This is a genomic window from Lysinibacillus sp. KU-BSD001, assembly GCF_042920265.1.
GTDB lineage: Bacteria > Bacillota > Bacilli > Bacillales_A > Planococcaceae > Lysinibacillus_B.
Genome location: NZ_JBDQZI010000001.1, coordinates 288,357 through 346,027 on the forward strand (window position 1 = coordinate 288,357; position 57,671 = coordinate 346,027).

Here is a 57,671-nt window from a genome sequence, read left to right on the forward strand (position 1 = left end):
TAAAATTATGCCGAAAATTGAGGATGTTATGACAGGCAAAGTGTCAGTGAGTGATATGCAAGAGGTTAAAATTGAGGATTTACTTGGCCGAGAAGAAGTGAAACTTGATATGGTAGCTATCTTAAATCAATTAGCGAATAAGGTCATTCTTGTGACAGGTGCGGGTGGATCTATCGGTTCGGAAATTTGCAGGCAAGTAGCTCAATTTAAACCAAGCCGTGTGATTTTATTAGGTCATGGAGAAAATTCTATTTATACAATTTATACAGAGTTAGTGGAAAAGAAAGAACATACAGGCGTGGAATTTGTGCCAATTATTGCAGATATACAAGATCGAGAACGAATTTTTGAAGTAGTACAGCAGTTTCAACCAGATGTGATTTATCATGCTGCTGCACATAAACATGTACCGCTTATGGAATGTAATTCACTTGAGGCAGTAAAAAACAACATCTTTGGCACAAAAAATATGGCAGAAGCAGCACATACATGTGGTGTAGCCCACTTTGTGATGATTTCGACCGATAAGGCAGTAAACCCTCCGAATATAATGGGCGCAACAAAACGAATTGCGGAAATGATTATTCAAAATTTAGCAAGGCATAGTGATACGAATTTTGCTGCTGTCCGTTTTGGTAATGTACTCGGATCGCGTGGGAGTGTAGTGCCTAGATTTCAAGCGCAAATAGCAGCGGGTGGACCCGTAACTGTTACACATCCAGACATGACCCGCTACTTTATGACCATTCCAGAAGCATCCCGACTCGTACTGCAAGCAGGAACACTTGCACGAGGTGGCGAAGTGTTTGTGCTCGATATGGGTGAACCAATAAAAATAGTCGATTTAGCTAGAAATCTCATTCAATTATCTGGCTTTACAGAAGATGAAATTGGCATTGAATTTTCAGGCATACGCCCAGGTGAGAAGATGTATGAAGAACTACTCAATGCAGAAGAAATTCAAGAGGAATATATTTATCCGAAAATTCATGTAGGAAGAGCGCACTGTCCGGATGAAGACAAACTTATGACATTCCTTGAAGAGCTTGAAACCCTCGATTCGCTTGGAATAAAGCGAAGTGTTATAAACATGGCGAATGGTCAATGGGCAAATGGTGAAATATTGTTTCCTAAGACGATTGCTTGATTCTGATATAGAGATAAATTAGGGAAGATTATTAGGAGTGCTATAACAAAAATAAGGAGTGTAAAAGCCCTGTATATGATTGTAAAAAGGTGGATGGATATTGTAGTATCATTCATTGCATTCATTGTGTTATTGCCATTATTTTTAATTCTGATGACTATTATTAAAATTGACTCAAAGGGTCCAGTACTGTTTAAACAAAAAAGAGTAGGTATTCATAAAAAACATTTTAATATTTTAAAATTTCGCACAATGCAGGTTAACACTCCTAATGATATACCAACACATTTATTGGAAGAACCTGACCAATATTTAACAAGAACAGGTAAGCTTTTAAGAAAATTAAGCTTAGATGAATTACCACAAATTTGGAATATATTTGTTGGGCAAATGAGCATTATTGGACCAAGACCGGCGTTATGGAACCAGTATGACTTAATTGCTGAACGTGATAAATATGGTGCTAATGATGTGTTACCTGGATTAACAGGATGGGCTCAAGTAAACGGACGTGATGAATTGTCTATTGAAAGAAAGGCGGAGTTAGACGGCAAATACGTAAAGAACATTAGCCTTCGGATGGATATGAAATGTTTATTTTTCACAATAAAAAAAGTGGTTACTAGGGAGGGTGTAATGGAAGGACAAATAAAATCTGAAAACTAAAAACTTTAGAAAATAGTTTGATAGTAGAAGAATAGTTGATTAATAAATTTGGAGGCTACTCATGAGAATACTTGTTATTTGCCAATATTACTATCCAGAGCCATTTCGGATTTCAGATATATGTGAGGAACTTGTGAAAAATGGCTATGATGTAACTGTCATAACAGGTCTCCCAAATTATCCAGAGGGAAAAGTGCTGAGTGAATATCGTTATCGAAAAAAAAGGATCGAAATTATTAATGGTGTGAAAGTTGTTCGATGTTTTGAAATAGGTCGAGGAAGAAGAAAGTTCATGCTTTTCTTAAATTATTTTAGTTACGCACTATCTGCATCGATCAAGACATTATTTATGAAAGAAAAGTATGACGTTGTATTAGTCAATCAGCTTTCGCCTGTAATGATGGGCTTGCCTGCAATTATATATAAAAAGAAGCATAAAAAAAAGATATTACTCTACTGTCTTGATTTATGGCCAGCAAGCTTAACAGCAGGTGGAATAAATGAACATTCAGTTATTTATAAGCTATTTCACGCTATATCAAAGTGGATTTATCAATCTGCGGACTATGTTGCCGTTAGTTCAGTTATGTTTAGTGATTACCTAAAAAATACTTTAGGAATTAATCAAGAAACAATCTTTCATCTACCTCAGTATGCGGAAAGCTTATTTTTAGAAGAATCAGAAGTTAAACTAGACAACAAATTTAATTTTGTTTTTGCTGGGAATATTGGGGATATGCAAAGCGTTGACACAATAATAAGAACGGCGAATGAGCTACGTAATCATTTAAATATTATATTTCACATAGTTGGAGATGGCTCTAGATTAGAGGCATGTAAAGCGCTATGTAATGAATTGAATCTTCAGAATGTGTTTTTTTATGGGAGAAAACCTTTAAGTGAAATGCCGATGTATTACGGATTAGCAGATGCAATGTTAATTACATTAAAGGATGATCAAACGATTTCATCTACATTACCAGGAAAACTTCAATCTTATATGGCTGCAGGTAAGCCAATTATTGGCGCAATCAATGGTGAAGCTAAACAAGTCATTTACGAAGCACAATGTGGATTTTGTTGTGAGGCAGAAGACTATGAACAATTAGGTAAATTGATTTTAGCGTTTTGTAAAAGTAGTAAGAAAGAGCAAATGGCTAAAAATTCATATGACTATTATCGGAAGCACTTTAGTAAGGAAAAATTTATGTCGGTGTTAGAAGAAGCCCTAGTTAAAATGGAGGTCTGAAATGTTTCAGGATAAAGTGTTATTAATCACAGGTGGCACCGGTTCTTTCGGCAATGCTGTCATGGAAAGATTCTTAAATACGAATATAAAAGAAATTCGTATTTTTTCCCGAGATGAAAAGAAGCAGGACGATATGCGGAAAAAATATAATAATGATAAGCTGAAATTTTATCTTGGCGATGTACGGTATATTGATAGTTTAAAAAATGCGATGCATGATGTTGATTATATTTTTCATGCTGCTGCTTTAAAGCAAGTGCCTTCATGTGAATTTTTTCCTCTTGAAGCGGTCAAAACGAATGTATTAGGAACAGAAAATGTATTAAATGCTGCCATTGAATATCGGGTAAAAAAAGTGATCTGTTTGTCCACCGATAAAGCGGCTTACCCGATTAATGCAATGGGGATTTCAAAAGCGATGATGGAGAAGGTTTTTGTCGCCAAATCGAAGACGGTTTCTCCTGAAAAAACGCTCATATGTGGAACGAGATATGGCAATGTGATGGCATCAAGAGGATCGGTTATCCCTTTATTTATCGAACAAATTAAGAGTGGCAAACCTTTAACAATCACAAATCCACAAATGACAAGGTTTCTCATGAGTTTAGAGGAGGCGGTTGAGCTTGTATTATTTGCCTTCGAGCATGCCGAGGCAGGCGATATTATGGTGCAAAAATCACCTGCTAGTACGATTGGTGATTTAGCGCAAGCATTGAAAGAGCTTTTTAACGTGAACAATGAAATCAAAATCATTGGTACGCGACACGGTGAAAAACAATATGAAACACTACTTACAAGGGAAGAATTTATAGTATCAGAAGATTTAGGTGGATTTTTTAAAGTACCAGCTGACCAAAGAGACCTCAATTATAATAAATATTTTGCAGAAGGCAATCCAAAACTGACAACTGTAGAAGAATACAATTCGAATAATACAAAGCTATTAACAGTAGAAGAAATTAAAGAAACGTTGCTGCAATTAGACTATATTCAAGCAGAATTAAAAAAATGGAATCCACATTTTCATGTGATGAATTAAAGGATGGAGTGAGCAGATGAAAATTCTTGTAACAGGTGCAAAAGGATTTATCGGGAAAAACTTAATTGCAGCGTTACAAAATAGAGGATTTCATGACATTTTAGAATTTACAAAAGATAGCGATCCATTACTACTAGAAGAGTATGCAAAACAATGTGACTTTGTTTTCCATTTAGCAGGCGTTAATCGACCACATTATGAGCATGAATTTATAGAAGGAAATTATGAATTTACTGTTCGATTACTAGCATTACTAAAAAAGTATTGTAATCAGGCGCCCGTTCTGACTACTTCCTCTATCCAAGCAGAACGCGATAATCCATATGGAAAAAGTAAAAAGGCAATGGAAGACGCGCTATGGCTTCACGAAAAAGAAACAGGTGCAAAAGTATATATATATAGATTACCGAATGTATTTGGGAAGTGGAGTAAACCAAATTACAATTCTGTCGTAGCCACGTATTGCTATAACATTGCAAGAAACTTAAATATCGACATACACAACCCCGATACAGAGCTTACGCTTTGCTACATTGATGACATTTTAGAAGAGTTTTTACATGCACTAAATGGAACACCAACGATATCCCCCCCTTACTGTGTAGTACCTACAACCTATCAAATAACACTTAGTACATTAGCAAATGCAATAAAAAGCTTCAAAAGCAATAGAGACAATTTAAATATAGCCAATATGGATGACGCCTTAACGAAAAAGCTGTATAGCACGTACTTAAGCTTTTTGCCGGAAGACCAATTTGCGTATGATTTAAAGATGCACGTGGACGACAGAGGTTCGTTTACAGAATTTATTCGCACGCCTGATAGAGGGCAAGTGTCTATCAATATATCCAAACCAGGCATTACAAAAGGAAATCACTGGCATCATACGAAAAACGAGAAATTTTTAGTTGTAAGTGGTGAAGGACTGATTCGGTTTAGAAAGTTAGATAGCGATGAAATTATTGAATATCACGTAAGTGGAGAAAAATTACAAGTTGTCGACATTCCGATTGGCTATACACACGCTATTGTCAATATAGGAGATACAGACCTTGTGACGGTTATGTGGGTAAATGAGTGCTTTGATCCGAAAAATCCTGATACGTACAATATGGAGGTGTAAAAGTGGAGAAGTTAAAAGTGATGACGGTAGTAGGCACTAGACCTGAAATTATTCGATTATCTGCTGTGATCAATCGGTTAGAACAATCCAATGCCATTGAACATACGCTTGTGCATACAGGACAAAATTATGATTACGAATTAAATGAAGTATTTTTTAATGATTTTCATTTAAGGAAGCCAGATTATTTTTTGAATGCAGCGACGGGCACAGCGGCTGAAACGATTGGCAATATTTTAAGTAAGATTGATCCGATACTCGAAAAGGTAAGACCTCATACATTTTTAGTGTTAGGGGATACGAACAGTTGCTTGTGCGCGATTGCAGCAAAAAGAAGACATATTCCAATCTTCCATATGGAAGCAGGCAATCGCTGTTTCGATCAACGTGTACCGGAAGAAACGAACCGAAAAATTGTTGATCACATAGCGGATGTCAATTTAACATATAGTGATATTGCAAGAGAGTATTTACTGCGAGAAGGATTCCCAGCAGACCGCATTATTAAGACGGGAAGCCCGATGTTTGAAGTGCTTCATTCGAAAAAAGTAGATATTGAGAATTCAGATGTACTACAAAGACTAGGGCTTGAAGAAGGACAGTACTTTGTTGTTTCTGCACACCGAGAAGAAAACATCAATGCCGAAAGAAACTTTCTTGATTTAGTCGAAAGTTTAAATGCTGTAGCAACAAAATACCAGCTTCCCGTCATTGTTAGTACACATCCTAGGACACAAAAGATGATTGAAGCGGTCGGGGTTGAATTTAATCCGCTCATCAAAACAATGAAGCCACTAGGATTTAACGATTATATTAAGCTACAAATGAAAGCGAAAGCAGTGTTAAGTGATAGTGGCACAATTAGTGAGGAATCGTCTATTCTTGGATTTAAAGCACTCAATATTCGACAAGCCCATGAGCGGCCAGAAGCAATGGAAGAAGCATCAGTCATGATGGTTGGGCTAAAGAAAGAACGGATATTACTCGGATTAGAAATAGTAGAAACACAAGAAGTGGACACATTAAGGCTTGTGGAAGATTACCGGATGCCGAATGTGTCAGAAAAGGTATTAAGAATTATTTTATCGTATACGCATTATGTGAATCGGGTTGTATGGGGGATGTGATGTGTGAAGGTTTTACAAATAAATGCCGTTTGTGGGATAGGAAGCACTGGTAGAATAGCGACGAATATTCATCGTATTTTGACTGAAAAAGGACACAAAAGTTATATTGCATACGGAAGAGGCGTACCAAAAAACTGTGAAAGCTCCATCAGAATAGGAACGAAGTATGATAATTATTGGCATGTAGGCGTAACTAGGATATTTGATAAACATGGATTTGGTTCAGTAAAAGCAACAAAAGCATTTATTAAAATAGTGGAGGAAATGGATCCACATATTATTCATCTTCATAATATTCATGGGTATTTTATTAATATTGAACTATTATTTGATTATATAAAGAGAGCGAATAAAAAAGTGATTTGGACGCTACACGATTGTTGGGCTTTTACAGGGCACTGTTCTCATTTTGATTTTGTTGGTTGTAGTAAATGGAAATCAGGATGTAGTGAGTGTCCTGAAAAAAAAGAATATCCTAAGAGTCTATTTATAGATAATTCTCAAATGAACTATATAAAGAAAAAAGGGATTTTTACAGGGGTGAAGGATTTAACAATTATTACGCCTTCAAACTGGTTAGCGAATTTAGTGAAAGGCTCCTTTCTTAGTGAGTATCCTACGCAAGTAATTCATAACGGCATTGATTTGGACATTTTCAAACCGACAAAAGGAACATTTAGAGAAAAATATAATTTAGCAAACAAATTTATTATTTTAGGCGTAGCGAACGTTTGGAATCGAAAAAAAGGTTTAAATCAATTTATAGAACTTGCCAATTCTCTTGAGGAAGATGAGGTCATCGTTTTAGTTGGCTTAACGGAAAAGCAAGTGAAAGGGTTACCTAAAAAAATAATCGGTATAACGATAACGAATAATGCTAAACAATTAGCAGAAATTTATTCAACGGCTGATATTTTTATTAATCCTACGCTAGAGGATAATTTCCCAACAACAAATATTGAAGCATTAGCCTGTGGGACTCCTGTTTTTACATTTGATTCAGGTGGAAGTAGCGAGAGCATTGATGAAACATGTGGAGGCATAATCGACCCTAAAAATGTTGTTGGGCTACAAGACTGTTTAAAAAAATATCGAATGAATAAGAAGATAAATTCTTTACATTGCATCAGCCGAGCAAAGCAATATAATATGCTCAATCAATATAATGAATATTTAACACTCTATTGTGAATCCACAGAACGTATTATTTCTTTTTAGTGGGGCGTTAATGTGATGAAGAGGATTTTAGTAGTAGTGGATAATTTAAATAGTGGTGGGATCGCTTCCGTTGTTCTGAATATTTCCGAAGCAGTAAATAAGGAAAACTACATATTTGACTATATTGTTTATAAGCAGCCAAATCAGGAAGTATTACAACGAATAGAAAATAATAATGGGAAATATTTTATAGTGAAAAGAATTAGTGAAACATCTCCTTTGCAATATGTAAAAAAAATAAGAGCCATTATTCGGGAAAATGGTCCATATGATGCGATACATGCGCATACCTCTAGCTTTATATGGCTTGCCTGTTTAGCTGGGGAAAAAGAAAATATTCCTATAAGGATAGGGCATGCACATGGGAGTAAAAATGCGAAGCAATTTTTGTTTAGTGAAGCATTGTATGCTATTTTAAGATATTTTAATCGGAAATATTGTACAAAGATGATCAGTTGTGCAGACTTATCTGGCCAATATGTTTTTGGAAAAGGGTTCGAATTTATCCCTAATTTTATTGATCATACACAGTATTGTAAAATCGAGAAGGAACAATTAGACCAATTTACGTTACAACATCATATTCCTCGGGATGCACATACGTATTGTTTTATTGGTTATTTAGGTGGCGAAAAAAATCCTCTCTTTGCATTACAAGTATTTAAGCGAATAGTAAGTGAAAACCCACATTCATATTTGTTAATAGCAGGGGATGGACCCGAGTTCAATCAGATAATAGAGTTTATACAAAAAAATCAGCTAGAGAAAAATGTTAGAATGTTTGGAAATACAGATAAAGTCAAAGAAATTCTTCATTTATCACATATGCTGTTCATGCCCTCGTTTTCTGAAGGCATGTCCATGGCCATATTAGAGGCGCAAATTGCAGGTGTAAATTGTATTGTATCGAGTGGGGTACCTATTACAAATGATATTAAAGCGGGATTATTTCATCGGTGTTTAACATTCGATATTGAGGACTGGTATACAACGATTCAACAGGTTAAAAAAAATCCGACGGTAAGTGAATTTGACATTTTGAATGCTTTAGAAAATATAGGGTACGATCAACGAAATGTAGGACGTCAGTATGAAAGAATTTACGACCCTCTTCCCCTATAACATTTTCAAAATATCATTTCTTAGGAGATCTATATGGAAAAATTCTTATCAAATGACGTGTTACTGTTGAAAAAGAATATTGAGAAAAATGTCATTATAGGAATTAATGTATTATTCAATACGATTATTTTAGTCATCGCATTTTATATAGCGGATAATTCGTTTCAAAAATGGGTGTTTCCTTTTGCTCTATTGTCACTCATTCAATTGATTTTAAATATCGGTACGATTAAAAAATTCGAAGGAAAAATGTTTTCACTGACAATCCTGTTTCTTATCTTTTCTTTTATAACGCATCTAGGCATGGTCATCATATTTGGATTTAAAGTCGATATTGATTTGCCTTGGAATCCACTATCAACGATTACAACTAACATGTTTAAGGAGGCAAGCTTTTTTGCCCTTTGTAGCCATGTGTTTTTAACCTATGGCATGCTGATTATATTAGCTAAAAGGAAAAAATATACCTCTACGGTACTAGATGATAACAATTTTGAAAATACAACGAGTGTGCTTCATTTAACAAAAAGTATAGGCTTAATTCTATTTAGTATAGGGTTAGTACCTATGTTATATATTGATAGTTCAAAAGCTATTTTATATATAAACGGAAATTATTTAGATACTTTTCAAATTGGCGTGCCAAGTGTTGTTTATTTAATAGCTGGCTTCAGCGATATTGGCATCATGATGTTATTAATAGGAAATAAAAACAATAAACAAAAAGTATTTATCGTATTAATTTTTGCCACGATTTATAAAGGTATTTTAATGTTCACTGGTGGTAGAGGGGAACCTATATTATTTTTATTAACGTTGTATTTTATTTACTTCAATTTCATCCGAGTAAATAAAATGAAGGTTCATCAAGTGATTTTGAATGGCTGTTTAATCTATATAGTAGGATATGTACTCACGTTCATTAGTCAAATTCGCATGATGTCTATTAATAATATGGATACTTTCATCGAGCTTGCTAAAAAATCATTTATTGACTTTTCCCCATTTGCAGTAATTGCTGAATTTGGTAGTACAATCATAACTTTAGGGATAGCGATTGATTTTTTTTCATCAAATCAGGATTATCAATATGGTATAAATTATGTATTTGCTCTGTTGAATGCCTTCCCTAATATAGGCGGAGTGCTCGACTTTACGACGTTAAAAACGATCTATGTATACAATTTCCCTGGAAATATAAGAACATTTTTAGGAGGATCATATTTAGGGGAGGTATACTATAGTTTTGGCTATGTAGGTGCGGTTTTTGTCACTTTTATTGGAATGGCTATAGGTTATATTTCTGTGAAAATTGAGGAACTGTATGAAAGACAACAACTCATTCGATTGTCGATCGTCTTAATTTTATTTCCTAACATACTGTGGTGGACTAGAGCTTATTTTGTAGATATGGTAAGAGAATTTACATGGATATCGGCATTCATTATTATTTTAACGATCGTATTGAAGCGTAAAAATAGACGATAACTTCAAAGTGCTACTTTTTATAGAAAGTTTGTATAAAGTGTAAATGAAGATGAATTATGGCTCAACACCAAAATATGTTCTTGATTAAAAAGAGGAGCACTTTAAAAGCACATGGAGTGAAGGGCGGCGAGTGTAGCTGACGGCGTTCGCCCGTAACGGAATGTGCGGTCAATTACACGTTTTGGTGAAGAGTTTGAATTATATTTGAAAAGTAGGCATAAATCAGCTAACAATATGAATAAAATAGGCACATCTTCTTATGTTCACATTTTAATTTTAGGAGAGAAATGTAAATGGAAACTGTTTTAGTGAGCATTCATTGTGCTACTTTTAATCATGAAAAATACATTGCGGAGGCAATCAAAGGATTTCTAATGCAAAAAACCAATTTTAAATTTGAAATATTAATACATGATGATGCATCAACAGATAGAACAGCAGATATTATAAGGGAGTATGAGAAACAGCATCCAGACATCATTAAGCCTATTTATCAGACAGTGAATCAATATTCAGCAGGACAATCCATTAGTCGAATCAACTTGGAGAGAGCGCAAGGAAAATACATTGCAATCTGTGAAGGGGATGATTATTGGACCGATCCATATAAGTTACAAAAACAAGCAGATTATATGGAAAGCCACCCTGAATGCAGCTTATGTGTCCATGGCGGTTATGTCGTGAACGCATCGGATAAGACTTTTATCTCTAAAATTCGCGCGAATAAAGGCAATAAGGTGTTTCATACGGAAGAGGTAATCGAGGGAGGCGGTGCTCTTTTCGTTACTAATTCTATGTTTTATCCTTTAGAATATGCGAATAATAGACCCGATTTTTTCAAAATAGCCCCTGTTGGAGATTATCCTTTAACTATCAATCTATCTTTATTAGGTACGGTGTATTATATGGATGAATTTATGTCTGCATATCGAACGGGTGTTAGTCATTCATGGACCGATAGAAATGCTTCTTCCATTAGTAAGAAAGTAGAACACTATAGTAAAATAGCTGCTATGTTAGATGAGGTGAATAAATATACAGTTGGTCAATTTGAAAAGGCGATAGAGCGACGAAAATATTATGATCAGTTACTTCTTTTGGTAGAACAAAGAAAATATAAGGAGGCTAGGTCAGGGGAAAACAAAGAATTTTACGTAGCTTTAAATTATAAAAGAAGAATGGTGATCTTTTTTGATCAGTATTGCCCAATCATTTTAAAGTTTGCAAGGATGGCAAAGAGGAGCTGGGGGAAGTGGGCAATGAGATAATCAAAACAAAAATCATCACTTCTTTGTTGTGGAAGCTAACCGAGAGAGTCGGAACGCAAGGAATTCAATTTATTGTCATGATTATATTAGCCCGATTTCTTTTACCAGAGGACTTTGGATTAATCGTCGTAGTGACCATATTTATAACGATTGCGGGTGTCATTGCGCAATCTGGTTTTAATACGGCACTTATACAAGCGAAGAAAATTGATAAAATAGATCTTTCATCCGTCTTTTATTTTAATTTATTAATAGCAGCTATATTATATTTCACACTCTTTATCCTCTCACCTGTTATAGCCCTCTTTTTTCAAGAGCCTCAATTAATACTCATTTTAAGAATTCTTTCAATCTCATTATTTTTTAGTGCGCTTAACTCGATACAACAAACAATTATTGCTCGAAACATGCAGTTTAAAAAACTTTTTGTTAGTAGTTTAAGCGGAGTAATCATAGCTGGTTTAATCGGAATAATAATGGCGTATTCCCATTTTGGGATTTGGTCTTTAGTACTGCAACAATTAGTATTTCAATTCATGGTTACAGTGACACTATGGTACACAGTGAAATGGCGACCGCAATTCTGTTTTTCGATCGAACGGCTAGGACGTTTATTTTCATTTGGTTGGAAGTTACTGTTATCTGCTTTAATCGATACAATCTATTCGAACATAAAAAGTTTGCTCATAGGAAAACTGTTTAGTCCTACGATTCTAGGCTTTTATAATCGAGGAGAGCAGTTTCCAAGTGTCCTAATCAATAATATAAATGGCTCTATACTATCGGTCATGTTTCCAGTGTTATCTTCACAACAAGATAATGTCACAAGAATGAAAGAAATGATGAGAAGAGCCATTGTTACCAGTTCTTTTATTGTCTTTCCGATGATGGTGGGATTAGCAGTTATTGCAGAACCGCTCGTAAAGGTTTTATTAACAGAAAAATGGCTTCCAGCGGCTCCGTTTCTCCAACTCTTTTGTGCCATCTATGCTTTATGGCCAATTCATACAGCGAATTTACAAGCAATCAATGCGCTCGGGCGTAGTGATATTTTTTTGAAATTAGAAATCATCAAAAAATTGCTTGGGATCTTCATATTAATCATCAGTGTACCGTATGGTGTTTATGCGATGGCAATGGGAGGGGTTGTAGGTGGCATTATTTCTTCATTTTTAAATGCGTATCCTAATATTATTTTACTTAATTATAGTATGAAGGAGCAGTTGAGCGATATATACCCGTCCTTCCTCATTTCATCCATAATGGGGGGGATTATATATACTATTAAGTGGATTAATTTTTCAGATATAGCAACTGTTGTTATACAAGTCGTTTTTGGTGTCATTTTATACATTGGGCTAGCAAAATTATTTCGATTGGAAAGCTATCGTTATTTGTTGTTGACTATGAAAGAACTTTTTACAAGAAATAAGCAAACAGCAGTAAAAGAAATTTATGAATAATTCATGGCATCTATTATAAAAAAATAACGATGAGATTATTTGTGAGGTGTATAAAGATGAAAAAACTATTGATGCTAGGTGGCTCACCCTCACAGGTTGTAGCGATCAAGAAAGCGAAAGAGATGGGATACTATGTAATAACTTGCGATTATTTGGAACATAATCCGGGACATCAGTTTGCGGATGAATATTATAATGTCAGCACCATCGATAAGGAAGCTGTATTCACGTTAGCCAAATCATTAAATATTGATGGAGTGCTTTGTTATGCAGCGGATTCGGGTGCTCCTACAGCTGCCTATGTAGCAGAAAAGTTAGGATTACCTTCTTTTCCTTATAGATCGGTAGAAATTTTATCGAATAAGGATATGTTTAGATCCTTTTTGAAGAAAAATAATTTTAATGTACCACAAGCAAAGGGATATACAACGCTAGAAGAGGCCAAAGCCGACTTTCATACTTTTACGATGCCCGCAATGATTAAACCTGTTGATTCTTCGGGGAGTAGGGGGGTATCACTCGTTGAATCCGTCGAACTGCTAGAGGAGAAAGTAGAAGCAGCATTATATTTTTCCAGAGCAAAACGTTTTATTATGGAGGAATATATTAATAAGCAAGGGTATCAAATTGGCGGTGACTGTTTTGTAGTCAATGGCAAGCTCGTATTTACTAGGCTAGTCAATAATCACTTTGAAGCTAATTTGATGCATTCATTTCTTCCGATAGGGGAAAGTTGGCCGTGTATTTTACCTACACATGTACAACATAAAATTACTTGTGAACTACAAAGATTAATCGATTTGTTAAATATGGAGACAGGACCATTAATTTTTGAGGCGCAAATGGATACGAAGGGGCGTATTTATTTTATTGATATAGGAGTTCGAAATAACGGTGATTTAACGCAAGCAATCAAACAAATTGATGGGGTCAATTTAGTTGAATATACAATTAAAGCAGCAGTAGGTGAAGATTGCAGTAATTTAGGAGAGGATGAACCAGGGGGATACTGGGGTGTTTATACAATTGTAAATGAGCAGGCAGGGGGATTCAAAAAAATCCAAATCGAACAGGACGTTAGCAGTAATAATTTAGTGAAGTCTAACATCATCAACATCCCTTTAGGCTATAAAATAGATAAAAACGCAACTCTCGGCACGCTACTGCTGACATTTTCTTCAATGGCTGAAATGTTAGAGAAGATGGATAATATGAAAAGTTTAGTACGAGTAGATATTGAAGCAAGTAATATAGTAAATGGTGCTTAAATTTTTAGTTTTGAAATGTTTTAACGGGATAAATGAGGTGTAAAGGTGAAAAAATTATTAATGCTCGGTGGTTCACATTTGCAAATACCCGCGATTAAAAAAGCTAGAGAAATGGGCCATTATGTGATTACGTGTGACTATTTAGAAGAGAATCCAGGTCATCAATATGCACACGAATACTACAATGTGAGTACGACAGATCGAGAAGCTGTTCTACAATTAGCAAAGAAATTGAATGTGGATGGAATCGTTTGCTATGTGGCAGATTCTGGGGCGGCAACAGTAGCTTATGTTGCTGAAAAACTAGGGCTGCCATCTTATTCATCAAAAGCTGTTCATATTCTGACAAATAAAGATCGATTTAGACAATTCCAATTAGAAAATGGCTTTCATATTCCTCGGGCTAAAGGATATCGTTCATATGAAGAAGCGAAAATGGATTTTCATCATTTTAAAATGCCTGTCATGATAAAACCTGTAGATGCATCAGGCAGTAAAGGAATATCGAAAATCGATAATATCGAACTGCTTCAAGAAAAAGTACGAAATGCTTTACATCATTCAAGAGCAAAACGTTTTATCATTGAGGAATATATTGAGAATTATGGACCGCATGTGGGCGGAGATGGTTTTTGTGTGGATGGAAAGCTTGTTTTTCGCTGTTTCTCAAATGAATATTTTTCAACAGACCGATTAAACCCATTCGTTTCTATATTAGCAACATGGCCATATATTATGCCAGAGCATATCCAAACAAAAATACATGATGAAATACAAAGAGTAGTGAATTTACTTAATATGCAAACAGGGGCATTAAATTTCGATATTCGGGTTGATGATGAGGAAAACGTATATATTATTGAGATTGCCCCAAGAAATGGCGGTGAATGGAACCCGCATGCAATCAAGTATGCAACAGGTATCGACTTGATCGAATATACGATTAAAGCGGCCCTTGGTGAAGATTGCAGTGGTTTAACAATGGCTGCGCCACAAGGCTATTGGGCTAGTTATGTGTTGAATAGTGCGCAAACAGGTATTTTTAAAGGTGTTGAAATAGATGAAGAGTTTCAAAAACATAATATGGTGGAATTCGAATTAGTAGTAAATACGGGAGACGAAATATATGCACTCTCTGGATCACATGAAAAAGTCGGAATCATGATTTTACAATTTGCTTCAATGGCTGAAATGACGAATAAAATGAAGAATATCGACCATTTAATTAAGGTTATAGTGGAAGATTCGTCTCTAGCGAATGTCACAAAGCGTTAATGAATATAGCTTTTAACAAGTAGATGTTCGTAACAATCGTGGATTTTAAGGTGTATTAGAGGTGATTCAGTGAATGAAATCGGAGGATATTTCGGTTTAGAAAAATTAGTAAGTAACGAGTATCACAAAGGATTAATTCGTTTAAATACTGCAACAAATGCAGTAGTTTATTTACTTCAGGCAAAAGGCATAAGAAAGGTCTATATGCCTTATTATTTATGTTATGCAGTAAGCCATAAACTAGTTACAAATGGGTATGAAGTAGAATACTATAGCATCCATCCAGACTTTAGTCCAATGATTAGCCATGTGATGGATGAAGATGAGATTATTTATATCGTGAATTATTTCGGACAATTGACAAATGAGAAAATCTCTAGTTTAAAAGAAAAATATAAGCAAATTATAGTAGATAATACGCATGCTTTTTTTCAAAAGCCATTGTATGGGGTAGATACGATTTATTCATGTAGAAAATTTTTTGGCGTATCCGACGGGGCGTATGTATCGACAACGAATCCATTACATGAAGAATTAGCATTAGATGTGTCAAAAGATCGAATGGCACATGTTTTAGGGCGTTTTGAAGGGCAAGCTGCTCATTTTTATGCTAATTTCCAAGAAGTAGATCAAATGCTTCATAGTGAACCTTTAAAATGGATGTCTAGGCTCACTACTAATTTACTTGGTGCGATTGATTATGACAATGTACGTCAAATTCGAAATACTAATTATGCCTTTTTAGAACATGAATTTAAAGAAAAAAATCGTTTACAATTGGTAACGTCGGATGGTGCTTTTGCCTATCCATTGTATATAGAAAACGGGATTGAAATAAGAAAAAACTTAGCAAAAAAGAAGCTATATATTCCAACGCTGTGGCCCAATGTGTTAGAAAATACAGTAGAGGAAAGCATCGAGTACCGCTACGCCGCCAATATTTTAGCCTTACCATGTGATCAGCGTTATGGAATAAAAGAGATGGAATACATTTCAAACCTAATCAATGAGGTGATCAGTTGAACCGTGCTATACAAGTAACACGTTCATCCATGCCCAATTTGGTAGATTATATAGAAGAAATTAAAGAGTTATGGGATAGTCGATGGTTAACTAATGCCGGTATTAAACATAATCAATTAGAAAATACATTGAAACAGTATTTAAAGACACCGAATATTTCCTTATTTTCTAACGGTCATCTAGCATTGGAATATGCGATAGAAGCATTCCAGCTCACTGGGGAAGTAATTACAACGCCCTTTACATTTGCATCTACAGTGCATGCGATTGTCAGAAAAGGATTAACACCCGTTTTTTGTGATATTAATGCTGAGGACTATACAATCCAAACGGACCATCTAGAAAGGCTTATAACAGAAAAGACGACCGCTATTATTCCAGTGCATGTTTACGGTAATATTTGTAACTTTAGAGAAATTGAGCGAATTGCTAAAAAGTATAATCTGAAAGTCATTTACGATGCGGCCCATGCTTTTGGCATTACAGTCGATGGAGAAAGTGTTGCTAATTTTGGTGATGCATCGATGTTTAGTTTCCATGCGACTAAAGTGTTTCATACAGTGGAAGGTGGCGCCTTAACATATGGAAATACGGATTTAGTGCCATACTTAAATGCACTTAAAAATTTTGGTATTACAGGACCAGAGCATGTGGAGTATGTGGGTGGTAATGCAAAAATGAATGAGTTTCAGGCAGCGATGGGTCTTTGTAATCTGCGCTATATAGATGATGAAATAACGAGTAGAAAAATTATATACGAACGGTATGTGGAGCAGCTATATGATGTAGAGGGGATTAAGTTATCGCTCCCTTCTCCGAACTTGAAAAGTAATTACGCCTATTTCCCAGTCCTATTTGATCATCATTCCCTCACACGAGATGCAGTACATGATGTACTTTTACAACAAAACATTTATACGCGAAAATATTTTTATCCCCTTATCAATGATTTCTCTTGTTACCAAGGAAAATTCACACCAACGTGCACGCCAGTCGCCCAAAAAATTGCAGAAAAAATCCTCACACTTCCCTTATATGCACACTTACATTTAGATGATGTAGATCGAATATGTCGAATTATTAAATCTAAGTTAGTATTAACATAAAGGTGTATCTTAACTTTTCATATGAGTTGGAGGAGAAAATTTGAAGTTAGTACTGATGCAACCGTACTTTTTCCCTTATATTGGTTATTTCCAGTTGATGCATTTGTGTGACGAATTTATAGTTTTTGATACAGTGCAGTATATAAAAAAAGGCTGGATTAATCGAAATAGAATTCTTCATCCAACGGGGCACGCCACCTATATAAATGTACCTATCCAAAAATTTCATACTCATACGTTAATAAAAGATATTTTAATTGATTACAAAGCAGATTGGCAAAAATCGATCATCCAGCGATTGCACCACTATTATAAAAATGCACCATACAAAGAAAAAGTGATAGCTTTTGTGGAAGATTGCTTTACGGAAGAGTTTACAAGTTTAAGTGAGTTAAACACCCATTTACTCAAGAAGACTTGTGATTATTTAAATATAAAGTGTCGCATAACGACATTATCAAAAGCTGACTTTGAATTTCAACATGCAACAGCCCCTGATGAATGGGGACTTAATATATGTAAGGCCTTGGGTGCAAAAACATATATAAATGCACCGGGAGGCATTTTATTTTTTGACCAGAACAAATACGCGAAGCAAAATATTGATATAAAATTTATTCAACCTATTTTAAAGCCATATGTTCAGCGTGATGGGAATTTTGTACCTGGATTATCAATTCTCGATGTCATGATGTTTAATAGTGTTGATGACATACAAGGCATGTTGGAAAGGTATGAGGAAATTCAATCCTTATTTACGAGGTGAATGGTAGTTGAAGGGAATTGTATTAGCGGGCGGTTCAGGGACTCGGTTGTATCCTTTAACGAAATCGATTTCAAAGCAAATGTTGCCTATTTATGATAAACCGATGATCTATTATCCGCTATCTGTTTTGATGTTAGCAGGTATAACAGAAGTGTTAATAATTTCTACCCCTCGTGATATTGGGGGATTTAAAGAACTGTTAGGAGATGGTAGTAGCCTGGGGATGCATTTTGAATATGCAATCCAAGAAAATCCGAATGGTCTAGCGGAAGCATTTATTATTGGAGAGCACTTTATCGGCAACGACTCTGTCGCATTAGTTTTAGGAGATAATATTTTTTACGGTTCGAACTGGAGTGAGTTATTAAAAGAAGCAGCTTCTTTAACGACGGGTAGTATTATTTTAGGGTGTTATGTCAATGATCCTCGTGCTTACGGAGTAGTCGAAGTCGATGAACAACATAATGCGATTTCTATAGAAGAAAAACCGGAAAAGCCGAAATCTTCCTATGCGATTCCGGGTTTATATTTTTTTGATCATAAAGTTGTGGAAGTGGCAAAAAATGTAGAACCTTCAGCACGTGGGGAGTTGGAAATTACTTCCGTTCTAGAGCAATATATGCAGAAGGATGAATTAACTGTAATACTGACAGGGCGCGGGTTAGCGTGGTTAGATACAGGTACACATGAATCATTATTAGAAGCGTCTAATTTTGTTGAAGCAATTCAAAAGCGCCAAGGTTTGTATATTGCCTGTATTGAGGAAATTGCGTACAGAAAGGGCTACATTACAAAGCAGCAGCTTGTAAAACTCGCTGCACCCCTTATGAAAACAGATTATGGGAACTATTTAATGGACATTGCACGAACTGTCGACACAGTATTTTAAAAGGTGGCAAAGTGAAATGAAAAGCCTATTAGTAACGGGGGGAGCTGGATTTATTGGTGGCAACTTTATTCACTATGTATTAAAACACTACCCTCACTATAAAATTTATAATGTAGATGCGTTAACTTATGCAGGAGATGTAACGAAGCATCATCACATCGAACACAATCCTCATTATACTTTCATACAAGCTAATATTATTGATTATGAAACGATCCTCTCTCTCTTTCAACAATACCGATTCGATTATGTTATCCATTTTGCAGCAGAAAGTCATGTAGATCGTTCTATACAAGACCCTAGTATATTTGTAAAAACGAATGTTGTCGGGACACAAAATTTGCTAGAAGCAGCAAGACAAGTAGGGGTCTTAAAATTTATTCATGTTTCAACCGATGAAGTTTATGGAGAGTTAGATTTTGACCGAACGCTCTTTTTTACAGAAGAGACACCATTACAGCCGAATAGCCCTTATAGTGCAAGTAAGGCAGCATCGGACTTATTGGTACGTGCATATTACGAGACGTATGAACTACCGGTGAATATTACAAGATGTTCAAATAATTATGGACCGTATCAATATCCAGAGAAATTAATTCCTTTAACGATTTCACGGGTGCTCAAAGATGACAAAGTACCGATTTATGGGGATGGGCAAAATATTCGTGATTGGCTACATGTATATGATCATTGCAAGGCACTGGATATAGTGATGCATAAAGGGGTTACTGGTGAGGTTTACAATATTGGTGGGCATAATGAGCGAACGAATTTACAAGTCGTTCAGCGTATTATTGATACTTTAGGCAAGTCACAGCAATTAATTACGTTTGTTCCTGATCGGTTAGGGCATGACAAACGTTATGCAATTGACCCAGCAAAGTTAGAACGTTTAGGGTGGAAGCCGACATATTCATTTGACACAGGAATTGTGCAAACGATTGAGTGGTATATGGAAAATAACTGGTTACAACAAATGAGCAATTGATTGAAAAAGTAACATGTTAGATTACAAAATGAAAGAGGTTAGGGATTGAGTAGTGACCTAATTAAACTGAATTTTTCTAACGTAGACATGTTGGATAAAGAATGGTGTGCTTATCAAGCAAAAGTTGACGATATCCATCATCATTTAGAACAATTATTCAAAGATTCAGTAGGTTGGATAGGCTATCCTCTACAAAATCAATCTGTGTTACTTCAACAAATTACGAATATTGCCAATGAAATTCGGGAACACGCGGAGATCCTTGTTGTGATTGGCGTTGGTGGATCATATTTGGGGGCGCGTGCTATTCAAGATGCATTAACCCCTTATTTCAAAATTAAGAAAGGCGCAATCGAGGTTGTTTATGTCGGTCAAAATTTAAGTGGGGCATACATCGCTCAATTACTAGATTATTTAGCGGATAAGAATGTATATGTAAATGTCATTTCAAAGTCAGGCACAACGATGGAGACAGCATTAGCATTCCGTGTGTTAAAACAATATATGGATGAACGCTACGGGATAGAGGCGATTGAACGGATTATTGTCACGACGGATGCTGAAAATGGGCTTTTAAAAGAGATAGCGGATCATACTGGCTATCGTCAGTTTATTATTCCTGCCAATATTGGTGGGAGATATTCGGTATTGACGCCCGTTGGATTGCTCCCAGTGGCAGTTGCGGGTATAGATATTGACGAGTTAATAAACGGCGCAAAGCATGCTGCAATGTCATTGAACCATTCTCGACTTGAACGGAATAATGCTTATTGTTATGCCGTTTTCCGTCATTTTTTATATGAACAGGGCTATAAAGTGGAGCTGCTCGCTTCGTTTGAACCGTCACTCAAAAATTTTCATGAGTGGTGGATGCAACTATTTGGGGAAAGTGAAGGGAAAGAGCGCAAAGGGTTATTTCCTTCAGCAGCAAGTTATTCTACAGATTTACATGCAATAGGTCAGTTTATTCAAGAAGGCAATCCCATCCTATTTGAAACGCTTTTATATTTTGAGGAAGTGCAAGAGGATGTCAGTGTACCGTATGATACTCAAAATGATGACCGTTTAAATTATTTGTCGAATCGTACGTTTAATGAGATGAATAACATTTCAAGACAAGGAACAGCGCTCGCTCATATTGCAGGAGGAGTTCCCGTCATTCAACTGCAACTCCCGAAACTAGATGCGTATCATATAGGCTATTTAATTTATTTTTTTATGAAAGCATGTGCCATGAGTGCATGTCTATTAGGAGTTAATCCTTTTAATCAACCAGGTGTAGAGGCATATAAAAATAAAATGTTAGCCCTGTTACAAAAGATTCAGATTGTTAATTGACTGAATGAAAAGAGGGACAATAAGTTTGAAATAGCTCGTCAAGCTTGGAAGACATAGGGATAACTAGCGAATATTTTTCATACAATTGTGTCATGAATAGCCTTTTATGTACGTAAAGAAAATATTAGCATTACAATCAATAAATGAATCGTAAAAGAAGGAGGGACAATGATTGGAGGAAACTATTAGCTTACAAGAAATACTAAAAATCATAAAAAAACGTTTATTACTCATTATAAGTTTAATAGTAGTTGCGATTAGTATTGCAGCATATATTAGTTTCTATGTAATAACTCCGACTTATGAGGCGCAGACACAAATATTAGTAAATCAAAAAAATATTGATCAAGAATACTCGTGGTCACAAATGGAGGCCGATTTACAATTAATCAATACGTACAACGTCATTATTACAAGTCCGATTATCTTAAATAAGGTCATAGAAGAATTGAATTTAGATGTTACCTCGGGACAATTAGCGAGTCAAATTTCAGTATCAAATGAAAGTAATTCAAAAGTGGTGAATATTACTGTACAAAATGATAACCCCAAACAAGCTGTAGATATCGCGAATACGATTGCTGAAGTATTTCAAGCAGAGATCCCTTTCCTCATGAGTGTTAATAATCTTACTATTTTATCAGTAGCCACATTAAGCGAAACGCCCATTCCGATAAAACCTAATAAAACCATGAATATAGCCATTGCTACATTAGTGGGGTTAATGGCTGGTATTGGTTTAGCCTTTTTATTAGAAATGTTTGATGTCACGATTAAAACGGAAAAAGATGTAGAAGAAATTATTCAATTACCGATTATGGGATTAGTCGGTTCGATGCCGCTAGAAAAAAAGAAGCATGCTGCCTTTAAATCTCGGAGAATGAAAGGGGATTCACATGCTTGGGTTGAGAAAGAGAGCTAAAAAAAAGGCCAACAAATTACCGACAATGGCTCGCAAACTTATAACGGTTTCAGATCCTAAATCTATCCTCTCTGAGCAGTTTCGGACAATTCGTACAAATATTACATTCGCTTTACCAGATCAACAGCTCAAAACAATTTTAATCACATCTTCGACCGCTGGAGAAGGAAAATCAACGAACGCTTCTAACATTGCTACCGTTTTCGCACAAGAAGGTAAGAAAGTGTTAATTGTAGATGCCGATATGCGTAAACCAACACTACATTATATTTTTGGGCTTTTTAATACAGTAGGTTTATCTACAGTGCTTGCTAGAAAGAGTACGCTATACGATACGATTCAGGAAACATCAATTGTAGGCTTATCTCTTTTACCTAGTGGCCCTATTCCCCCGAACCCAACGGAATTACTTTCCTCCAAGACGATGGATGCTATTCTTGAAGAAATAAAGGAAGTGTACGATATCATTATTTTTGATGCACCGCCACTACTACCTGTATCAGATGCACAGATTTTATCTAATAAGTGTGACGGTACGTTGTTAATTGTACATTCTGGTGTTGTAGAAAAAGATACGGTTCTAAAAGCAAAGACCATACTTACTACCTCTCAAGCAAAAATTTTAGGTGTCGTATTAAATAATTATAAAATGCCGCGAAATCGTAAAAATTACTATCAATATTATGGAGCAAGTGAATAAAGTGAGACTTCAGTGAAGAAGAACTTTTAATTATGCTGTTGAACCTGCATGAGGATTATTGGGGAATTTTGGTTGACTATTGATTCTATGTTACTTGTGAATCGGTAATTTGGGTGCATATCGTTGAATTTACAGAGAACATACTCCCTTTCACTGAATATATGGATATATCAGGGGGGATTAAAGTGGACGTATCTATTTTGCATAATAAGAGTAATTTGCCTTCTAATTAACGACAATGCTAAAATGAAGCGTGAGATAATAGAAAGTGTGGTCGTATACATGAAGGTTTTATTTATCGGGGATATCGTCGGTTCAATCGGGCGCGATGCAGTAGCGAAATACTTACCGCGTTTAAAGAAGAAATATGCTGTCGATGTGGTCATTGCAAATGGCGAAAATGCAGCAGCAGGGCGCGGTATTACGCGTAGTATTTACAATGATTTATTACAAATGGGCGTGGATGTCATTACGATGGGGAACCATACGTGGGATAATAAAGATATTTTTGAGTTTATCGATGATGCGGATTACTTAATTCGCCCAGCCAATTTTTCAAAGGATGCTCCTGGTCGTGGAATGGTGCAAATCGAGAAAAATGGTGTGACGCTCAGTGTGATTAATTTACATGGTCGTGTGTTCTTGCCGCCGCATGACGACCCGTTTGCGATGGCAGATGAATTAGTAGCCGAGGCACATCAAAGATCGCCACTTGTTTTTGTTGATTTTCATGCAGAGGCGACGTCTGAGAAAATTGCCCTTGGCTGGCATTTAGATGGTCGTGCTTCAGCAGTCGTTGGGACACATACGCATGTGCAAACAGCAGATGCACGTATTTATCCAGGCGGTACGGCTTATATTACAGATGTTGGGATGACTGGACCATATGATGAAATTTTAGGGATGACGAAGGAAAGTGTCATTTATAAATTCCAAACGAATATGCCGGCACGATTCGAAGTACCGAAAAAGGGGCGCGATGTGTTAAGCGGTTTCTTTGTTGACATTGACGATAAAACAGGAAAAGCGATTCGTCAAGAACGTATTTATATAAATGAAGACTATCCGTTTGAAGGGTAATGTTCGTAAACGAGCTCATAATAAGGGCTCGTTTTTATTATGGAATAAAACGTTCATTTATAAATGGCTCTCTTCATAAATATAAGTAAAATGTTTAACGAGGAGAGCGAAGTTGAATATTCTGATTGCGGGTGGTAATGGTTTTATTGGTTCTCACACGTATATTTCCTTACGTGAACGATTCCCTGAAGCGCAGTTAGTCATTGTAGATAATTTAGCCAATAGTACGCTTAAAACATTAGAAAATTTACGTAAAATAACGGGTGAACATATATTATTTTATGAAATGGATTTATGTGATGAACAAGCAGTAGCAGCATTATTTCAGAACTATCCATTTGATGGTGTTATTCATTTTGCTGGTTATAAAGCAGTGGGGGAATCTGTCGTCAATCCTATAAAATACTATACGAATAATTTGAATAGTACATTGCATTTAGTAAAATACTGTCTAGCATATGAAGTGAACAAGTTTGTATTTAGTTCATCTGCTACCGTTTATGGGGACGGGGTAAGCCCATTAATGGAAAGTGATGCGTTATTACCAGCGAGCAATCCTTACGGTCAGACAAAGGCGATGTGTGAGCAAATTTTAATAGATGTAGCCCGTGCAAATCCAGAGTTTAGTGTCGCTTTATTGCGTTATTTTAATCCAGTTGGAGCGCATGAAAGTGGCTTAATGGGTGAAGCGGCTAATGGGGTGCCAACTAATTTAATGCCCTATATAACGAAGGTGGCAAAAGGTGAGTTGCCGATATTAAATATTTTTGGTGGCGATTACCCAACTGTAGATGGGACCGGTGTACGCGATTATATTCATGTAATGGACTTAGCAGAAGGGCATGCTGCAGCGCTAGAACATTTAACGCCTGGCGTACATATTTATAATTTGGGTACGGGGAAGGGGACGAGTGTTTTACAGCTGGTGAAGGCGTTTGAAGAAGTGACAGGCGTAAAAGTACCTTATCAAATTATGGAGCGACGTCCTGGCGACTTAGCTACTGTCTATGCAAATGTTAGTAAGGCGGAGAAAGAGTTGAATTGGAAAGCGAAACGCACTATTAAAGAAATGTGTCGGGATGCTTGGCGTTTTGAAAAACATGACGTGCTGATCTAAATAAAACAATTTCACAACCGTGCTATTTGGTGCTTATTTTTACGCAAATTTCTACATTTTTTTTACGTGCTACAGATGTCTATTTTGATTTTCCTCCGCATACAATGTGCTATCGGACAACAATTTTGTTAGCCGTATATCAGCTAATTGGGGAGGAATAAATGTGGATTCATTAAAAGTATCGTCTCGCTCTAATCCAAATTCGGTTGCAGGAGCATTAGTCGCTGTTATTCGAGAGCAAGGTTATGTTGAAATGCAAGCAGTTGGCGCAGGTGCATTGAATCAAGCTGTGAAAGCGGTTGCGATTGCAAGGGGGTTTGTTGCTCCAAGTGGAACAGATTTAATTTGTGCACCAGCATTTGCGGATATTACAATTGCGGGTGAAGATCGCACGGCATTAAAATTAGTTGTTGAAAAACGAACTCGATAAAATTAATGTAACCAGCTCTTGTAGCTGGTTTTTTTTATTTGCTCAAAATCATCGTTAAAAGACGGTATTTTCATGATGAAAAACATTGTTTACATATGCTCTATTTTTCACATAATGAAAGGTATTCTACGCTACCTCGGCCTTAGGGCTGAATTTTTGTAGAATATAATATTTTCAATAGTACAGCCTAGTCGTTCGTGTTAAACTGATGAAGGGAAATTATATATAATTTGTTTTTAAGGAGATGTTGAAATGTTACATCAGCTTTCATGGAAAGTCGGTGGGCAACAAGGTGAAGGGATCGAAAGTACAGGTGAAATCTTTGCAACGGCAATGAACCGTTTAGGATATCATTTATACGGCTATCGTCATTTCTCTTCTCGTATTAAAGGTGGCCATACGAATAATAAGATTACAGTACGTCCTGAGGAAGTGCGCTTCATCGCGGACGATTTAGATATTTTAGTGGCGTTCGACCAAGAAACAATCGACGTAAACTATAAAGAATTAACGGCATCAAGTATTATTTTAGCCGATGCGAAATTTGACCCGAAAAATCCTGAAGAATCAAAAGCACCACTTTACGCGGTACCGTTTACGGATATTGCTGCTGAGCTAGGGACATCATTAATGAAAAACATGGTGGCAATTGGTGCAACAGCAGCGCTTATGAATTTAGATGAAGTTGTCTTCCAAAACGTTGTCATCGATATTTTCGGTCGTAAAGGGGAAGAAGTAGTAGCCAAAAATATGGAAGCCATTGAGCGTGGGCGCGCAGCAATCGCTGAACAAATCGGTGATAAAGTCGGTGCTTGGGCACTTGCGCCAGCAGACGGAAAACGCCGCATGTTTATGATTGGGAATGATGCCGTTGCGCTTGGTGCTTTAGCAGCAGGTGCACGCTTTATGGCGGCATATCCAATTACACCAGCTTCTGAAATTATGGAATATATGATTAAAAAGCTGCCGTTAGTTGGTGGTGCAGTGATCCAAACGGAAGATGAGATTGCAGCCGCAACAATGGCAATCGGTGCCAACTATGGTGGGGTGCGTTCATTTACAGCATCAGCGGGTCCAGGTCTGTCACTGATGATGGAAGCAATCGGTTTATCCGGGATGACAGAGCAGCCGCTTGTTATTTTCGATACACAACGTGGTGGTCCGTCAACAGGGTTACCGACAAAGCAAGAGCAGTCGGATTTAATGGCGATGATTTACGGTACGCACGGTGAAATTCCGAAAGTCGTTATCGCCCCTTCGACAATGGAAGAAGCGTTTTACGATACGATTCAAGCCTTCAATATTGCAGAAGAATTACAATTACCAGTGATTGTGTTGACAGACTTGCAATTAGCCCTTGGCAAACAATCGGTAGATCCGTTTGATTATAGTAAAATTGAAATCCGTCGCGGTAAATTAGTGACACCTGAAGATGCGGAGTCAAAAGATTACTTCAAGCGTTATGAAAATACAGAGGACGGCATTTCACCTCGTGTATTACCAGGAGCTCAAGGTGGTATTCACCACGTAACAGGTGTAGAGCATGATGCGCAAGGGAAGCCATCTGAAGCACCAGGCAACCGTCGTACACAAATGGATAAACGTTTCCGTAAGCTACAACATTTACGCTTTGACAATCCAGTACATGTGAATGCACCACATGATGAAGCAGATGTGTTACTCGTTGGCTTTAACTCAACGCGCGGTGCATTAGAGGAAGTACAAGACGCATTAAATGCAGAAGGAATTAAAACAAACCATGCACACGTGCGTTTAGTGTTCCCATTCCCAGCTGAGGAAATGAGCGAATTAGTAAATAAAGCGAAAAAGGTCATCGTTGTAGAAAATAACGCAACAGGTCAACTGACAAATATTATGAAAATGTCCATTGGTGGACACAGCAAAATCCGTAACGTCTTAAAATATGATGGTACGCCATTTTTACCACGCGAATTAACAAATCTTGTGAAGGAGGAGATCTAAATGGCTACATTTAAAGATTTTCGTAATAGTGTAAAACCAAACTGGTGCCCGGGCTGTGGAGACTTCTCTGTACAAGCTGCGATTCAGCGTGCAGCAGCAGGCGTAGGGTATGAGCCGCATGAATTAGCCGTCATTTCTGGGATCGGTTGTTCAGGTCGTATTTCAGGTTATATTAACTCCTATGGTTTCCACGGTATTCACGGTCGTGCGTTACCGATTGCACAAGGGTTAAAAATGGCTAATCGTGACTTAAAGGTTATTGCTTCTGGTGGTGACGGCGATGGGTTCGCGATTGGGATGGGGCATACAATTCATGCGATTCGTCGTAATATCGATATCACATACATTGTCATGGATAACCAAATTTATGGTTTAACAAAAGGGCAAACATCCCCACGTTCTGCTGCTGGTTTCGTCACGAAATCAACACCAGGCGGGGCAATCGAGCCATCGTTAAAGCCATTAGAAGTAGCATTAACTGCTGGTGCGACATTTGTTGCACAAGGCTTCTCTACAGATATTAAAGAACTAACAGCATTAATTGAAGCAGGTTTAAATCATAAAGGCTTCTCGTTTATCAACGTATTTTCACCATGTGTAACGTACAATAAGGTAAACACATACGATTGGTTTAAGGAGCATTTAACGAAGCTTGCTAATATCGAAGGTTACGACGCTTCCAACCGTGAGCAAGCAATGCAAACTGTAATGAGACACGAAGGATTAGTAACAGGTATTATTTACCACGATACAGAAACAAAGTCATACCAAGAAAAAGTGGAAGGCTATGCAGAGCTGCCATTAACAGATATTGATATTTCTTTATCAGAAGATCAATTTGACCAACTCGTAAAAGAATTTATGTAAAAAATGCCGTCTCACGTGTATGTGGGACGGTTTTTTACATGGACTTTACAATTCGTTTGCATCCCCTTTATATTGTAAGGCTATGCTAGCATTAGCAAATAAAGGGGGCTTTTCTTTTGCGAAAATATATTAAGGTAAGTGACCGGCTTACAATGCTTATGATTGTCTGTATTGTTTCGAATATTTTATTGGCAATTTTTAGTATCGATTATTTACGAAAAATGGCAGACGGCACGGAAGCGATGTATGAGGAAAAGTTACAATCATTAAATGCTTTATACCATGATGAACCGATTATTCCGTTTGATTCGAAAATGGAATTTTATGCGAAGAATGAAGCCCCGACAGCGGAAGTGGAGGCGTATATTTTAGAAAGAGCAGAAGCACAGCTCACAAGCTATAAGCTCGATATTGAGCGTGGTTATTGGTTAATCTTCACCATTTGTGGAGTCATGGTGTTACTTGTGCTGTACTTTGCTATTGGGGCGAGAAATGCCGTACAAAGACCGACAGGCGAGTTAAAAACACTTCTCAAATATACACAAACGGGTGATTTAACGCATTTTGCTACATATGATGGGCGCGATGAATTAGGGGAAGTCATGCGCTATTACAATGAGATGATGCATGATTTACAGGAGCTAGTAAAGGTAGTACGTAGCAGTACAGATTCAGTAGCTATATCGAATGAGCAACTCGAGAAGTCTTCACAACAAACAACGGCTTCAGCGATCCATATTACAACAGAAACGAAGCAGTTAGCGCGTATTGCGAGTGAAACAGCGGCACAGTTAATCGATAATAGTGATGCGGTTAAGCAAGTGTCAAACTATATGGCGCAAATTCAAACACAGCTAGGGAAGGCGCAGACAAGTATTGAACAAACATATGCGGAAGCGATGCTTGGCAGTGAGTTAGTGAATGAAAATGTCACATCTGTTCAGGAAATCGAACGGATGATGGATGAAGCGATGCAAGTAATGCAACTGCTGAATCAGCAGTCTCAAGATATCCACCAAGCGATCGAACTAATTGAAGGGATTGCAGCTCAAACCAATTTACTAGCATTAAATGCATCGATTGAAGCGGCACGTGCTGGTGAGCATGGAAAAGGGTTTGCCGTTGTAGCAAATGAAGTCAAAAAATTAGCAGCTCGCTCACTTGAAGCAACAAAGGTCGTTACGGAATTAGTGCATACCATTCAGCAACAAAGTGGCATTGCGGTGACACAAATGCAAAAAGCAACGCGTGCTGCACATGATGGGAATGCTGTGACAGGTCAGCTCGCTTCTAAATTTATGGTAATCTCAGAACATATTAATGAACTAAAGCCTGAACTAGTAGAAGTCGTAGAAGTCGTAGAGTCCGTTCATACGTATACAGAAAGTGTGGCAGAAGCATCCCAACAGTTAACGCATAAGACAGATGAAAATGCATCTCGCGTGTCACAAATCGCGTCAGAAGTAAATGCCCAGTTAACGGCGACCGAAGCGATTCATCGCCAAAGTGTATCCATTACGAAAAATGTGCGCGCACTCTCACATGCCGTGAATCGTTTTTCAGTATAAAATGCTCAAAATTAAATTTTACAGCAAACGATTGTTTTATGAATCTCTTCCTTTCAAAATGTGCGTAAAGGAGGGGGTTTTTTTGATTTGTTTATTCCGAGAAAAACCGTCAAAAATCGTCGTGAGTGAAGCATTGCTTCGGCGAGGAATGTTAAATGTTCAACAAAAAAACTTATTGCTGGAAAATGTACGTATTGGGGAAATTGGATTTAAAGGAGAGGTAAGAGCAGATCAGTTTTGGTTGGATTTACAATTAGAAATATCCCATTTTTTGTTACATGGCTATGAAACAGAAAATCGTCAAGGGTTTTCACATCAAATCGATACAGTTTTACTGACTAAGCACTTTGTATTGATTGTACAATTGAAAAATATCGGCGGACGTGTGAGGTACGATGAGCGGACCAATCAATTTATAAGAGAACTTCACGGGGAATTGCTGGCACTACCTGACCCATTCGCACAAGTATCTCAGCATCAGGCGTTTTTAAAGCAGCTACTTCGTGAAGTCGGGATAGCGCTTCCGATTTTAACAGCAATTATTTTTACAAGCACTTCATCTATTTTGGAAGAGATGCCTACTCGCTTTCCTATTTTTAAGCTGACAGGCTTGCGATTTAAATTGGTAGATTGGTTGAGGACTTATCCTGCGCAATTATCGGAAAGTATGCTATGTTTAGTAAAAGAGGAACTGCTAGCGCGTTATAAACTACGTATGTGGCAGCCCCCATTTGTCAACTTTCAAGTGAAGCCTGGTGCCGTTTGTAAATGTGGGTCCATTATGTATTATCGGCGCGGTAAATTTCTGTGTAGTTGTGGCTTAGTTTCTAAAAATGCTTTATATCAAGGCTTGCACGACTATCGATTACTCCGCAGCGAATGGATTACGAATAAGGAACTGCGCGATTTTTTCCTCATTTAAAGTATAGATATAGCTAATAAAATCTTAAAAAGAGCGGGATTTTACTATGAGGGGCATACTTGTGCAAGAAAGTATTTGATTCCGAAAGATGTTTGGCGAAACTTTTAAAATATTTGGCGAGACTTTTATAAAAAGTGGCGAAACTTCTGCCAAGTTTGGCGAAACCTAAGTTGCCATATATAAAAGAGGGATAAAACGATGACGCATATTATAAATTTTCTTCAGTATAAAAATGAAAAAGATGAGCAGATGATACGACGCTATTTCCAGAAAGCGTACTCACTAGATGAGCGATTAGATCAGCTCATTCAAGATAAAGATTTGCAAGTGGACGATCATAAATTATTTTTAGCCTTTTTAGCGTACCTTGAACAGCAGCAAATTGAGCCGCAACAACTATTTAAAGATGTCATCAACTTACCAAAATTCAAGTTTGAAGCGAAGTATAATATGAACTGGGGACAGGTTGTGAAATTAAGTGTCACATTTCTTACAATTTTACGTACAAATGACCTAGAAGGCTATAAACAATTCACGCGCTAAGCTTGTCGGAACGTCCAGTCTTTCGTTATAATAAGCAAATGGGTATTTGAATGAAAGGAGCTAACACAGTCGATGAACGAAGAACAACGACTAGCTAGTCAGCAAGTAAATCAACCGAAAAAAGAAGAAAAAGATTATAGTAAATATTTCGAGCGCGTATTTACAGCGCCATCACTTAAAGATGCAAAAAAACGTGGAAAAGAAGAAGTAAACTATCATAAAGATTTCTCGATTGATGAAGAATTTTTAGGTATGGGGCAAGGACGTAAATTTTATATCCGTACGTACGGCTGTCAAATGAACGAGCATGATACAGAAGTAATGGCTGGAATCTTTATGCAGCTTGGCTACGAATCGACAGAGTTAATCGAAGAAGCAGATGTTGTCTTACTAAATACTTGTGCCATTCGTGAAAATGCAGAAAATAAAGTATTTGGTGAGCTTGGCTTCCTTATGAAATATAAGCGTCAAAACCCTGAAATGCTCATCGGGGTTTGTGGCTGTATGTCGCAAGAAGAATCCGTTGTTAATAAAATTTTAACAACTTATCAGCATGTAGATATGGTATTCGGTACGCACAATATTCACCGTCTCCCACATATTTTAAAAGAAGCATATCTTTCAAAAGAAATGGTTGTCGAAGTATGGTCGAAAGAAGGCGACGTCATCGAGAACTTGCCGAAAAAGCGTCTTGGCTCGATTAAAGCGTGGGTTAATATTATGTACGGGTGTGATAAATTCTGTACGTACTGTATCGTACCGTATACACGTGGTAAAGAGCGTTCTCGTCGTCCAGAAGAAATCATTCAAGAAGTACGTGAGCTAGCAGCACAAGGCTATAAAGAAATTATGCTTTTAGGGCAAAACGTAAACGCTTATGGTAAAGATTTCGCAGATACCGAATACCGTCTAGGTGATTTAATGGACGAGTTACGTAAAATTGATATCCCGCGTATTCGTTTCACAACATCTCACCCGCGCGATTTTGATGATCACTTAATTGAAGTGTTAGCGAAAAAAGGTAATTTAGTAGAGCATATTCATTTACCAGTACAATCGGGTTCTAATGATATTTTGAAAATTATGGCGCGTAAATATACACGCGAACACTTCCTAGAGTTAGTACGCAAAATTAAAGCAGCGATGCCAGATGTGGCATTGACAACGGATATTATCGTTGGTTATCCGAACGAAACGGAAGAGCAATTCCAAGAAACGATTGATTTGTACCGTGAAGTAGGCTTTGAAATGGCGTTCACATATATTTACTCACCACGTGAAGGCACACCGGCTGCGAAAATGGTTGATAACGTACCACAAGAGGTGAAAAAAGAGCGTCTGCAACGCTTAAATGCGGTGGTAGAAGAGCTTTCAGCGGCTGCATTGAAAAAGTACGAAGGCCAAATTGTCGAAGTATTAGTAGAAGGTAGCAGTAAAAAACGCGATGACGTGTTAGCTGGCTATACACGTCGCAACAAATTAGTGAACTTTGCGGGCGGTAAAGACTTAGTTGGCCAACTAGTAAAAGTAAAAATTACTTCTGCAGCTGCCTATTCATTACGTGGTGAATTTGTAGAAGTGGTAAAACAAGAAGAGGTGCAAATTTAATGACAAAAATCTATACAAAAGATGAGATTGTTGAAAAAGCAAAAGAAATCGCACATATGATTGCGAACACAGAAGAAGTGGAATTTTTCAAAAAAGCAGAAGAGCAAATTAACGAAAACCAAAAAGTACGTGAAAAAATTGCTTCGTTAAAAACATTACAAAAGCAAGCTGTGAACTTCCAGCACTTAGGAAAAGAAAAAGCGCTAAAAATGATTGAAGGCAAAATCGAAGCAATCGAAGAGGAAATCGACGGAATTCCAGTTGTGCAACAATTTAAGCAATCTCAAGTTGAAGTAAATGAGCTACTACAACTTGTATCAAACGCGATTGCTAATAACGTGACAAACGAAATTATTGAATCAACTGACGGCGATTTACTTCGTGGTGAAACAGGCTCGAAAGTACGTAACAGCGTACCTGGCAGCTGTTCTTAAGTAAATACCACTATTCATAAATCCTCGTAGCCCCTACAGCCCCAACGGTTTGTAGGGGTTTTATATTTATGCAATAATATAAAATTATTGCATAAGTGTCCAAAAGGTGCCCAATCAATCTTCTTTTTCAAAAAATCGATTAAAATAAGAGCTAGCACGTTGATCAGATTCAGGTAATAAATGACCGTATGTGTTCATCGTCATTTTGATATCAGAATGACCCAATCGTCCTTGTATCACTTTTGGATGTTCTCCAGCGTGTATTAAAAGTGATGCTGAGGTATGACGGAGTTCATGGAATCTTATTTGAGTTAAATCGGGATTCTTTCTTAAGAAGTTTTTCCACCAACTACTTAACGAAGAAACATTATAAGGCTTCCCATAATCACTGGAGAATAAGAAAGTATGTTCTTTCCACTCTCGCGCATCTCCTAATTCATCAAGTTGAGATTGTTTGACTTTACCTAATAATATTAAGTCCTCCATAACGTAGTGAGGGATACTAACTCTACGTTTCTTTTTACCTTTTGTTTCTTTCAGGAATTGTCGTTCTTCTTTATTTTTGCTGATAACAGTTGTTATCGTTTGCTCGATAAGTACAGTATTATTTTCTACATCTAAGTGTTTTAATTCTAATGCTGCTATTTCACCTAAACGAGCACCGCTAACGATAGCAAATTGAACGAGTAGCCTTTTCAAAGGTTTAGCTCGTTGTTGTAATCTTTCTAACAGTAGTGCAACTTCATTTTCTGAGTACGCTCTACCTTCCGGCGTAATTATTTTAGGTAATTTAACGCCCAAACAAGGGTTTTCGCTAATTAGATTCCATTCACAAGCTGTGTTCATCAAATTAGAAAATGCTTTATGGATATTTCGAATTGACGAAGCGCTTAGTTTTCCATCCGGACCGTTAGAACGTTTGTTGTCAGTGCGTCGGCCATTCTTTGAAAGATCTGCTATAAAAAATACAACATCCACCTTTTTAATATCCTTAATTTTAAAATCACCGAACATAGGTAATATCCGATTTTCTATATATGAGCAGTAATTTTGAAATGTCTTAGGAGCGTAAAATTGCTTAGCCTGATTATCGCGCCACTTTGGATAAAACTGACCTAATGTAATATTATCGATATTAGTAAAATGAACATCTTTATCTTTTTTCATTTCATCTTCAAACAAAATTAAAAGTCGCTGAGCCTCTTTGTCATTCTTTGCTTCAACTGTACGTGTTTTGCGTATACGTCTTTTTCCTCGATAACCTAAATCTGCAATAAGTTTATATTTATTCTTATCTAGCTTAATGAAATGTCCCATGAATATGCTCCTTTCATTTACAAAATAGAATATACGTTCCATTCGATGGTTAAAATAAACCCTCTCTACAAAAGTGTTTCAGCTTTACTAGTTCAACTGGTACACATCTAAGAGAGGTAAATACGGTACTCCCGGGAGTTTCCTCGTTTCCTGAAGTATGCCATGTTAATCACTTCTTCCTTTCTTTCGCCATAATTAATTCAATCAATTGGAGTGTATTAATTAGATAGTAGGCTATGATTTTGGAATCCTCTCTACTTAATTCTACCCCGTTATACGAGTAGCTATCGCCATTGAAATAAATAGCAATAATACTTTCTAATTCTCTTGCTACATCCACGCAACACACCCCTCGGTATAAACTTTATTTTTATACATTTCCAACCGTCGATAAGCGAAGTCGAAATCCACATTAAAAAGCTGCATTACCTTGTTAGCTGTTAATCCTTTTAAATTGTCCAACATAAATGTGGGGACACAGAAGTGATAAGCGAAATAAGTAGCTTGATACTCCTGTAAATTTATAAAAAGTGGATGCATATTTAACTGGCTTCCGCAGTGGCGTAAGAAATGACATATTTCATGCCCAAAGTCCATCCATTCTTCTCTTTGTGTCCCCTTGACTAATATAATTTCATTATCAAATCTAAACACACTTTTTCTGTATGTAATCTCCACACCTATTTTTTTTGCAATCAGCAACATATCCAGTTCTGCTGGATGAGTTATACCGATTGAATTGTATAATTTGTAAATATAATCCTCAAGATGAGTGTACAAACTATACGCCCCCTCTATTTAAAGAATGTATGTTCGTTTATATGTTTAAAAGAAAAGCCCTAAAGGGGCAAGGTTGATTTTTCTTATTTTTTTTGACTCTTCTTAAATTTTATATATTCATAAACTTCTTTCATTTCTTCAGCTGTTAATGATTCCATGTCCTTAAACATCAAGTCAATGTCTGGAAATTCAGTAGCTATTTTAGAAACGAAAAAAGATTTATCTCCATTATTAACTTGATTGGTGTTTGGGATATCTGTTCTACCTAAAAGATAATCGACACTTACCTTATATAAATTAGCTAATTTAGATAACATTGCAGGATCTGGCATTCTTGAGCCGTTTTCGTAACCAGATAATGTATTGCTTTTAATTCCTAATTCATCGGCTACAAATTTCTGGAAATAACCACGTTCCTCTCGCAATTCTTTTAAACGTTTAGCTAAAACGCTATCGTTCATAAAATCATCCTTTTCCAATAATCTGTTATGTGAATCATATCGCAATTCTCGATTTTTTATATAATAATTCGCAAAACGTGATAAAAATGTTTGACAATCGCAAAGTGCGATGTTAAAGTAAGGTTAATCAAATCGCAAAACGCGAAATTAAAGGGGGTTTTGAAATGCCAGTAAATAAAATTGTACCGACTAATCTTAAACAACTAAGAGAGGAGAGAGGTATCCAGCAAAAGTTTGTCGCTGAATATATTGGAGTTTCTGCTAATTATTATTGCCAAATCGAAAACGGTCGTAGAAGCCTACCAACTAAATACTTGCCAAAAATCAGAGAATTTTTCGGTGTGACATTAGATGAAATTTTTTTTGAATACGAAATCGCGAATTGCGATTCAAGCAAAACTGCTTAGGAGGTCTTAATATGAATCAATTGCAAGTAATTGTACATGACAATCGACGTGTACTAACAACCAACCAATTAGCTGAGAGTTACGGTACTGATGAAAAACGTATCTCTGAAAATTTTTCCCGTAACAAAAATCGTTATACATTAGGAAAACATTTTATTCTGCTACAAGGTGAGGAGTTGAAGCAATTTAAACAAACTTATCCTCAAATTGCGGAGCAGTCGAAACGGGCCCCGATGCTTTATTTATGGACCGAAAAAGGTGCATGGCTGCACGCTAAATCATTGAATACAGATGCTGCTTGGGACGCTTATGAAATGTTGGTTGATGAATATTACAACATCCAAGAATATTTAACAGCAGAGCAACAGTTACGCAAACAATTAGAGCTATCACTTATGACTAGCGAAAGAGTAGATCGTGTTGAGCAAAAAGTGCAAGTATTAGTCGAGACAATGCGAATCGACGGGCGACAAGAACATGCTTTAAAAGAACAGGGAAAAGCTAAAGTTTTTGAAACGCTTGGTGGTTATAGGTCTCCAGCTTACGAAAAGTTAAGTCGTAAAGTATTTCATCGTTTGTGGGGAGATTTTAAACGTCATTTCTTATTACCACGTTCAATGGATTTACCTAAAGCGCAATTTGATGAAGCGGTTAAGTATGTTGCTATGTGGAGGCCTGATACTTCAATGGCTATAGAAATCGAATCATATAACAATCAAACAAAACTAAAGTTAGTTCAATAGAGGAAGGCGCTGGGCAAGCGCCTCTATGTTAGGAGGTAAGGGCATGAATCTTACGATTGAGGAATTAAAAGAGGCTTTGTTAAATGCGGAGTTAGTGGAACTTTTCCAAAAAGCATACAACCAGGGCGTGGAAGATGCTAGGAAGCTAGTTCTTTATGAACATCAATATCCACCACGAATGGAAAAGGAACATGTTGCTGATTTCTTTCAAATTGCATTACCAACAGTGGAAAAAATCATTCGCATGGATGGTTTTCCGATATGTGGTGCAGTAAGAGCTCGTTATCCACGCGACAAAGTTTTCGAATGGGCAGATCGAAATACAAAGTACATGAACGAACGATTAGGTATTTACGTGAGCGAAAGTGATCGACTCAAATTTCGCAAAGCTCAATAGCAAGTTAACTTGCTTAAAACTATAATATCTAACTTTGTAAATAAGTAGTAATCCAAAAACGACTATAGTCCATTTTCGACTATCGGGAGGGGGTGAGGGTCATGGGAGCTTTATCCGTGAACTTTTCAAAGGTATTAAAGAAATTTCGCGAAGGTGCAAACCTTACACAAGAGGAAATGGCACATGAGTTAAACATCACGCAGTCTCATGTAAGCAAGTACGAGTGTGGCCGTAAGGTGGTTGATTTAGAAACGTTCATGAACTGGGTGCGAGTAACAAACAGCGAGGTACATGCTGCTGCTATTTTATTCGGCACAGACGTATGCGCACAAGCAGCACAATTAATAACGTTGGTACCAGCGTTTATCACACCATTTTTAAATGTTGCGTAAGGGATTTTTTTAGTAGCTAAAAATAAGAGGCGGTGAAACGGTATGTTCATAAAGGTTAGAACTTGGAAGTTACTTTCGTTAGAGGAAAAGTTGGCGTGGTTAAAATGGGCGTCACAAAAATAAAAACCGTCTACTCAGTGCAATGAGTAAACGGCACGGTTTAAAGCTAAACCTAGGAAATTTATTTAGATTATAACACATAAATGCTTGGAGGTCATGAATTTGAATATTGAAATCAGTTTATTAGGTGCGCAACTAAAAGCAGAGGGCATGCAAGACATGCAAATGGACAGTGTAATACAAGGTTTTTTCCACGCATTAAGCGGCCAATCAAAGGTAAGTGGCGCAAATAACGCAACACGTACTCAACCAGTAATAATAGCAAATGGATTTACTGCCACTTCGGGCGGCGACAAAAAAACACAGCAAAAAGCAACGACACAATCAATATCCAAAGCATTACCGAAAATCAACGGCGATCGTACACTGCATACACCGATAAGTGAGTTAGTTGAAGAAGATACTGCTCACTGGCAAACAGGTATTAAGACAGACGAAGACGGGACAAAACGCTACCGCTGTTACTACTGGTGCGATTGTGGAAGCAAAGGAAAACGGTACGTGCCAAAAGATGCAGAAATCCTTGTATGTAGAGACTGTAATCAAGAGTTGTTTATTGAAGGTGCTACCCCTTCTATACAATCCGATGGCTTACCAGAAAGAGATAATTTCGGGAATTTCTTTATAGCTCGAGAGGCTGTTAATCCAACTGAATAAGTAATGACGATGCGAGAGTTTTCTCGCTTCCGTCCAGCAGTCTACAAAACGGGTTGGTTAGCCCCTCCGATATTATGACACTTTGTAGGCTGCTTGATGGAATATCCATCCCTTGCAAACCACACACAACTGAATAATTTTTATCTTCAAATTCCTCTTGATCCACGTTGTAAAAACCGCAAACTTTTCCACGCAAGGAAGAAGAAAGGAGGGGGATCGATGTTAGAAGTATACGAGTTAGATCCGTACTTTGAAATGGTAGCGCAACGTCACGAAGCGCGGCTTATTGTAACAGATGCAGATACCAATGAAGTCAGAAAGCCGGTGAAACGCGACTGCTTGAAATATCTAAAAGAGTGTCGCGGGAAATTAAAAAAAACCTACCGCTGGGAACGTTAGGTTTACGATTTAGTGGCTCATGCCTTTACTAGTTATTTTTATTGTAGCGCATGGGCCTCTTAATGGCAAATAAAAACAAGACAGGAGGTCTTCATTCATGATTTTTTCAGAGAGCAATGCAAATATTGCTGGAGCATTGGCAAGGTCATGGGCGGCTATTCAGACACCTAAGCACAATGCCAAGGTGCAAGTGGTTACAAAAAAAGGTGGCAAATACACGTTTGAGTATACCGATTTAAACGGCATTCTCGACGCTGTTCGCCCCATCTTCATCGAAAATAAGTTAACGATTATGCAAAATAGCTATTCGGTAGTCGAAAATGGTCACACATCGGCATGTGTTGAAACGATGTTTCTACATGAATCGGGAGAATATGTAAAGTCCTTCCCGTTGAAATTCCCTGCTGCCGAAAGTATGCAAGATTTCGGTGGACAGATTACTTATATGAAACGATACAGTCTAGCCGCGATGCTGGGAATCTCCACGGAAAAGGATGATGACGCAAACGGCTCTAGCGGCAATGACTATCAATATTCGCGCAATAACTCATACAGTCAGCCGTCATCGTATCCATCTGCTCAAAATGCCCAGCAAAACAGGCAAGAGAGCAGTATTGATCCGTTAAAAATTACGGTCCCGTTTGGTCCACATAAAGGGAAAACGTTGGGGCAAATACAACAAGAAGAACCCAATTATCTGGGATGGCTTGCAGAAAATGCACAACGACAAGACTTGAAAAATGCGGCTAAGATGCTAGCTGGTCAAATGCAACCGCAGCAACCAGCACCAGTAGGGCTAGTCGATGCACCTACAATGCAACGGCTAACGAATGTTCTAATTCCGTTATCAGAAATAAAGAAAATGGATCCCGACATTCTTTACAATATTAGTTTACAAAAAATTAAAGTGCCTTATAAGCAATCAAATCAACTAACAATGCCTGAAGCAAATTTACTCATTGATTATTTGGAGCAGGTATCAAAAATTACAGAAGGTCAGATGCCTAATAGTAAGAATTTGATAACAGATGCACAGTTAAAGGCACTAAAAACAGCGCTCAATGCAGCGGCTACACGTACGAAAATGGATAAAACTGCCGTTGCAGATTATGCAAAAATGACATTACGGATTCCTGCAGAAGTCGAATCTAAAGCGCTGACACGTGAACAGGCTAGCAAAATGATTGATTTTATCAATAAGTTACCAGCGGCTCAACAAGCGAAATAAAAAAGAAAATTAGGAGGGCGAGAGCATGGCGAAGTACAGACAAGTACACACAACATTTTGGGACGACGGCTTTGTTATTGATTTAACGCCAGAGGAAAAATATTTCTATCTATATTTAATGACAAATAACAATACAACTCAATGTGGCATTTATGAGTTGCCATATCGTGTGATAGAAATGCAAACAGGTTACAACCGCGATACGGTTATCAAATTACTAGCTCGTTTCCAAGATTATGGAAAGATTCTTTATAACGAAGGAACAAAGGAAATTATGTTGCTTAATTGGGCAAGGTATAACTTTATCAATTCTCCTAAAGTGAAAAAATGTGTAGAAAAAGAGCTGGCTCTTGTAAAACATTTACCGTTTGTATATGCGTATCATACGGCATTGGAACGGTCTGGATACAGTTTAGATACCGTATCGAAACCTAAAGAGGACAAATCTAGTCCAAAAGAACCTGAACCTAGCAACGAAGCTGGTTCGATACCGTATCAATACCCTATGGATAGTCCTTGCATAGACCTGGGGGAAGAAGAAGAAAAAGAAGAAGAAAAAGAAGAAGAAAGAGAAGAAAAGATATCTCCCCCTTCTTCTGTCTCGACGATAATCGATAACGTATTTTTAGAAATCAAAAATTACTTTATACAGCACGTTATTCATGAAGAAACATCTTACGAACAGAATTTACAACTAGGTGATATGGTTGACGATTACAAAGATGCTTCGTTAATCATAGAAGCCATGAAAGTTGCTGTCGATCGTGGTAGACCAAAGTTACCATATGTGAAGGGTATTTTACGAAGCTGGCGTGATGATGGGATTACAAGCATTATTCAGCTACAACAGCAGGAACTGAAAAAACGATCTTCTCGTAAACAACAAGGTCGCCAAGAGCATGTGCCGGATTGGTACTACCAACGTAATGAACCTACACCGCCACAAGCCAGCCCATCCCAGAAACCACAAACCATTGACTTTGAGGCAGAGAGGGAAAAAATACTTAAAAAATTAAATGCTTAATAAATACGGATTCTTAGGAGGGACAGTATGAAAGCAGAACAGTTACAAGTGATTAAAGAGCGCGCAGAGAAAGCGACAAATGGTCCATGGAAAGTCGTAAAAAGCGAGGAATCAGGTGTTCAAATCGGCACTACTTGGGAAAGTGGGCAACTAAAAGCGTGTGTGCCGGTTGTAACTACAGCACATGGTAAAGGCAGCGTGACAGTTTATATTAACGACAGAAATGCGGAATTTGTCGCACATGCACGTGAAGATGTACCAGCACTGATTGCAGAGATCGAGCGATTACAAGCGAGCTTAGAACTTACAGAAAAATGCTACGAAATTTGCGAGCGTGGCATGTTCAAAGCAAATGACATGTTTATCGAAACGAAAAACAAGTTAGATCAAGTCGAACTAGCAGAAGCGAAAATGCGAATGGAGAATGAACGGTTACGTGAAGTGTTGAAGCAAGTTTTGGAAGACGAAGCACCAAATTGTGACGGGTATGAAACGTTTATTCACGCTACAGCTCGAAAAGCATTGGAGGTGCGACCATGACGCTCATGACACTAAAGAAATTTACTGTCGACAGTATTGCTGAAAAAGGAAATTGCCACGTTATTCAAATTAAACCGTTTGGCATTGAGTTAGTTGACAACTCTTCTCGCGTGTATAACATGAGGCCCTTTGAAATGGTTGTAGATGAGCGCGGCATTATTCATAACTACAGCGACCAAATAAGAGTGAGTGTAGATAACTCCGCGCAACGTACGATCACAGTTGATACGATGAATATCCTTACCCTTGCACATCATCCAGATGTACAAAAAGAAATTGATAGATTGCTAGGGGTACATCAAGAAAGTGAAGACGAAAAGTTAGAAAGATGGGACGCGATGTTACAAGACGTGAATCAAGTGATTGAGCAAGCATCTTCCGCAGTCCGCGATATCCATATCGAAATGTTATTCAGCGATTTACTCGAGATGCATCGACAGCACGCGATTGATATTGCACTGACTAATCGTGACGAGGTTACCTTTTATCAGCTGACGAGAGTAGGTGAGCAATTATGATTCCGGCATTTGCTAACCTTAGTGATTTAGCTTCTCGCTTTGATCCAAATAAAATTCCGTGTGAAATTAAATTCGAATCGTTTATCTATCGTTCGAAAGAGGTTATACGCGAAGGGGCTCATAGCATTATCAAGTACCGATGCGAAAAAGAACGCCATAATATCAAAGTTTATTACGTGGATGGAATCGTGTTCAAAGTGGATGCAGACTATGCTATCGAGGAGGTACCAGTACATTGATTTATCAAAGTGAGCAACAAGCGCGGCAGGGAGTAAAATCTCATACACATGCGCACCGTGGAAAGTTTTTAGAACGCGTGATTGATATGGCCAATACAAAATACCGCAATGCAGGGTTAGCCGACATTCGCAAAATCCCTACGCCAGTGCAAATTAAACATTCTAAGGGACGCGAGGTAATCGGACGAAAAGAAAAAGCTGAGTGGGTGGATTATGCCGGTGTATGCAACGGACGAGCAGTTGTTTTTGACGCCAAAGAAACGAGAGGCAAGAACTTCCCGTTAAAGAACCTACACGATCATCAGTACGAATTACTGAAATCATGGTACCAGAAAGGCGCTATCTCCTTCCTGCTTGTTTATTTCAAAGAATTGGATAAATACTACCGCCTACCATTCAAACCGCTTTGTGCGGCATGGGAAGAGGCAAAAAACGGTGGTGCAAAATCTATCCCTATTGCCACATTTGAAGCAGAGGCATGCGAAGTAAAATCGATGGACGGTTATACGCTGCATTATTTATTGCCGTTTCTTTGAAGAAAATTATATACGGGGCTAACCTAGTAGCCCCTGAAAGGAGATCGAACATGTTAAATCGAGCAATTGAAAAACTAGAAAATGAAATGACTGCATCAAATAAGTATGTGCAAGTAGTTGGCCAGTTTCTACTGGAGTACATCCAAGCGCAACCAGACGCCGCTGTAAAAATTTTAGCAGAGGACAAAACAGTAAAAGGTAGCCTGCAACATATGAAAAACGCGGCTCGTAAGCAAGCTGTTGATGGTATGGCAATGCTAACGGAGGAAGAAGGCTTCGCCATCGTGTTGAAGTATTTTGATATAGAGGGTCCGCCAGTACTGAAACAAGCTCCTGTACCAAAAGTTGAAGTACAAAGCGCGGCACCTGCAGCACCAAAGAAAGCCAAAACAGCAAGCAAAAAGAAAAAGCCATCTGAGAAGGTTGTCCACTTTCCAGGCACGGAATTTGTTCAGACAACACTTGATGACTTTTTTAGCGAGGGGGAATTTTAGTGAACGCAACAGAAGCCACTGCACATTTTCACGAAAATCCAACACCCGAGCTTATACAGTTTGTAATCGATCATGCTTTGGAGCATAGCCGTTACATCTTCTACAAGCGTGTGGTAGGTAGCTTATACAAAGGCTACTGCACGCACTGTGAGGAAGATAGCTATTTAGAGCAACCATTAAAACACAATAAAGTGACTACTTGTCCAAATTGTAAATCAAAATGTATCGCATTTCAAGCTGGGCGAGGACGTGGTCAATTGGTGGACCGTGTTTACGTGGAATTTGCAGATAAATCATTAGTGGATCCAGCGGCGATTACTGTATCTGGTTATTGGGTGGTACGGGACTACAGAGAGGATTATTTGCAGCCAAAAACAACGTATAACCGATGTGCTATGTATATTTTCAAGCAGGGTGCGTCATACATGTTCAGTCGTGGGCGTTGGTATAGTGCATACACGAAAAATGTAAACCCTCACTCCTTACACAATACGATGATGTTCGGCAGGGAGCAGGCGTTCTTCAGCCGCGCATCCCTCAAAAAAGCGATAAAGGGTACTTCTTTGCAATATTCGATGGCGCTCAAATATGAGAATCACCATCTGATTGAATACTTGGCGCTTTATTGCAAGTACCCGTTTGTAGAGATTCTTACAAAGCTGAATCTAATAGGCGTTATCGAGGCACGTCTAAATAAACAATCCACAAAAGGTTTGATCAATTGGCGCGGCAAAACGCTAGATAGCATTATAGGTTTACCAAAGAGAGACTGGAAACACTTCAAGAACGCAACTGAGCCAAGTAAGCAAATTTCATGTACAACTTTAAAGTATTTTAAAGATATACGTGCATCGCATCCAGACATACCACCAGCTGACTTGCTAGATATTTGTTTGGAGTTGCAGTACAACACGTATCTGTTACTAGAGGTGCTAGCAGAAACGAAACAGCCGCTTAAAAAGATACATGCATACTTAATTAAGCAATTTGAAAAGTACCAAGAAAAATATGCAGGTATTGCGAGTGTCTATATTACTTACCGCGATTATATTCGACATTGCAAAGAGATGAATATGGATGTGACGGATCCGTCTAATTTATTTCCGCGAGATGTACATGAAATGCATCAGCGCCAAATTGAACGTAAAAAAGCGATTGCTAATGCGAAATACAATGCACGTATTAAGCGCCGCGCTCGAGAGCTAGCTCACAATACATTTGAATACAACGGCTTATTCATTCGACCTTTTGCAAGTGCGATGGAACTCACTGTAGAAGGCAACCGGTTAAAGCATTGTGTTGCTGGGAACTACGCACAACAGTATGCAGACGGTAAAACAGAATTGTATATGGTGCGGTCTATTGATACACCAGAGCAGCCTTTCTTCACTGTAGAAATAAAAAACAGACGTGTAGTGCAGTGCCGGGGCTTTGAAAATTGTGTACCTACGGAGGACGTAGAAGCATTCATGAAGGCGTTTAATGATGCGGTACTGCATCCGAAGAAATCGTGGGCAAGGAAGGTGATTTAGATGCAGGCACCGGCACCATTTTACGTAGAACAGAAAATCCCTATCGCTCGGTGGATGTATCCGGGGAAGGCATACAAAGCGCGGCTAATTTTAGTGCCGCGCAAGTATGACGAAGCAGTCTTATATATCTATGTTCTCGATGAACAGCATGTCATAGCTTACCGAGATGAGGAAATGACGAGTGAGCTAGGCAAGTTTAAATTGGAGCATTTCGAAAAGATTAAAGAATTGCCGATAGAGGAGCCACCTAAGCATACTTGCGCGCTTCTACGACCAGTAACGTTAGGTATGTTACTGGATGTACCAGAACATGTTGCTTACCAGCTAAACGCGAAAAAACAGGCAGCAAAAGAGCCGATTCCTGCACCCGTTGAGCCGGTTAATGAACCACTTACTGTAGAGACTGGACAAGAAGAGGAAAAAGACGAACCAGTGAAAGTGCGGATATTGCCCGCGGATCCACCAGCGAAATATGAGCAACTGGAACTTGCATTATTTTAGGGAGGCATATGCATGACACCGATCGCACCTTCTACCAACTCATGCATTACAGGATATCGACAAACGAATGAGTGATTGGTTAGCTTCCGGTGGGAAAGATGATGATCCATATATGTACCAGCAATTACGGTACGCAGAGAATATCGTTGCTGTATTGACTAAGAGAGGGGATAACAATGGGGAAAATTAAAATTACTGAATGTCGTTACTGCGACAGTGGCTTTCCGACAATGTATGAAGGTGATAGAGTCTGTGCTTCATGTGGAGCCGAATGGGAGCCAGTAGTAGTAGAAGTTGATGAGTCTGAATTAGAGTAGTGAGCATTTGAAACAAAATAATGAGTAAAGGAATGGTAGGTATGTCTAATTTAAATGATGAAATTGTAAAATGTTCGAATTGCAATAAAGAAATAGAATCATTAGATGGAGTCGATTATAGTCAAGAGAATAATGCGGTATTATGCAGTTTTAATTGTGCAGTGGATTATTACTTTGATGTAATGAGAAGTACACCATTAGAAAATATTATCGATGAAATGGCTGATATGGAATTCACTAACGGAAAATTGCGATACAAAAATCGCTAAACATTTCGTCAAAACGGCTTTGAAACAAAATGAGGTGAATTTATGAAGTGTCCAAATTGTAAAACAGGGGACTTATATATTTACAAAGAAACTACGTGTGTATATCGTATTCCTCTGACAAAAACGAACGCTCCATTTAAACAAAAATCCTATCATAAACCTACGGGAGAATACGATACGGATAAAGATTATTTGAGGTGTACAGAGTGTCGTTCGCATTTTTTATATGAGTTAAATGAGAAAGGTTTAGTCGATAAAAATTCAGTAGTAGAGGGTGACTGGACTAACTTTGGTTAACTGTTCCTACTAAGCATTCCGTCAAAAATAAGGAGCAACTATGACCAGAAGCAGACGTAAAAAGAAAAGTAAACTCCACGACTTTGTAGATTTTGTATTATCCATAGTTGAAAGTATTTTGCCATAAAAAATAGCCCAGCATACGCCGAGCCACCTCAAAATCTATCAAACTTATACACGTAACTCCATTATATACGAGGTGGGCGACATGGGCAAAGAATCAACTCAACAAGCAATAACATTAGAAGACGGTGTACACATTGTACAGGGCGGTAAAATTGTAGATGTACTGTTACCGAAAGAATACGGGCAGGACATTATTAATTGGCAACATGGTTCAGTTTTCGAGGTGAGCGAAAGTAAACGTCGCCGCATTAAAACTAAATAGTCTTTTACGGAAAACACCGGAGGACATGAAGCTTAGAGACAAGGGCAGTCTCTAGCTTTGTGTCCTCTTTTTTTATTTTAAAGGGGGCAACGGGCATGTATTTTCCAGATTTAATCGAAGAATATAAGCAGTCATTGAAGGATTTACGGGAGAGTGGTGGTTGTTTAAGTATGCAGCGTGACTTGATGGAAGCTATTAAGTGGATGGAGACAGGTTATGATCCAGCTGAATATAGAGCAGCTACTCGTACAGATGCAATTCCTATTGACCCGTACCATATGCAAACATTTATGGCTTATGTGAATGATGATTTATTAATGCCACAGCATTTTCAATTGGAAAGGGAACTGGTGAAAGAAGGAAAGATATTAGAAAATAACTATATTCGTGAAATGGAGCGTGTGGAGAATGTGAAAACAGAAATTAACGTTGCGTTACAAGGACTTACAAAAGATGAAAGAGCGGTTTTCATAGCAATTAAAGCCGAAAGAATCCCTTTCAGTAAAGTGGCTCACATGATGGGCATTAGTAAAAGTACGGTGCAGAGTTACTTGGAGCGAGCCGAGCGTAAAATCAAAAATAATTTAACGAACGGTGTGCAACCAGATTTATTTGATAGGACATAATAGTTTTTGCCGTACGAATACCCATATTATGAAACGCTCGTTTTTACCATAAAATAAAAAACAACTGAATATAGCTAGTTTTTAACTGGAGTGCGGTGATGGACGTAGTACTCTTTTTCTAAGCTTGTAAAACCGTTTAAATGTATTGAATAGACTTAATGACGTAGCAAATAATAATGGGAAGAGATAAAATATTTTGGGGGCTATTGTTAAAGGTATAGTATCGATACCCATTTTATCATATGAAAATGCGGTACCAAAATTAACGCTTTGAATAGCGCTCATTATTTTCGTTCATCATCCTCTCGATTGGTAATGCATGCTATTCAGAGTAATACTTAAAGCAGAAGAAGGGCAAAGGGAAATATTGTAATAAAATGAAATGTAGGTTATTATTAAAAATAAAAAAATAAGGATGAATTAAATGTATGAAGGGATGTTTATTTTTAATTAGTAAAACCCTTGTAATGATGATAAGTATTTTTTTAATTACTTTTATACCTACTACTGAAAATGAATTTGCTATTTTTTGTGCTTCGAGACTAGCTTTAATTTTATTGGTATGTATAGATTACATTGGTGTTTTTATTAATAATGAAGGTGTTGAAAAATTAATTGGAACTATAGGTATATTAGTAACGTTTGTTTTAATTTGTTTCGAGTTGTTGTTGGTGGGGAATTTAGTGGTACCAATAGAAAATTATACATATATTAGTGGTAATAGTTCTAATTATTTAACGAAATACATACCAAATATTAAAATTGAGTGGTATTTAATGACTGTATTTGGTTCAATAATAGCTATGTTAGGCTTAGAAACTTTAAATTATAGCGGTAAAACGTTTTATAATTCTTTAAAAAACAAAGCCAATAATATAGAAGATGGGATAGGTGAAGATCATGTTAAACATTAGTCATTTAATCACTCTTCTTTTAATATTTTCTTTGTCAGTGTTAGTAGGCGGAATAATAAGAGTTGCCTATAATTCAGATAAAGAAATAAATATGTTCATTAGATTAAAATCATTATTTGTATTACAGATAATTTTACCTATAATAACGCCGATTTACTTAAAAAAGAACCGTTATAATGTGATTAATACCATTGAAAATGATAAGCACCTTAGCGAAGAACGTAAGGAAAGATTATTAAGTATTTTAAAAGATGATGAACGATTTTATAGAATTGTTCATTATTCACGTTATGGTTATATTCTTCATTTTAAAACGTTTTTGGATAAGAATATCGAAGGTTTAAATTTATACAGAAGGCAAAACGGAAAAGAGTTGAATGTAGGAGTAAAATTCACTTTTACAGGACTAACTAATCCATTTGTTATCAATAATCTGATGAAACAACCTGATTTTTTTGAAAATATTTATAAAGAAGGTAATTAAAAGTGCCGTACTTAAGTTACGGCATTTTTTTATTTTTTCAAAACAACTAGCATAATATGATGGTAGCAAAAACGTGTTAAGGAATTACCTTCCGGGCCGAGGTATGATGGAGTGGGAGGTGAGAATATGACAAAATATTTAGTAACATGTGTAATTGAAGATGATAACAATATTGGGAAAGAAGTTGTTGCAGATTCACCTAAGGATGCTATTGATAAAGTAGCCGTGCAATATGGTAGTACAGACTTATTTGTTTTTGAAGATGGATATAAGACGGAGTTTGTTAAAAATTCAAAAATAATTAAGTTTATAGTTGTTGATTTAGATGAAAAAGAAAAAATTGACAATGAAAATGCAACAGCGATGGCAGATTTATTTGATTCATTAAATAGGTAAAGTAAAGAGGAGGTCTTGATGCCTCCTCTTTATTAATTTAAAAAGCAAATAGCATAATGGGGTGATGCCATTGATTGAACGTAAATTAACAATTAAACAACAAGCGTTTGCGGATGCGTATATTGAGCTAGGGAACGCTACACAAGCTTATTTGAAGGCTTATCCTAATGTTAAAAAAGAAACAACAGCTAAAGCGAATGCGAGTAGATTGCTAACAAATGCTAACGTTTCCGCTTATATAGTCGAACGTATGGAAGAATTGAAGTCTGAACGTGTAGCGGACCAGCAGGAAATTTTGGAGCTACTAACGTCAGTATTACGTGGTGAGGCACAATCAGCGGTATTGCGCGGCATTGGGGAAGGTGCTCAAACGATTGATGAAGAAATGCCACCTACGACTGCTGAGCGTATTAAGGCTGCTGAGCTTCTGGGCAAGCGATACGCAATGTGGACGGATAAACAGGAAATCAGCGGCACGGTTACACCGATATTCGTTGATGATATAAGCGGTGAGAAAAAATGACGACAAAAAAGTTATCTGAACTCATTCCGAAAGCTTTCCATCCCCTATGGCATGCCGCGCTTGCGAAGGATATTTTACATGTTGTTTGCAAGGGTGGTCGTGGTAGCGGTAAGTCATCGAATATAGCGCATATATTTGTGCAGCTACTCATGCGTTATCCAGTCAATGCTGTGGGGATTCGTAAGGTTGATAACACAATTGAAGCATCGATTTTCGAGCAAATTAAGTGGGCTATTCATGAGCAAGGGGTAGCGCATTTATTTAAGATTAATAAGAGTCCGATGCGTGTAACATATATGCCGCGCGGTAACTATATGATTTTCAGAGGCGCACAGGATCCTGCACGTATCAAATCTTTGAAAAGTGCTGAATTCCCATTTGCATTATGCTGGGTAGAGGAAATGGCTGAATTTAAAAATGAAGATGAAATTACGACCATCACTAACTCGCTGTTGCGCGGCGAGCTGGATGATGGCCTTTTTTATAAGTTTTTCTATTCATATAATCCACCGAAAAGAAAGCAATCCTGGGTGAATAAAAAGTATGAGAGCTCGTTCCAACCAGATAATACCGTGGTACATCATTCTACGTATCATGACAATCCGTATATTTCAAAGCAATTTATTGAAGAGGCAGAAGCTGCAAAAGCACGAAATCCATTACGTTATCGCTGGGAGTATGGTGGCGAAGCGATTGGCTCAGGTGTTGTACCATTCGATAATTTAGTTGTTCAGAAGGGCTGCATTACCGATGAGATGGTAGCTTCATTCGATAACATTCGTAACGCGGTTGACTTTGGTTATGCTACGGATCCATTAGCGTTTGTGCGCTGGCATTATGATAAAAAGAAAAATGCTATCTATGCCATTGATCAAGTATACGGTGTGAAGATTAGTAACCGCGCGCTAGCGAAAAAGTTAAAGGAGCGCGGTTATCAAAATGACCGCATTGCGGCAGATAGCGCGGAGCCGAAGTCCATTGCGGAGCTTCGTGATGAGTTGGGCATTCCACGTATTTACGGTGTGAAAAAAGGCCCTGATAGCGTTGAATATGGTGAGGAATGGCTAGATGATTTAGATGCTATTTACATTGACCCATTACGCACACCAGATATAGCTAAAGAATTTGAAAATATTGATTATCAAACAGATAAAGATGGCAATCCATTGCCGCGCTTAGAGGACAAGGACAATCATACGATTGATGCAACACGTTATGCATTTGAAGGTGATATGCGTCCATCTACATTCAGTTTTGATTAAGAAAGGTGTGAACATGCATGACAGGTTATTTCCCGTTTCAGGGCAATACGACAGAGACAGATAAGTTAAATCAATTAATATCCCAGCACACGCCAATGGCTACGGATGATTTGAAAGCACTTGAGCGCGCGGTTTTACGATTTTTAAAATCAGATGAGCGTAAATGGATGTTACTGGGTGAGGCTTACTATGAGGGTGAGCATGATATTTTGAAGCGTGAGCGTACAGTTATCGGACCGAATGGCATGCAAGTGCAAGCCGAGCATTTACCGAATAACCGCCGCGTCGATAATCAATATGCGATGTTAGTAGACCAAAAGGTGAACTATTTACTCGCCAAACCATTGACGGTAGAAACGCAAAACGAGCAATATCATGCCGCGCTCAAGCAGGTGCTAAACAAGCGTTTTCATCGTTTATTGCGTAATGTAGGTGAAGCTTCGTTAAATCAAGGGCTTGCTTGGCTGCATCCCTATTATGATGAGAAAGGCCAGCTCGCGTTTAAGCGGTTCCCTGCGCATGAGATTCTACCTTTTTGGGAGGATGGCGATAAGACTAGTGTGAAGTCGGCTATGCGTATTTACAATATTGTCGAGCCGCAGGGAACGAAAGAAAAGATTGTGACCAAGGTAGAGCATTATCAGCTAGACGGTATCGATCATTACGAATGGGTAAATAATGCGCTTATTCCAGCAGAGGCTCGTTCGTATTATTTAACATTGGAGTCCTATGCCGGTGAAGAGCTACAGGTGGATTATTTGAATTGGGAGCGTCTGCCGCTCATTCCTTTCAAATACAATCACAAAGTTATCCCATTAATTAAGCGCGTGAAAAACCTTCAGGACGCATACAATAAAATTCTTTCAAATTTCGAGAACCATATGGACGAGGACACGCATAATACCATTATCGTACTAGAAAATTATGATGGGCAAAACTTAGGTGAGTTCCGTCATAATCTTGCAAAATTTGGCGCGGTAAAAGTACGTTCAGATGAGGGTAGCCGCGGTGATGTCCGTACACTTGAAATTACCGTAAACAAAGATAATTATGAGTCCATTTTGAAATTGTTCAAGCGGGCTATTATTGAAAATGGCAAAGGTGTAGATATGAAGGACGAGCGCATGGGCGGCAACATGAATCAGATGAATATTCAATCAATGTATTTGGATATTGATTTAGACGCTAATGCAATCGAAACGGAATATCAAGCCGCATTTGAGGACTTGTTATGGTTCGTCAATCAGGATTTTGCTAATAAGGGACTAGGTGACTTTGAAGGTGAGCAAGTAGATATCATCTTTAATCGTGATGTATTAATCAATGAAACAGAGGTTATTGAGGGCTTAGATAAATCAACGTATTTATCTGAGGAAACACGCATTGCCCAGCACCCGTATGTGAAGGATGTACAGTTGGAACTTAAGCGCAAAAAGCAGGAAGAACAGGCCGCGCTTAACATGCATGACAATTACGATGATACATTTAAGCAAAAGCAGCAGGGAAAAGATGGTGATGAAGATGGTGAATAATATTTGTGAATATTGTAAGAAGCCATATGTCATTAATGAATCCCGAGCAAAGGATGCCGCGCGGTTTTGTGAAGAAATTTGTGAGGTCATGAATGAAATAGAGGATGAGTTCAATGACTAAGGAGAAAGGGACAAAGCAGCCGCGCAATTATTGGCGCAAACGATTTGAGCTATTAGAAGATGCCCAGCACCGCCGTTCCGTTTTTTATTATGCTGAACTTGAGAAGATATACATTAAAACGATGGCTGAGCTTGAGAAGGATATTCTAAAGTGGTATGCGCGGTTCGCTGACAATAACGAAATTACACTAGATAAGGCTAAACGTTTGTTGAAATCTGACGAGCTGCGCGAGTTTCGTTGGACAGTAGAAGAATACATTGATTATGGCCAAAAGAACGCGATGAATCAGCAGTGGATGAAACAGCTTGAAAATGCTTCCGCGCGGGTTCATATTAGCCGATTAGAGTCCCTACAGATACAAATACAGCAGCACATTGAAAAGTTGTATGACGGGCATATTAAAGGCTTTGAGCGGTTCATGAAAGAGAGTTATCAGTCCCAATACTATCATACAGCTTTTGAAGTGCAGCGTGCTTTTGGTGTTGGTTTTACGTTACAGAAGCTCGATGAAAGGCTGTTAACGCAAGTGATTAGTAAGCCTTGGACAGCAGATAACCTGACTTTCAGCTCCAAACTTTGGCGTGATCGTGGCTTGCTAATTGACACGTTACACAAGGAGCTAGGACAATCTGTTGCGCGCGGCATAGGACCAGAAAAGATTGTGAGTGCGGTGCATCAAAAGCTTGGCTCGACCGCTTCTAAAAATCAAGTGCGCCGTTTGGTCATGACGGAATCCTCCTTCTTTAGTGCTGCCGCGCAAAAGGCCGCATTTGGAGAGCTCAATGTTGAGCAGTACGAAATTATTGCCACATTGGACAGCAAGACCAGTGACATATGCCAATCTATGGACGGGAAAGTATTCAAAATGAGCGATTTTGAGCCAGGCATTACAGCGAATCCGTTTCACCCTTATTGCCGGACGACGACCGCGCCATACTTTGATGACGATGATTACAGTCAGCGCGCGGCCAGAGATCATAACGGCAAAATTTATTATATTGATAGCAAAATTAAATATCCAGAATGGTATGAGCGTTTTGTTGCGTAAGTAGAATATGGTATAATATGGATTATCTAGTACATGTACGGAATCTTAAAGCGTTAAAGGTAAAAGATGTTACAGGAATGGACGTAAGGGATGAGGTTTACTATCTTTATAATGAAAGTGGAGAAGTCTTACTTACGGTTCCAACAGAAAAGGTTATAGTTATCGCAAGTACAGCGATAGCAGACGTAAAATAGTTGAAAAAGTCACTCATTGATTTGAGTGGCTTTTTCTTTTTGCCATACGATTGCCTTATATATGAAATACTTTCCGCCAAAAGCTCAAACAGGCGTAAAAAGCGAATGGAGCAAACATTCAATCGTGCCGTTGCACGTTAAAGTCGAAGGAGGATGCACATGTTAACGAAAGAAATTTTATTATCGATGGGCTATACAGAGGAACAAGCTCAGCAGCTGTTAGAGGCACAAGGTGTTGTTATTCCAAAGACACGCTTTGATGAGGTAAACAATGCAAAAAAGGCACTTGAAAAGCAAATTGAAACGCATGATGCACAGTTAAAGGATTTGCAGGACAAGGCGAAAGGTCATGAAACATTGCAAGCCGAAATTACAAAGCTCCAGGAAGCCCAGCAACAAGCTAAGGAGCAATATGAACAGCAGTTACAGGAAGAGCGTTTAAGCGCGGCTGTTAAATTATCTTTAGCTGGTAAGGTACAAGATGTTGATATTGTAGCAGGCTTGCTAGACAAAGCGAAAATTGAATTAGATGACAAGGGCGCTATTAAAGGTGGTCTTGACGATCAGTTAACGACTTTGAAAGAATCGAAGTCGTTTTTATTTGTGCCTGAAAAGGAAACACAGCAGCAACAAACAAATTTAAGAGGTTTTGTTCCTCCTGCCGGTGACGGTGGTGCAGGGCAACCGAACGCACAGCCAAAGTCCCTAGGTGATGCTGTAGCCGCTTTTTTCAGCAAGGGCGAATAAACTTAAGGAAGAAGGTAATTTCACATGGCAGTAACATTAGCGCAAGCAAAATTAAATGTACAGGATGATTTACAAATGGGTGTAATTGATGAGTTCCGTAAGAGCTCATTTCTTTTTGATAATTTAACATTCGATGATGTTGTTACACCAACTGGTGGCGGTGCAACATTAACATATGGCTATACTCGTTTAAAGACACAGCCAACTGCTGGATTCCGCGCGGTGAATAGTGAGTATACACCTGGCGAAGTACAAAAGGAACGTATCACGACTGATTTAGCAGTATTCGGTGGTTCTTTCGAGATTGACCGTATTATCGCTAATATGGGCGGTATCGTGAGTGAAACAACATTACAAATGCAACAAAAAATCAAAGCGGCTTCTGCATTATTCAATGACACTGTTATTAACGGTGACACAGCTGTTGACGCAAATTGTTTTGATGGATTGGATAAAGCACTAACTGGTTCGTCTACTGAATACGACCCAGCGGTGGCTATCGACTTGTCTACTTCAGCATTAGTTGACACGAACTATTCTCGTTTCTTGGATGAGCTTGATGAATTCTTAATGGGGCTTGATGGTAAGCCTGATTTCATCGGTGGTAACTTGAAGTTGATTGCAAAAATCCGCGCAGCAGCTCGCCGTGCAGGAGCATACCAAATTACGAAAAATGATTTTGGTGTGAATGTTGAGTACTACAATGGCATTCCGTTAGTTGATTTTGGTGCTAAACCAGGCTCAAATACAGATGTCGTAGGAGTTGACATAGATGGTCATACGTCACTATATGCCGCTCGTTTAGGCTTAGACGGTTTCCACGGTATTTCAATGGCAAATCAGTCGCCTGTTAATACATGGCTACCAGATTTTAAAACAGCCGGAGCTGTGAAAAAAGGTGAGGTTGAGATGGTTGCGGGCGTTGCGTTAAAGGCTACCAAAGCCGCGGGTGTAATGCGTAAAATCAAGGTGAAGTAAGGAGAGAAATCCATGGCTAAAATTTATGCACCTAATAAAAAATATACGGGGGTATCTGCTACAGTATCATTTGTGAATGGTATAGGTGAAACGGATAATGAGCATTTAATTAAATGGTTCGCTTCAAAAGGTTACACAGTGGAGAAGGATGAAATGCATCCGGCTGATCCACCACTTGTTAATCCATTTGAAGGGAAAACTATTGAGGAATTAAAAGCTTATGCCCAGGAGCGCGGCATCGATATTGGTAAGGCTTCCACTGAGGAAGGGATTATCAAGAAAATCGAAGAGGCTCAAAAAGCAGAATAGGGTGTGATTGCATGCTCGAAAAAGTAAAAGAACGTTTGGTTGCATTAGGTGTCACTTTATCTAATGAACCAACGTCTACAGATGATTATTTGCTTACTTTTGCAGTAAATAAAACGACTGATCATATCAAAAACCAAACAAATTTAGATGCAATTCCTCAAGGGTTAGAACATGTCGCGATCGATATGGCCGTTGGGGAATTTTTGTTTACTAAAAAATCCATGGGTTTGCTTAGTGTAGATACACTCAATTTCGAAGAGGTGGCGAAACGTGTTAAAGACGGCGACACAGATGTTGAATTTGCTGTTGATGCAAAATCAACACCTGAAGCACGTTTTAATGCTTTTATCACTTATCTGCAACACAACGAAGTAGATTTCGTAAAGTATCGGGTGTTGACATGGTAAGCGCTCGTCGTAAAGCACTTGAAAAGCTATGGCGTGGCAAATGTACCGTTATTGCATGGCAAGAAGTCGAGGACCCAATCACTCACGTTACAACACATGGCGAGGTCACTATTCATGAAAATATTAAATGCAAACTATCCCATGAAAAACTCACTAGTGCATCATCCACTGGTGGACCAGCAATGATTACAAAGCAAATTAAATTGTCACTTGGAAATGAGTACGAAATACCAGCCGGATGTAAAATCATCGTTACTCAAAACAATGTGACGGGTGAATACACGCGATCAGGCGAGCCCGGCGTGTTTATGGACCATCAAGAAATCGTGCTTGAGTTATTTGAGAGGTACTCTTGATGGTTAGATGGGGAAGAGTTGATTTTCGCCAACTACAACGCATGCAGCGAAAGATGGAACGGCTTGAGCGTGCCGGATTTGATAAGTTTTGCGAAGATGCCGCAAAGGAATTAGCAGCACGTTTATTAGCGAAGGTTATTAAGCGCACTCCAGTTAAAGAAGGTACTTTAAGGAATGCTTGGACTGCTGGTAAAAAGCACTGGACAGAAGATGGAAAAGGGAATGTCCGAACTAACAGAATCGGTGGCGCTTCAGGTTTCGCAAATGGTTTAGAAGTTACTCAAAAAGGCGATGTTTATGAAATTACTGTAAGCAACAGTATGGATTACGCGAGTTACGTTGAATACGGCCATCGTACCCGTGACCACAAAGGCTGGGTAAATGGTCGATTTATGATGACCATTTCAGCTGATGAAGTTGAACGTGCAGCGCCAGCTATTTTAGAGAAAAAGCTTATGCGATTGCTAAGGGAGGCTTT

At 38.0% G+C, this 57,671-nt stretch carries 67 protein-coding genes and 1 pseudogene (2 of these 68 cut by a window edge); 64 read left to right on the top strand and 4 right to left on the bottom strand.

Annotated features, from left to right (window positions below):
* The 31 genes from AAGS61_RS01405 to AAGS61_RS01555 form a co-directional block, all read left to right on the top strand.
* Positions 1 to 1,147 carry the 3' portion of a polysaccharide biosynthesis protein gene (locus AAGS61_RS01405; RefSeq protein ID WP_391366544.1) on the top strand. Its footprint begins 692 nt before the window's first position, so the window shows 1,147 of its 1,839 coding nt (coding positions 693-1,839); its start codon lies off the left edge, out of view; it ends in the stop codon at positions 1,145 to 1,147.
* A 69-nt stretch (positions 1,148 to 1,216) separates the two neighbouring features.
* The gene (locus AAGS61_RS01410) at positions 1,217 to 1,813 is read left to right on the top strand and encodes a sugar transferase (protein WP_391367294.1); all 597 of its coding nucleotides are present in this window, start codon (positions 1,217 to 1,219) and stop codon (positions 1,811 to 1,813) included.
* A gap of 61 nt (positions 1,814 to 1,874) precedes the next feature.
* Positions 1,875 to 3,062 (top strand): glycosyltransferase family 4 protein, encoded by a 1,188-nt coding sequence (locus AAGS61_RS01415; protein ID WP_391366545.1) that lies wholly within the window; start codon positions 1,875 to 1,877, stop codon positions 3,060 to 3,062.
* 1 nt (position 3,063) lies between these two features.
* Entirely contained in the window at positions 3,064 to 4,101 is a 1,038-nt protein-coding gene (locus tag AAGS61_RS01420) for a polysaccharide biosynthesis protein (RefSeq protein ID WP_391366547.1), read from the top strand.
* Between the two features lie 16 nt (positions 4,102 to 4,117).
* On the top strand, positions 4,118 to 5,227 hold the full coding sequence (locus tag AAGS61_RS01425) for a capsular polysaccharide biosynthesis protein CapF (RefSeq protein ID WP_391366549.1): 1,110 nt from the start codon (positions 4,118 to 4,120) through the stop codon (positions 5,225 to 5,227).
* A gap of 2 nt (positions 5,228 to 5,229) precedes the next feature.
* Complete coding sequence (gene wecB, locus AAGS61_RS01430) at positions 5,230 to 6,354, top strand: non-hydrolyzing UDP-N-acetylglucosamine 2-epimerase (RefSeq protein WP_391366551.1); 1,125 nt, start codon at positions 5,230 to 5,232, stop codon at positions 6,352 to 6,354.
* Positions 6,355 to 6,357: 3 nt separating this feature from the next.
* A complete protein-coding gene (locus AAGS61_RS01435; RefSeq protein ID WP_391366553.1) occupies positions 6,358 to 7,572 on the top strand; it encodes a glycosyltransferase in 1,215 nt (404 codons plus the stop codon).
* A gap of 15 nt (positions 7,573 to 7,587) precedes the next feature.
* Positions 7,588 to 8,694 (top strand): glycosyltransferase, encoded by a 1,107-nt coding sequence (locus AAGS61_RS01440; RefSeq protein WP_391366555.1) that lies wholly within the window; start codon positions 7,588 to 7,590, stop codon positions 8,692 to 8,694.
* Positions 8,695 to 8,727: 33 nt separating this feature from the next.
* Entirely contained in the window at positions 8,728 to 10,182 is a 1,455-nt protein-coding gene (gene wzy / locus AAGS61_RS01445) for an O-antigen polysaccharide polymerase Wzy (protein ID WP_391366557.1), read from the top strand.
* Positions 10,183 to 10,475: 293 nt separating this feature from the next.
* Positions 10,476 to 11,450: a glycosyltransferase family 2 protein gene (locus tag AAGS61_RS01450; protein ID WP_391366559.1), complete on the top strand. Its 975-nt coding sequence runs from the start codon at positions 10,476 to 10,478 to the stop codon at positions 11,448 to 11,450.
* Positions 11,435 to 12,913, top strand: a complete 1,479-nt coding sequence (locus AAGS61_RS01455) for a lipopolysaccharide biosynthesis protein (RefSeq protein WP_391366561.1) — start codon at positions 11,435 to 11,437, stop codon at positions 12,911 to 12,913. Before AAGS61_RS01450 ends, AAGS61_RS01455 begins: the two co-directional genes overlap by 16 nt.
* Positions 12,914 to 12,969: 56 nt before the next feature.
* Complete coding sequence (locus AAGS61_RS01460) at positions 12,970 to 14,181, top strand: ATP-grasp domain-containing protein (protein ID WP_391366563.1); 1,212 nt, start codon at positions 12,970 to 12,972, stop codon at positions 14,179 to 14,181.
* A gap of 45 nt (positions 14,182 to 14,226) precedes the next feature.
* Positions 14,227 to 15,456, top strand: a complete 1,230-nt coding sequence (locus AAGS61_RS01465) for an ATP-grasp domain-containing protein (protein ID WP_391366565.1) — start codon at positions 14,227 to 14,229, stop codon at positions 15,454 to 15,456.
* Positions 15,457 to 15,525: 69 nt separating this feature from the next.
* Entirely contained in the window at positions 15,526 to 16,479 is a 954-nt protein-coding gene (locus tag AAGS61_RS01470; protein ID WP_391366567.1) for a hypothetical protein, read from the top strand.
* A complete protein-coding gene (locus AAGS61_RS01475; protein WP_391366569.1) occupies positions 16,476 to 17,585 on the top strand; it encodes a DegT/DnrJ/EryC1/StrS family aminotransferase in 1,110 nt (369 codons plus the stop codon). Before AAGS61_RS01470 ends, AAGS61_RS01475 begins: the two co-directional genes overlap by 4 nt.
* A gap of 40 nt (positions 17,586 to 17,625) precedes the next feature.
* Positions 17,626 to 18,351: a WbqC family protein gene (locus AAGS61_RS01480; protein WP_391366571.1), complete on the top strand. Its 726-nt coding sequence runs from the start codon at positions 17,626 to 17,628 to the stop codon at positions 18,349 to 18,351.
* A 7-nt stretch (positions 18,352 to 18,358) separates the two neighbouring features.
* Positions 18,359 to 19,240 (top strand): glucose-1-phosphate thymidylyltransferase RfbA, encoded by an 882-nt coding sequence (gene rfbA / locus AAGS61_RS01485; RefSeq protein WP_391366572.1) that lies wholly within the window; start codon positions 18,359 to 18,361, stop codon positions 19,238 to 19,240.
* A gap of 16 nt (positions 19,241 to 19,256) precedes the next feature.
* Complete coding sequence (gene rfbB / locus AAGS61_RS01490; protein WP_391366574.1) at positions 19,257 to 20,228, top strand: dTDP-glucose 4,6-dehydratase; 972 nt, start codon at positions 19,257 to 19,259, stop codon at positions 20,226 to 20,228.
* 45 nt (positions 20,229 to 20,273) lie between these two features.
* Positions 20,274 to 21,566, top strand: coding sequence for a glucose-6-phosphate isomerase (locus AAGS61_RS01495; RefSeq protein ID WP_391366576.1), 1,293 nt, complete (start codon positions 20,274 to 20,276; stop codon positions 21,564 to 21,566).
* 172 nt (positions 21,567 to 21,738) lie between these two features.
* Complete coding sequence (locus AAGS61_RS01500; RefSeq protein ID WP_391366578.1) at positions 21,739 to 22,488, top strand: YveK family protein; 750 nt, start codon at positions 21,739 to 21,741, stop codon at positions 22,486 to 22,488.
* Positions 22,463 to 23,188: a CpsD/CapB family tyrosine-protein kinase gene (locus AAGS61_RS01505; RefSeq protein WP_391366580.1), complete on the top strand. Its 726-nt coding sequence runs from the start codon at positions 22,463 to 22,465 to the stop codon at positions 23,186 to 23,188. Before AAGS61_RS01500 ends, AAGS61_RS01505 begins: the two co-directional genes overlap by 26 nt.
* Positions 23,189 to 23,470: 282 nt before the next feature.
* Complete coding sequence (locus AAGS61_RS01510; RefSeq protein ID WP_391366581.1) at positions 23,471 to 24,268, top strand: TIGR00282 family metallophosphoesterase; 798 nt, start codon at positions 23,471 to 23,473, stop codon at positions 24,266 to 24,268.
* Between the two features lie 112 nt (positions 24,269 to 24,380).
* Positions 24,381 to 25,385, top strand: a complete 1,005-nt coding sequence (galE, locus tag AAGS61_RS01515; protein ID WP_391366583.1) for a UDP-glucose 4-epimerase GalE — start codon at positions 24,381 to 24,383, stop codon at positions 25,383 to 25,385.
* Positions 25,386 to 25,548: 163 nt separating this feature from the next.
* Complete coding sequence (locus AAGS61_RS01520) at positions 25,549 to 25,815, top strand: stage V sporulation protein S (protein WP_391366585.1); 267 nt, start codon at positions 25,549 to 25,551, stop codon at positions 25,813 to 25,815.
* A 252-nt stretch (positions 25,816 to 26,067) separates the two neighbouring features.
* Positions 26,068 to 27,798: a 2-oxoacid:acceptor oxidoreductase subunit alpha gene (locus tag AAGS61_RS01525; RefSeq protein WP_391366587.1), complete on the top strand. Its 1,731-nt coding sequence runs from the start codon at positions 26,068 to 26,070 to the stop codon at positions 27,796 to 27,798.
* On the top strand, positions 27,799 to 28,665 hold the full coding sequence (locus tag AAGS61_RS01530; RefSeq protein WP_391366588.1) for a 2-oxoacid:ferredoxin oxidoreductase subunit beta: 867 nt from the start codon (positions 27,799 to 27,801) through the stop codon (positions 28,663 to 28,665).
* A 116-nt stretch (positions 28,666 to 28,781) separates the two neighbouring features.
* Positions 28,782 to 30,233, top strand: coding sequence for a methyl-accepting chemotaxis protein (locus tag AAGS61_RS01535; RefSeq protein ID WP_391366590.1), 1,452 nt, complete (start codon positions 28,782 to 28,784; stop codon positions 30,231 to 30,233).
* A gap of 82 nt (positions 30,234 to 30,315) precedes the next feature.
* Complete coding sequence (locus tag AAGS61_RS01540) at positions 30,316 to 31,155, top strand: nuclease-related domain-containing protein (RefSeq protein ID WP_391366592.1); 840 nt, start codon at positions 30,316 to 30,318, stop codon at positions 31,153 to 31,155.
* A 198-nt stretch (positions 31,156 to 31,353) separates the two neighbouring features.
* Positions 31,354 to 31,698, top strand: a complete 345-nt coding sequence (locus AAGS61_RS01545) for a hypothetical protein (protein WP_391366594.1) — start codon at positions 31,354 to 31,356, stop codon at positions 31,696 to 31,698.
* A gap of 72 nt (positions 31,699 to 31,770) precedes the next feature.
* Positions 31,771 to 33,306 (top strand): tRNA (N6-isopentenyl adenosine(37)-C2)-methylthiotransferase MiaB, encoded by a 1,536-nt coding sequence (gene miaB, locus AAGS61_RS01550; protein WP_391366595.1) that lies wholly within the window; start codon positions 31,771 to 31,773, stop codon positions 33,304 to 33,306.
* Complete coding sequence (locus AAGS61_RS01555) at positions 33,306 to 33,740, top strand: RicAFT regulatory complex protein RicA family protein (protein WP_391366597.1); 435 nt, start codon at positions 33,306 to 33,308, stop codon at positions 33,738 to 33,740. Before miaB ends, AAGS61_RS01555 begins: the two co-directional genes overlap by 1 nt.
* Positions 33,741 to 33,854: 114 nt before the next feature.
* Here AAGS61_RS01555 and AAGS61_RS01560 read toward each other — a convergent pair whose 3' ends face one another.
* The 4 genes from AAGS61_RS01560 to AAGS61_RS01575 form a co-directional block, all read right to left on the bottom strand.
* A complete protein-coding gene (locus AAGS61_RS01560; RefSeq protein WP_391366599.1) occupies positions 33,855 to 35,057 on the bottom strand; it encodes a site-specific integrase in 1,203 nt (400 codons plus the stop codon).
* 169 nt (positions 35,058 to 35,226) lie between these two features.
* The gene (locus AAGS61_RS01565; protein ID WP_391366600.1) at positions 35,227 to 35,397 is read right to left on the bottom strand and encodes a hypothetical protein; all 171 of its coding nucleotides are present in this window, start codon (positions 35,395 to 35,397) and stop codon (positions 35,227 to 35,229) included.
* Positions 35,388 to 35,837: an ImmA/IrrE family metallo-endopeptidase gene (locus tag AAGS61_RS01570; RefSeq protein WP_391366602.1), complete on the bottom strand. Its 450-nt coding sequence runs from the start codon at positions 35,835 to 35,837 to the stop codon at positions 35,388 to 35,390. The genes AAGS61_RS01565 and AAGS61_RS01570 overlap by 10 nt, the downstream gene beginning before the upstream one ends.
* A gap of 83 nt (positions 35,838 to 35,920) precedes the next feature.
* Positions 35,921 to 36,298 (bottom strand): helix-turn-helix domain-containing protein, encoded by a 378-nt coding sequence (locus AAGS61_RS01575; RefSeq protein ID WP_391366604.1) that lies wholly within the window; start codon positions 36,296 to 36,298, stop codon positions 35,921 to 35,923.
* Positions 36,299 to 36,462: 164 nt separating this feature from the next.
* Between AAGS61_RS01575 and AAGS61_RS01580 the strand changes: the two genes are divergently transcribed.
* The 33 genes and pseudogenes from AAGS61_RS01580 to AAGS61_RS01740 form a co-directional block, all read left to right on the top strand.
* Complete coding sequence (locus AAGS61_RS01580) at positions 36,463 to 36,705, top strand: helix-turn-helix domain-containing protein (protein ID WP_391366605.1); 243 nt, start codon at positions 36,463 to 36,465, stop codon at positions 36,703 to 36,705.
* 11 nt (positions 36,706 to 36,716) lie between these two features.
* Positions 36,717 to 37,448 carry an ORF6C domain-containing protein gene (locus tag AAGS61_RS01585; RefSeq protein ID WP_391366607.1) on the top strand — a complete coding sequence of 244 codons (732 nt, stop codon included), beginning with the start codon at positions 36,717 to 36,719 and terminating at the stop codon, positions 37,446 to 37,448.
* 43 nt (positions 37,449 to 37,491) lie between these two features.
* Positions 37,492 to 37,845 (top strand): hypothetical protein, encoded by a 354-nt coding sequence (locus AAGS61_RS01590; RefSeq protein WP_391366608.1) that lies wholly within the window; start codon positions 37,492 to 37,494, stop codon positions 37,843 to 37,845.
* Between the two features lie 101 nt (positions 37,846 to 37,946).
* Positions 37,947 to 38,237 carry a helix-turn-helix domain-containing protein gene (locus AAGS61_RS01595; RefSeq protein ID WP_391366609.1) on the top strand — a complete coding sequence of 97 codons (291 nt, stop codon included), beginning with the start codon at positions 37,947 to 37,949 and terminating at the stop codon, positions 38,235 to 38,237.
* 222 nt (positions 38,238 to 38,459) lie between these two features.
* Positions 38,460 to 39,014, top strand: coding sequence for a hypothetical protein (locus AAGS61_RS01600; RefSeq protein WP_391366610.1), 555 nt, complete (start codon positions 38,460 to 38,462; stop codon positions 39,012 to 39,014).
* 219 nt (positions 39,015 to 39,233) lie between these two features.
* A complete protein-coding gene (locus AAGS61_RS01605) occupies positions 39,234 to 39,413 on the top strand; it encodes a hypothetical protein (RefSeq protein ID WP_391366612.1) in 180 nt (59 codons plus the stop codon).
* 97 nt (positions 39,414 to 39,510) lie between these two features.
* On the top strand, positions 39,511 to 40,641 hold the full coding sequence (locus AAGS61_RS01610; protein WP_391366613.1) for an ERF family protein: 1,131 nt from the start codon (positions 39,511 to 39,513) through the stop codon (positions 40,639 to 40,641).
* 25 nt (positions 40,642 to 40,666) lie between these two features.
* Positions 40,667 to 41,665, top strand: a complete 999-nt coding sequence (locus AAGS61_RS01615; protein WP_391366615.1) for a DnaD domain-containing protein — start codon at positions 40,667 to 40,669, stop codon at positions 41,663 to 41,665.
* Positions 41,666 to 41,692: 27 nt separating this feature from the next.
* On the top strand, positions 41,693 to 42,205 hold the full coding sequence (locus tag AAGS61_RS01620) for a hypothetical protein (protein WP_391366617.1): 513 nt from the start codon (positions 41,693 to 41,695) through the stop codon (positions 42,203 to 42,205).
* On the top strand, positions 42,202 to 42,723 hold the full coding sequence (locus AAGS61_RS01625) for a hypothetical protein (RefSeq protein ID WP_391366618.1): 522 nt from the start codon (positions 42,202 to 42,204) through the stop codon (positions 42,721 to 42,723). The genes AAGS61_RS01620 and AAGS61_RS01625 overlap by 4 nt, the downstream gene beginning before the upstream one ends.
* Positions 42,720 to 42,962 carry a hypothetical protein gene (locus AAGS61_RS01630; protein WP_391366620.1) on the top strand — a complete coding sequence of 81 codons (243 nt, stop codon included), beginning with the start codon at positions 42,720 to 42,722 and terminating at the stop codon, positions 42,960 to 42,962. The genes AAGS61_RS01625 and AAGS61_RS01630 overlap by 4 nt, the downstream gene beginning before the upstream one ends.
* Complete coding sequence (locus AAGS61_RS01635) at positions 42,959 to 43,498, top strand: Holliday junction resolvase RecU (RefSeq protein ID WP_391366622.1); 540 nt, start codon at positions 42,959 to 42,961, stop codon at positions 43,496 to 43,498. Before AAGS61_RS01630 ends, AAGS61_RS01635 begins: the two co-directional genes overlap by 4 nt.
* A 50-nt stretch (positions 43,499 to 43,548) precedes the next feature.
* Positions 43,549 to 43,992 (top strand): hypothetical protein, encoded by a 444-nt coding sequence (locus tag AAGS61_RS01640; RefSeq protein ID WP_391366624.1) that lies wholly within the window; start codon positions 43,549 to 43,551, stop codon positions 43,990 to 43,992.
* Entirely contained in the window at positions 43,992 to 45,524 is a 1,533-nt protein-coding gene (locus AAGS61_RS01645; RefSeq protein ID WP_391366626.1) for a PcfJ domain-containing protein, read from the top strand. The genes AAGS61_RS01640 and AAGS61_RS01645 overlap by 1 nt, the downstream gene beginning before the upstream one ends.
* A complete protein-coding gene (locus tag AAGS61_RS01650) occupies positions 45,525 to 46,025 on the top strand; it encodes a hypothetical protein (RefSeq protein ID WP_391366628.1) in 501 nt (166 codons plus the stop codon).
* 34 nt (positions 46,026 to 46,059) lie between these two features.
* Positions 46,060 to 46,215: pseudogene (locus AAGS61_RS01655) on the top strand (DUF6877 family protein); the annotation flags it as partial.
* 168 nt (positions 46,216 to 46,383) lie between these two features.
* The gene (locus tag AAGS61_RS01660; protein ID WP_391366630.1) at positions 46,384 to 46,611 is read left to right on the top strand and encodes a hypothetical protein; all 228 of its coding nucleotides are present in this window, start codon (positions 46,384 to 46,386) and stop codon (positions 46,609 to 46,611) included.
* 42 nt (positions 46,612 to 46,653) lie between these two features.
* A complete protein-coding gene (locus AAGS61_RS01665; RefSeq protein ID WP_391366632.1) occupies positions 46,654 to 46,908 on the top strand; it encodes a hypothetical protein in 255 nt (84 codons plus the stop codon).
* A 208-nt stretch (positions 46,909 to 47,116) separates the two neighbouring features.
* A complete protein-coding gene (locus AAGS61_RS01670; RefSeq protein ID WP_391366634.1) occupies positions 47,117 to 47,296 on the top strand; it encodes a hypothetical protein in 180 nt (59 codons plus the stop codon).
* Positions 47,297 to 47,391: 95 nt separating this feature from the next.
* Positions 47,392 to 47,922, top strand: a complete 531-nt coding sequence (locus AAGS61_RS01675; protein ID WP_391366635.1) for a sigma factor-like helix-turn-helix DNA-binding protein — start codon at positions 47,392 to 47,394, stop codon at positions 47,920 to 47,922.
* A 428-nt stretch (positions 47,923 to 48,350) separates the two neighbouring features.
* Positions 48,351 to 48,836, top strand: coding sequence for a hypothetical protein (locus tag AAGS61_RS01680; RefSeq protein ID WP_391366637.1), 486 nt, complete (start codon positions 48,351 to 48,353; stop codon positions 48,834 to 48,836).
* Positions 48,823 to 49,320: a hypothetical protein gene (locus tag AAGS61_RS01685; RefSeq protein ID WP_391366639.1), complete on the top strand. Its 498-nt coding sequence runs from the start codon at positions 48,823 to 48,825 to the stop codon at positions 49,318 to 49,320. Before AAGS61_RS01680 ends, AAGS61_RS01685 begins: the two co-directional genes overlap by 14 nt.
* Before the next feature lie 126 nt (positions 49,321 to 49,446).
* A complete protein-coding gene (locus tag AAGS61_RS01690; protein ID WP_391366641.1) occupies positions 49,447 to 49,716 on the top strand; it encodes a hypothetical protein in 270 nt (89 codons plus the stop codon).
* Positions 49,717 to 49,786: 70 nt separating this feature from the next.
* Positions 49,787 to 50,239, top strand: coding sequence for a terminase small subunit (locus AAGS61_RS01695; protein ID WP_391366643.1), 453 nt, complete (start codon positions 49,787 to 49,789; stop codon positions 50,237 to 50,239).
* Positions 50,236 to 51,501, top strand: coding sequence for a PBSX family phage terminase large subunit (locus AAGS61_RS01700; RefSeq protein ID WP_391366645.1), 1,266 nt, complete (start codon positions 50,236 to 50,238; stop codon positions 51,499 to 51,501). Before AAGS61_RS01695 ends, AAGS61_RS01700 begins: the two co-directional genes overlap by 4 nt.
* A 17-nt stretch (positions 51,502 to 51,518) precedes the next feature.
* The gene (locus AAGS61_RS01705) at positions 51,519 to 53,033 is read left to right on the top strand and encodes a phage portal protein (protein WP_391366647.1); all 1,515 of its coding nucleotides are present in this window, start codon (positions 51,519 to 51,521) and stop codon (positions 53,031 to 53,033) included.
* Between the two features lie 113 nt (positions 53,034 to 53,146).
* Positions 53,147 to 54,202, top strand: a complete 1,056-nt coding sequence (locus tag AAGS61_RS01710; RefSeq protein WP_391366649.1) for a minor capsid protein — start codon at positions 53,147 to 53,149, stop codon at positions 54,200 to 54,202.
* 353 nt (positions 54,203 to 54,555) lie between these two features.
* Positions 54,556 to 55,143 carry a phage scaffolding protein gene (locus AAGS61_RS01715; protein WP_391366651.1) on the top strand — a complete coding sequence of 196 codons (588 nt, stop codon included), beginning with the start codon at positions 54,556 to 54,558 and terminating at the stop codon, positions 55,141 to 55,143.
* Positions 55,144 to 55,167: 24 nt separating this feature from the next.
* Complete coding sequence (locus AAGS61_RS01720; protein WP_391366653.1) at positions 55,168 to 56,121, top strand: major capsid protein; 954 nt, start codon at positions 55,168 to 55,170, stop codon at positions 56,119 to 56,121.
* Positions 56,122 to 56,133: 12 nt separating this feature from the next.
* Positions 56,134 to 56,430 carry a hypothetical protein gene (locus AAGS61_RS01725; RefSeq protein ID WP_391366655.1) on the top strand — a complete coding sequence of 99 codons (297 nt, stop codon included), beginning with the start codon at positions 56,134 to 56,136 and terminating at the stop codon, positions 56,428 to 56,430.
* A gap of 11 nt (positions 56,431 to 56,441) precedes the next feature.
* Positions 56,442 to 56,837, top strand: coding sequence for a hypothetical protein (locus AAGS61_RS01730; protein WP_391366656.1), 396 nt, complete (start codon positions 56,442 to 56,444; stop codon positions 56,835 to 56,837).
* Positions 56,831 to 57,193: a hypothetical protein gene (locus AAGS61_RS01735; protein ID WP_391366658.1), complete on the top strand. Its 363-nt coding sequence runs from the start codon at positions 56,831 to 56,833 to the stop codon at positions 57,191 to 57,193. Before AAGS61_RS01730 ends, AAGS61_RS01735 begins: the two co-directional genes overlap by 7 nt.
* Positions 57,193 to 57,671 carry the 5' portion of an HK97 gp10 family phage protein gene (locus tag AAGS61_RS01740; RefSeq protein ID WP_391366660.1) on the top strand. 13 nt of this gene lie beyond the right edge of the window, so 479 of the gene's 492 nt are visible here — the first part of the coding sequence; its start codon is at positions 57,193 to 57,195; its stop codon lies off the right edge, out of view. Before AAGS61_RS01735 ends, AAGS61_RS01740 begins: the two co-directional genes overlap by 1 nt.

Coding starts and splice junctions, on each gene's coding strand:
- AAGS61_RS01735 (WP_391366658.1), top strand. CDS start 56,831: ATGGTAAGCGCTCGTCGTAAAGCACTTGAAAAGCTATGGCGTGGCAAA.
- miaB (WP_391366595.1), top strand. CDS start 31,771: ATGAACGAAGAACAACGACTAGCTAGTCAGCAAGTAAATCAACCGAAA.
- AAGS61_RS01650 (WP_391366628.1), top strand. CDS start 45,525: ATGCAGGCACCGGCACCATTTTACGTAGAACAGAAAATCCCTATCGCT.
- AAGS61_RS01720 (WP_391366653.1), top strand. CDS start 55,168: ATGGCAGTAACATTAGCGCAAGCAAAATTAAATGTACAGGATGATTTA.
- AAGS61_RS01625 (WP_391366618.1), top strand. CDS start 42,202: ATGACGCTCATGACACTAAAGAAATTTACTGTCGACAGTATTGCTGAA.
- AAGS61_RS01555 (WP_391366597.1), top strand. CDS start 33,306: ATGACAAAAATCTATACAAAAGATGAGATTGTTGAAAAAGCAAAAGAA.
- AAGS61_RS01670 (WP_391366634.1), top strand. CDS start 47,117: ATGGGCAAAGAATCAACTCAACAAGCAATAACATTAGAAGACGGTGTA.
- AAGS61_RS01725 (WP_391366655.1), top strand. CDS start 56,134: ATGGCTAAAATTTATGCACCTAATAAAAAATATACGGGGGTATCTGCT.
- AAGS61_RS01700 (WP_391366645.1), top strand. CDS start 50,236: ATGACGACAAAAAAGTTATCTGAACTCATTCCGAAAGCTTTCCATCCC.
- AAGS61_RS01595 (WP_391366609.1), top strand. CDS start 37,947: ATGGGAGCTTTATCCGTGAACTTTTCAAAGGTATTAAAGAAATTTCGC.
- AAGS61_RS01420 (WP_391366547.1), top strand. CDS start 3,064: ATGTTTCAGGATAAAGTGTTATTAATCACAGGTGGCACCGGTTCTTTC.
- AAGS61_RS01665 (WP_391366632.1), top strand. CDS start 46,654: ATGAAGTGTCCAAATTGTAAAACAGGGGACTTATATATTTACAAAGAA.
- AAGS61_RS01680 (WP_391366637.1), top strand. CDS start 48,351: ATGAAGGGATGTTTATTTTTAATTAGTAAAACCCTTGTAATGATGATA.
- AAGS61_RS01415 (WP_391366545.1), top strand. CDS start 1,875: ATGAGAATACTTGTTATTTGCCAATATTACTATCCAGAGCCATTTCGG.
- AAGS61_RS01510 (WP_391366581.1), top strand. CDS start 23,471: ATGAAGGTTTTATTTATCGGGGATATCGTCGGTTCAATCGGGCGCGAT.
- AAGS61_RS01640 (WP_391366624.1), top strand. CDS start 43,549: ATGTTAAATCGAGCAATTGAAAAACTAGAAAATGAAATGACTGCATCA.
- rfbB (WP_391366574.1), top strand. CDS start 19,257: ATGAAAAGCCTATTAGTAACGGGGGGAGCTGGATTTATTGGTGGCAAC.
- AAGS61_RS01525 (WP_391366587.1), top strand. CDS start 26,068: ATGTTACATCAGCTTTCATGGAAAGTCGGTGGGCAACAAGGTGAAGGG.
- AAGS61_RS01690 (WP_391366641.1), top strand. CDS start 49,447: ATGACAAAATATTTAGTAACATGTGTAATTGAAGATGATAACAATATT.
- AAGS61_RS01505 (WP_391366580.1), top strand. CDS start 22,463: ATGCTTGGGTTGAGAAAGAGAGCTAAAAAAAAGGCCAACAAATTACCG.
- AAGS61_RS01710 (WP_391366649.1), top strand. CDS start 53,147: ATGACTAAGGAGAAAGGGACAAAGCAGCCGCGCAATTATTGGCGCAAA.
- AAGS61_RS01660 (WP_391366630.1), top strand. CDS start 46,384: ATGTCTAATTTAAATGATGAAATTGTAAAATGTTCGAATTGCAATAAA.
- AAGS61_RS01450 (WP_391366559.1), top strand. CDS start 10,476: ATGGAAACTGTTTTAGTGAGCATTCATTGTGCTACTTTTAATCATGAA.
- AAGS61_RS01460 (WP_391366563.1), top strand. CDS start 12,970: ATGAAAAAACTATTGATGCTAGGTGGCTCACCCTCACAGGTTGTAGCG.
- AAGS61_RS01440 (WP_391366555.1), top strand. CDS start 7,588: ATGAAGAGGATTTTAGTAGTAGTGGATAATTTAAATAGTGGTGGGATC.
- AAGS61_RS01715 (WP_391366651.1), top strand. CDS start 54,556: ATGTTAACGAAAGAAATTTTATTATCGATGGGCTATACAGAGGAACAA.
- AAGS61_RS01605 (WP_391366612.1), top strand. CDS start 39,234: ATGTTAGAAGTATACGAGTTAGATCCGTACTTTGAAATGGTAGCGCAA.
- AAGS61_RS01590 (WP_391366608.1), top strand. CDS start 37,492: ATGAATCTTACGATTGAGGAATTAAAAGAGGCTTTGTTAAATGCGGAG.
- AAGS61_RS01610 (WP_391366613.1), top strand. CDS start 39,511: ATGATTTTTTCAGAGAGCAATGCAAATATTGCTGGAGCATTGGCAAGG.
- AAGS61_RS01675 (WP_391366635.1), top strand. CDS start 47,392: ATGTATTTTCCAGATTTAATCGAAGAATATAAGCAGTCATTGAAGGAT.
- AAGS61_RS01560 (WP_391366599.1), bottom strand. CDS start 35,057: ATGGGACATTTCATTAAGCTAGATAAGAATAAATATAAACTTATTGCA.
- AAGS61_RS01615 (WP_391366615.1), top strand. CDS start 40,667: ATGGCGAAGTACAGACAAGTACACACAACATTTTGGGACGACGGCTTT.
- AAGS61_RS01530 (WP_391366588.1), top strand. CDS start 27,799: ATGGCTACATTTAAAGATTTTCGTAATAGTGTAAAACCAAACTGGTGC.
- AAGS61_RS01585 (WP_391366607.1), top strand. CDS start 36,717: ATGAATCAATTGCAAGTAATTGTACATGACAATCGACGTGTACTAACA.
- AAGS61_RS01620 (WP_391366617.1), top strand. CDS start 41,693: ATGAAAGCAGAACAGTTACAAGTGATTAAAGAGCGCGCAGAGAAAGCG.
- AAGS61_RS01575 (WP_391366604.1), bottom strand. CDS start 36,298: ATGAACGATAGCGTTTTAGCTAAACGTTTAAAAGAATTGCGAGAGGAA.
- AAGS61_RS01730 (WP_391366656.1), top strand. CDS start 56,442: ATGCTCGAAAAAGTAAAAGAACGTTTGGTTGCATTAGGTGTCACTTTA.
- AAGS61_RS01630 (WP_391366620.1), top strand. CDS start 42,720: ATGATTCCGGCATTTGCTAACCTTAGTGATTTAGCTTCTCGCTTTGAT.
- AAGS61_RS01685 (WP_391366639.1), top strand. CDS start 48,823: ATGTTAAACATTAGTCATTTAATCACTCTTCTTTTAATATTTTCTTTG.
- AAGS61_RS01425 (WP_391366549.1), top strand. CDS start 4,118: ATGAAAATTCTTGTAACAGGTGCAAAAGGATTTATCGGGAAAAACTTA.
- AAGS61_RS01580 (WP_391366605.1), top strand. CDS start 36,463: ATGCCAGTAAATAAAATTGTACCGACTAATCTTAAACAACTAAGAGAG.
- AAGS61_RS01705 (WP_391366647.1), top strand. CDS start 51,519: ATGACAGGTTATTTCCCGTTTCAGGGCAATACGACAGAGACAGATAAG.
- wzy (WP_391366557.1), top strand. CDS start 8,728: ATGGAAAAATTCTTATCAAATGACGTGTTACTGTTGAAAAAGAATATT.
- AAGS61_RS01545 (WP_391366594.1), top strand. CDS start 31,354: ATGACGCATATTATAAATTTTCTTCAGTATAAAAATGAAAAAGATGAG.